The organism is Myxococcus sp. AS-1-15 (assembly GCF_020037055.1).
GTDB classification, from domain to species: Bacteria; Myxococcota; Myxococcia; order Myxococcales; family Myxococcaceae; genus Myxococcus; species Myxococcus fulvus.
In genome coordinates this window covers 115,344-173,014 of the sequence record NZ_JAIQDF010000007.1, presented here as the reverse complement: position 1 = coordinate 173,014, position 57,671 = coordinate 115,344, and the positions used below count along the sequence as shown (strand labels likewise).

The window sequence follows — 57,671 nt, the reverse complement described above, 5'->3', positions numbered from 1 at the left end:
GCAGACGCCGCTGCCGCGGGACTACGAGAACCTCCGGCTCGTGGGCGAGTGGATGGGCATCAGCCTCCCGGAGACGCCCAAGGACCTCTGGCGCAAGGACTCGGGCGGGCAGCGCACGTACCTGCGCAGGTTCCTGAAGGACGTGTCGCGAACGGCGCGGAACATGTTGGTCACCCTGCGGGCGGAGCGCTCCTACACCTTCACCGCGTACGGGGGCCGCGCCACGCTCTTCCGGGCCGAGCCCCCGAGCCAGGGGCGGGATTCGCTGGTCGACAGCGTGCGCAGGTTCGCGCCCAATGGCTTGCAGGTCATCGTGGTCCCCGGCAATCACATGACACTCGTCATGGATGAGAAGAACGCCGCGGTGCTGGCCTCGCGGCTCCAGCAATGCCTGGACGCGGCCCTGCCCGGAGTGCCCGGACAAGAACCTTCTCGGGCGCTCCTGCCCGCGAATGGGTGGAAGGCGCAGTTCTCGAAGGAGGTCGCGTGATGCCGCACCGGATCCTGTCAATGGATGGTTCCTCCATCAGTGGAGGGGAGGGCTACGTCACCACGGGCATGCTCGGAGCGCTCCGACAGACGCTCGACGCGGGAGGAGACCGACGGGCCCTGCTCAATCAGGTGGACCTCTTCGTGGGCACCTCCGCGGGCTCGTTCAACGCGGCCTTCTTCGCCAGCGCGGCGGACCCGGACAGCGCCTACGACAAGAGCCTCCAGTTCTGGGGCGAGGCCGTCGCCATGAACAGGAAGGGCGTCTCCCTGGGACGCACGCTGCTGGCCCTGACGGGCGCCAGCTCCTTCCTCGACTCGAACTACATGCGCGACTTCCTGGGCGGCTACTTCGGGATGACGACGCGGCTGGGCGATCTGAAGCGCAAGGTCGTCATCCCGAGCTTCCAGCTCGATGGACAGCGCAAGGGCGTGCGGACGTGGAAATCGAAGATCTTCCACAACACGGGCCCGGAGAACGACCCGGACATGAATGAGCTGCTCATCGACGTCCTGATGCGCAGCGGCTCGCCGCCGCTCTCCTATCCCATCTATCAGGGGCTCAAGGAGCGGGGCAGCGGCTACGTGGATGGCGGGCTGTACGCCAACAATCCCTCGCTCGTGGGGCTGGCCCAGGCCATCAACAACAGCTCCCGCAAGAACAAGCACGAGCAGGTGGACACGCTGGCGACCGAGCCGCCCAGCCTGGACTCCATCCTGGTGCTGTCCATGGGCAACGGCATCATGTCCTCCTTCCTCTCGCCCACCTTCCGGAGCGGTGAGTCCAACTGGGGCTTCGCCCGGTGGCTGTTGGACACCCGAGACCCGATGGTGCTGGTGAAGATGTTGCTGGAGGCGGGCTCGGACGCGGTGAACTACCAGTGCCGGATGATCCTCCGGAAGAAGTACTTCCGGCTGGACCCCATCGTGGAGCAGCGCATCTCCGCCTACGACGCGAAGCATGTGGAGGCGGCGCTCGTCCAACTGCTGAGTCAGCAGTCCACCATGGACCAGCTCCAGCGCACGCGGCACTGGCTCGAGAAGTCCGGCTGGCTGGGCGACTCGCGGCAGGACACGCAGCCCTCACAGGTGGGGACCTGATGGCTGAGACGACGCAAGTCCTCCTGGTCTCGGGGAGCGGCGGCGCGGGCCGGACGACGGTGGCGGCGGCGACGGGCCTTGCGGCCTCGCGTCGGGGCCAGCGCACGTTGGTCTTTTCCTTCGACTCCTCACGAGACCTGCGTGGGGCCTTCGGCCTGGTGGCGCCGGTGCTCCCGGAGGCCCGGGGGCTGCCCGTTCGCGTCGATGACCGGCTGCACCTTCAGGAGCTCGACGTCACGTCGGAGCTGAAGCGCCGCTGGAGCGAGGGCCGCGGCGAGGTGGCCGCGCTGCTCGGTGGTGGCCTGGAGGGCGTGACGGCGGAGGAGGTGGCGCTCGCTCCGGGGGTGGAGGTGCTGCTGGCGCTCCTCCTGCTCGGCGAGCACAGCCGCGCGCGGACGTACGACCTCATCGTCATCGATGCGGGAGACGCGCCGCGCTTCGTCGGCGGCGCGGACGCCGTGGGCTGGTATGCGCGCAGGTCGAGGGCTCCGGAGCAGAGCGCTCGGCGGGCACGGCCGTCGCGCGTGGACCCGGATGTCCTCCACTCGGTCAGCGACAAGCTGACGGACGTGGGCGCGCTGCTGCGAGACCCCACGGTGACGCGCGTGCGGTGGGTGACGGCGCATGACCACCGGACCGAGCAGGGCCTCCGGAGGGCCTGCTCGGCGTTCGGTCTGCAAGGCCTTGCCCTGGATGGAATCATCCTCAATCGCCTCTCGCTGGTGGGGGAGGATGCGGCCCTCGCCCGGCACCCGGTGGTCGAGAACCTCCAGCACCTGGTCGGCTCCATCCCGGTGACAGGGATTGCGCTCCAGGGGCGGGACATCGTCGGGGAGGAGGCGCTCGAGGCCTTCGCGACGCTGCTGTACCGAGGCGAAGACCCGGCGCGGCTCGGGAGCACGCCTCCCAGCGTTGGCGTCGGCAAGCAGGCCGTGGATGTGTACCGGCTGGAGCTCCAGCTCCCCTTCGCGCGCAAGGAAGAGGTCTCGCTCTCCCGGCGCGAGGCGGAGCTCGTCATCCAGGTAGGTGCCCTCCGGCGCAATGTCCTGCTCCCCAGGATGGTCGCGCCACTCGCCACCGCCGGGGCGAGCCTGGAGGGCGACAGACTCGTCGTCGAGTTCAAGAAAGAGAGGGTTTGAACATGGTCTGGCAGAACAGACGTTTGCCGAAGGACTTCTTCCGGTTGGAGACGCAGCCCGAGGAAGGCGCCCGCGTCGCGGAGGTCGTCGATGCCGTGATTCCAGGAGGGAAGGGCTTCATCCAGCAGCTCTTCCGCGCGAAGAAGGACGTGCTGCAAGGGGTCTCCCACCTGCTCCAGGCGCAGATCCACGAGCTGGAGCACATCGACTCGGCCATCCGGGGCGAGTACCGGCCGGGCGTCGCCGGTGCGGCGGCCTCGTGCGCGGAGTCGCCGCTCAGCCCGCGCATGATGACCATCAAGCAGATGATGGAGGAGGCCAGCGCGAAGCTCCGCGGAGAGCGGGTCGCTCACGCCCATGGGCCCGACGCCGCGTGTCCTCCGGCTCACACCACCCATGGCGCGGTGGAGCGCCCCAGGAGCACGGAAGGTGAGCCGGGCAGCCGTCCCGGCACCACGGGTCCGGAGAAGATTTCGCTCACCTGAGTCCACGTCGTCCGCGTCGTGCATCCACGGTCTTCCTCGCCACGTCGGTGGGCGCTGTCCCACCACGGGCGAGGTGTCGTCGAGGAGGCGGTCTCATGGAACAAGAGGGGCAGGGACGTATCCTCGCGGAGCGACTCGCCGCGCTTTCACCCGAGCGCAGGGCGCTGCTGGAGCTGGCGCTGAAGCGGGCCCCGGCACCTCGTGCGGTGGGTCCGCGTCCTGGCCTGGACGTGTTGCTCCAGGAGGGGACGGAGGACTTCGCGACGTTGGCGCCGTTCCCGGAGGTCGCCGCGTCGTTCTCCTGGGTGCTCGCGGCGCGAGGGACGCGGACATACGAGCAGGCCCGGCTCCTGGAGGACGCGCACCGCGAGCTGCGCGGGGTGCTGTTCCGGTCGGTGGACCTCACCGCGTGCGAGCGGGTCCTCGGCTTCGGCGGCGGTGAAGGCCGCGAGTGGGTGTCGCTGGCCCGACGGCCCGGGACGTTCCGCGTCTTCGGCCATGCATCCTCGTCCCGAGAGGTGGAGGCGGCCCGCGAGCGCGTGCGTGCCCAGGCGCTGGAGGGCCGCATCGAGGTCGTGACGGGCGGGCTCGACTCCGACGCGCTGGAGCCGGGCTTCGATGTCGCCTTCGGACTGGAGGCCCTCGGCCCTCCGGAGGACCGGCGGGCTCTCTTCGCGGCCCTGGGGAAGAAGGTCCGCGAAGGGGGGCGACTGGTCCTCGGGGACGTGTTCCTGAAGACGGGCCTGGCGCCGCCGCACGTCGAGCGACTGTCGCTGCCGCTCATCGAGGAGCTGGCCGTCTGGCTCACCACGAATGGCTTCCTCGTCGTGGACTGCGTGGACGCGGCCCGTGAGATGGGGAACTTCCTCCACGAGCCCCAACTGGACGCGCGGCTGTCGCAGCTGGGCTGGGGGGGCGAGGATGCGCGTGCGCAGGTGGCCCGCGCGTACGAGGTGATGGGCGGTCTGCTCCGTGGCGGCGCGGCCGCCTATCTGCTGCTGACCGCCGAGCGGCGCGGTGGGATGGAGTCAGGGCAGCTGGAGGCGCAGAACCGCGAGAGGCTGACGGCGGCGACTCCCTACGCCGAGCTGCCACACACGTGGGTGTATGCGCCCACGTGGCGTCCCGTCGCCAGCCCTCCGCCCGCGGAGGAAGCCACCCCGTCGCCCGGGCACTGCCTGGTCTTCGCGGACAAGGGAGGCCTGGGCGAGGCGCTCTCGCGGCGCGTGAGCGAGGCGGGGGGACGCTGCACCTTCGTCCACCGCGGCGAGGTGTTCCGACAGCGCGAGGACGGCGGTTACGAAGTGCCCCCGCGGAACCCGGAGTCCTTCCTCCGGTTGATGGAGGCGCTGTCCGCCGCCGGGCTCGTGCCTTCCCAGGTCGTCTACCTGTGGAGCCTCGAGGTGTCGGAGCCGGAGGGGCTGACCGTCGCGCGGCTCCAGGACGAGACGCTCGATGCGTGCGGCGGCCTGCTGTACCTCGCCCAGGCCCTGCTCACGGCGGGCGCGAGCCACCCGGCCTCGCCTTCACTCTGGATGGCCACGCGGGGCGCCCAGCGCGCCGACGACACGGGCGGGCTCCCGGGCCTGCTGGGGGCTCCACTCTGGGGCTTGGGGAAGGCGATCGCCTATGAGCACCCGGAGCTCGACTGCCGCCGGGTCGACCTGGATCCGCGGCGCGACCTCGAGGACGGAGCGCAGGCGCTGTGGACGGAGCTGCGCTCCCGCGACGACGAGGACCAGGTCCTGTTGCGCGAGGGGCGGCGCCACGTGCTGCGGCTGGCCCGGCATCGGCGGTGGGACTGGGAGGGCGCGGGACGCCTCCAGTTCAGGGCGGACGCCACCTACCTGGTGACGGGAGGGCTGGGCGGACTGGGCCTCCAGGTGGCGCGGTGGATGGTGGAGCGCGGGGCGCGCAACCTGGTGCTCCTGGGGCGCAAGCGGGCGAGCGACGTGTCCGCCGAGGAGGTGAAGGAGATGCGCGCCCGGGGCGCGGCCATCATTTCGCTCGCGGGTGTGTCGGTGGACTCGGACCTCGACTTCGTGATGGCGGGCATCTCGAAGCGCATGCCGCCGCTGCGAGGCATCATCCACGCGGCGACGGAGGTGGACGACGGCATCCTCGTGCACCAGACGCGCGAGCGCCTGGGCCGGGTGTTCGCGGCCAAGGTCGCCGGTGCGTGGAACCTGCACCGGTGGCTCGCGGGCACGCCGCTCGACTTCTTCTTCTCGCTGTCCTCGTCCACGTCGTTGATGGGCGCCTCGGGGCAGGGCAACCACCTGGCGGCGACAGCCTTCCTGGACGGGCTCGCCGAGTACCGACGCTCCCAGGGCCTGCCAGGGCAGAGCTCGAGCTGGGGCGCCTGGACTCAGCCCGGCGACGAGGCCCAGGCGGCGCTGGACGCGCGCATGCGCAAGCGCGGCGTGGGCCTGGTGCCTGCGAGGCAGGCATTCGCCATCCTGGAGCAGGTCTTTGGTCCGATGCCGGCGGTGGTGGGGGTGATGCCCATCCACTGGCCCACGTTCCTCGGCGGCCTTCCGGGGGACGGGCCTCCGCCGTTGTTCGCGGACTTCGGTGGGGATGCTGGCGCGGGTCACGCGGGCGCGGAGCTCAGACGCGAGCTGCTGCGCCGCGTGCGCCAGGGCTCCGCGGAGGACGGGCGGAGCGCGGTGCTCGAGTGGTTCCGCGCGCGGGTGGCGAAGGTGCTGGAGCTGGGCGTCACCCAGCTCCCGGAGCCGGAGCAGTCGCTGCATGAGCTGGGGCTCGACTCCCTGATGGGCGTGGAGCTCAAGAAGCTGCTGCACGCGGAGCTGCGGGTGGAGTTCCCCCTCCAGGAGCTGTTGGGGGGCAAGAGCATCGGTGAGCTGTCGGGTTCTCTCTACGAAGCCCTGCGTTGAGATTCGCAAAGGAGTGGAACGTGTCTGGTGATTCCGTTCAGGTCCGCTTCGTCGTTGCTCCCTTCCTCCCCGAACACCAGCCCGCGCTGGGCGTGAGCACGCTGATAGGGGTGCTCGGCAGGAGCGGCATCCAGGCGGATGTCCGCTACCTCAACGTCCAGTTCATGCGGCAGATCGGCTGGGAGCTCTACTACTACCTCTCCTACGCCACGCCCCCGGAGATCCTCGCGGGGGAGATGGCCTTCCTGCCGGCCTCGCCGGACCTGCTGCTGGGGGAGATGGTCTTCGCTCCGGCGCTGTGGGGCGACGCGGCCTCGAACTGGGAGGAGTACGCGGACCGCCTGACGCCGCTGCTGGAGGTGAAGCAGCACACGGAGGGCGCCACCTCGGGCGGCGCGCGGCGTGAGCAGGCGCTGCACTGGGGACGTGCCCGCGAGCTCATCCGCGCCCTGCGCGAGGACAGCCCGCGCATCGTCAGGCAGTGGGCGCAGGACATCCTCGTGGACAATCCGCGCGTCATCGGCTTCACCTCGACGTTCCAGCAGAGCGTCGCCTCGCTCGCGCTGGCGAAGGAGCTGCGCCGGCTGCGCCCGCGCGAGGAGCTGACGCTCATCATGGGCGGCGCCAACTGCGAGGCCGACATGGGCAAGGCGCTCTCGGACAACTTCCCCTTCATGGACCACGTGGTCTCCGGAGAGGGCGAGGGCGTCATCGTCGACCTGGTCAAGGGCGTGTTGGATCGCCGAGGCGGCCGCCCCCAGCCTCGCTACGTGGCCGCGCCGCCGTTCGAGGCCATGGACACGCTGCCGATTCCGGACTTCGACCACTACTTCGAGGCCATCAAGGACATGCCGATGGCCAAGCGCGCCAACCTGACGGCGGAGTCGTCACGTGGCTGCTGGTGGGGGGCGAAGTCGCACTGCACCTTCTGCGGCCTCAACGGCTCCGGCATGGCGTACCGGAGCAAGGACCCGGGTCGCTTCGTCCAGGAGCTGCGCACGCTGGCGGGTCGCTACGGCTTCAACTTCTTCATGATGGCCGACAACATCCTGGACCTGAAATACATCAAGTCGGTGTTCCCCGCGCTCATCGAGCAGGGGGACGAAATCACCATGTTCTATGAGACGAAGAGCAACCTCCGGAAGGAGCAGCTCGAGCTCATGGTCGCCGGGGGGGTCACCGAGCTGCAGCCGGGCATCGAGAGCCTCAGCACGCCCATCCTGGAGCTGATGGACAAGGGCACCACGCGCCTGCAGAACATCCAGCTCATCAAGTGGTGCGAGGAGTTCGACATCAACGTGAACTGGAACATCCTCTTCGGCTTCCCGGGTGAGGCGCCCGAGGAGTACGCGGAGATGGCCCGGCTGATGCCCTCGCTCGTCCACCTGCCCCCGCCTGGAGGATGCGGGCGCATCCGCATGGACCGGTTCGCGCCGTATTGGAAGACGCCGGAGAAGTACAACCTCAAGAACGTCCGCCAGAAGTGGGCGTATGACTATGTCTACGCCGCGCTGCCCGCCGAGGAGCGCCGGCGCATCGCGTACTACTTCGACTACGACCTCGAGGGCGACATCGACCCGACGGTCTATCTCCAGGACACGCTGAAGCGGACCGAGGAGTGGCGCGACGGGTACAGCCGGGGCGTGACGCTCGAGCTGAAGACGCGCGATGGCGCGACGTACGTGCTGGACACGCGGGACGGGGCGTCGCGGGAGACGGAGGTGACGGTGGACGGCATCCGGCTGTTGAAGGCCATGGACTCCATCCAGAGCGCTCGTGTCGGGCTCGAGAAGGTGAACGAGTCGCGCGAGGGAGGCCCGATGCCGGCGGCGGACTTCGACGCGATGCTCGCGCGGTTCCTGGAGTGGGGTTGGGTCATCCGCGAGGGCGCGAAGCACCTGAGCCTCGTGCTGGACCGCACGGAGCGCCAGCGCATCATCGACCTGAAGATGGCCGCGCAGCTGGGCACGATCGACTGGGCCCGTCTTGGGGCCAGGCCGGCGGTGAGCCCCGGCCCCGCGCAGCTCGTCGCCTCTTCGACCTAGGCCCACGCGATGCCCGACGACTCGACGTCCTCCCCCACGGAGGAGCTGACGCCCCTGCAGCGGGCGGCCCTGGCCATCAAGACCCTCCGCGCGAAGGTGGAGGGGTTGGAGCACGCGCGCTCGGAGCCCATCGCCATCATCGGCATGGGGTGCCGCTTTCCTGGAGGCGCGGACACGCCGGAGCGGTACTGGGAGCTCCTGCGCGCGGGAGTCGACGCGGTGGGGCCGGTGCCCGCGGACCGCTGGGACGCGCAGGCCTATTTCGCCGAGGACCCCGATGCCGCGTGGAAGATGGTCGTGCGCGAAGGGGGCTTCCTCTCGCAGCCCATCGCCGCGTTCGACTGCGAGTTCTTCGGGCTGTCGCCACGCGAGGCGAGCTACGTCGACCCCCAGCAGCGCTTGATGCTGGAGGTCGCGTGGGAGTCGCTGGAGGACGCGGGCATTGCCCCGGGCTCGCTGGCGGGGAGCGACACGGGCGTGTACGTCGGCTTCCTCAGCAGCGACTACGGGCGCGTCCCGTTCAATGCGCTGCCGACGAGGGACCTGCCCTACATGGGGACGGGGAACGAGCTGAGCTTCTCGGCGGGGCGCGTCTCGTATGTGCTGGGATTGCAGGGCCCGTCCATGGTCGTCGCGACGGCGTGCTCGTCGGCGCTCGTCTCGGTCCACCTCGCGTGCCAGGCGCTGCGTCAGGCGGAGTGCTCGCTGGCACTCGCGGGGGGCGTGAACCTCATCCTCCATCCGGACAACAACATCGTCCTGTCGAAGATGCGGGCGCTGGCGCCGGATGGGCGCTCGAAGACCTTCGATGCGTCCGCCAACGGGTACGGGCGAGGTGAGGGCTGCGGCGTCCTGGTGCTCAAGCGGCTCTCGGATGCGCTGCGGGACAAGGACCGCATCCACGCCGTCGTCCGGGGCTCGGCGGTGAACCACGACGGGCCCAGCGGTGGGCTGACGGTGCCTCATGGGCCCGCGCAGGAGAAGCTGCTGCGCAGGGCGCTGAGGTCCGCGAGCCTCTCGCCGTCCGACGTGCGCTACGTGGAGGCGCATGGGACGGGGACGCCGCTGGGAGACCCCATCGAGCTGCGGGCCCTGGACGCGGTGCTCGGGGAGGGGCGAGGTACAGAGGCGCCGCTCCTGGTCGGCTCGGTGAAGACGAACCTGGGCCACCTGGAGTCGGCCGCTGGCGCCGCGGGGCTCATCAAGGTCGCGCTCTCGCTGCGCCATGGCGCCATTCCTCCGCACCTGCACCTGCGCAATCCCAACCCGGCCATCGACTGGGAGCAGCTGCGGCTCCGGGTGCCCACGGAGATGACACCGTGGCCCGCGGGGCCCCGGGTCGCGGGCATCAGCGGGTTCGGCCTCAGTGGGGTCAACGCCCATGTCCTCGTCGCGGAGGCCCCGCCCGAGGCCCCCAGGGGCCCGGAGGAGTTCCCGAGGCCCGTCCACGTCCTTGCGTTGTCGGCGAGGAGTCCGGAGGCGCTGGGGGCGCTCGCGCAGCGCTACGACGAGGCGCTCGGGAGCGCGGAGCTGACCGCAACACCCGTGGGGGATGTGTGCTTCACCGCGAACACGGGGCGCACCCATTTCCAGTACCGTCTCGCCGTGCTCGGGGACTCGCACGAGGGCCTGCGCGAGCAGCTCCGCGCGAGACGTGACGTGCAGCGCGTCCAAGGCGCTCCCCGCATCGCGTTCCTGTTCACGGGACAGGGCTCGCAGTGGCTCGGGATGGGCGAGGAGCTCTTCCGGACGGAGCCGCTCTTCCGTCAGACGCTGCAGCGCTGTGACGAGGTGCTGGCTCCGCTGCTGGGACAGTCGCTCCCCGGGCTGCTGTACCCGTCCGAGCGCGACGAGGCCGCCCGCGCGCGACTGGACGCGACGGGCTTCACGCAGCCGGTGCTGTTCGCGCTCGAGTACGCACTGGCGCGGGTGTGGATGTCGTGGGGCATCGTCCCTGACTTCGTGATGGGGCACTCCGTGGGCGAGCTGGTGGCCGCGTGCGTGGCCGGTGTCTTCACGTTGGAGGAGGGTCTCCAGCTCATCGTGGCGCGCGCCCGGTTGATGCAGTCGCTCCCCTCGGGGGGCGCGATGGCCACCGTGTCCGCGGACCCGTCGATGGTGGAGGCGCTGCTGCCCCGGTACGCGGGACAGGTCTCCATCGCGGCGCTCAACGGTCCGCGCAGCGTCGTCATCTCGGGTCGCGAGGGCGCGGTGCGCGACTGTCTCGGCGAGCTGGACAAGCAGGGCAAGCGCGGCTCGCTCCTGCGTGTGTCCCACGCCTTCCATTCGGCGCTGATGGACCCCATCCTCGACGCGTTCTCGCGCGAGGTGGCCAAGGTCCGCCTCCAGCCTCCGGCCATCCCACTCATCTCCAACGTGAGCGGTGAGGAGGCCCGTGGTGAGCTGCTGGAGCCCCGGTATTGGGTGGAGCAGCTCCGGGGGCCCGTGCGGTTCGCGCGGAGCGTGGAGACGCTGAGCCGGGCGGGGGTCCAGGCCTTCGTGGAGGTGGGGCCCAGGCCGACCCTGACCGCGATGGGGCAGGCGTGTGTCTCCGGGGAGGGAACGCTCTGGTTGTCGAGCCTCCGGCCGGAGCGCTCGGATTGGCGGCAGATGCTGGAGGGGCTCGCCTCGCTCTATTCGGCGGGCGCGACGGTGGATTGGCTCGGGCTGGATGCAGGCCGGGAGCGACGCAAGGTCTCGCTGCCGGGGTACCCCTTTCAACGCAAGAGGCACTGGATGGAGCTGGCCGGCACGGGGTGGGATCGTCAGGGCGTGCGAGCCCGGAGCACCGCGGGCGTCCACCCGCTGCTGGGGAGCCGACAGGACTCGCCGGCCCGGACACGACAGTTCGAGTCCTCGCTGGGGGCCTCCTCGCCCGCGTTCCTTCGAGACCACGCCGTATACGGACAGCTCGTCGTGCCGGGAGCGGCGTACGTGGAGATGGGGCTCGCCGCGGGTCTGGCGCTGTTCGGAGCGGACGGAGGTGTCGTCGACGAGCTCGGCTTCTCCCAGGCGCTCTTCCTCCCTGACGAAGGGGAGCGGCGCGTGCAGTTGCTCTACACGCCGGAGGGAGACCGCGCGGGGCGGTTCGAGATCTTCAGCCAGGAGTCGACGGCAGGTGAGCCCGAGCCGTCATGGACCCTCCATGCCCACGGCAGGCTCCGCGCGGCGACGCGAGAGTCGGGTGGACGTGTCGACCTCCAAGCGCTGCGGACCGCGCTCGGCGCCGAAGTGGCCGTGGATGGCTACTACGACAAGCTGGGCAAGGCGGGTCTCGCCTATGGCCCCAGCTTCCGAGCCATTCGCGGGCTGTGGAGTGGTGGGAGCGAGGTGTTGGGGCAGCTCGCCCTGGCCGGTGGGGCCGTGGTGGATGCGGAGCGCTATGTCCTTGTGCCCGCGCTCCTGGATGCCTGCTTCCAGATGGTGGGGGCCGTCCTGGAGGAGGAGGGCGATGCCGCCTATCTGCCGGTCGGCGTCGGAAGGGTCCAGGTGCGGAGAGCGGGGGCACGTGAGGTCTGGGCGCACGCGCGGATGTCGCGTGACGAGGAGGCGAAGGGGTCCGGCTACACGTGTGACCTGGAGCTGGTCACCGCGGAGGGGGAGCTCGTGGCCGTGGTGGAGCGGCTGCGACTGCAGCGTGTCGGTCGCGACGGATTCCTGGGAGCAAGGAGCAAGCGCTTGCAGAACTGGCTCTATGAGCTGGAGTGGCGGGACGCTCCGTCAGTGGCGGCGTCCCGGTCTGTCGGTTTCGGCCTCATCCTCGATGACGGGACAGGGGTGGGGAGCCGCCTCGCGGAGGGGCTCCGGGCACGAGGCTGGCGCGTGGAGACGGTGGCGCGAGAGCGTGCCTTCGACCGCGAGCGCGCCGAGGCGCTCCTCGCGATGCGTGAAGGCCCGGCACCGGTGCACGTCATCGACCTCTGGAGTTTGGATGGCGCGGGGACCGATGTGCCCGGTGCGGCCTTGGAGCACGGCACGCGGGTGCTGGAGCTGGTGCAGGCCCTCGTCCGGGCCCCGATGGGGTCCACGTCGCTCTGGCTCGTGACACGAGGGGCGCAGGCCGCTGTCGAAGGAGGGCCGCTCTCCGGACCCGCGGGCGCGGTCCTGTGGGGACTCGGCAAGGCGATTGCTCGCGAGCATCCGGAGCTTCAATGCCGCCGCGTGGACCTGGACCCGAGTGCTCCCGAGCACGAGGTGGAGCAACTGCGGGACGAGCTGCTCGGCGGGAGCGAGGAGGAGGTGGCCCTTCGAGGTCGGAGCCGCCGCGTGCCACGACTGGTGCGCAGCCGTCGACTGCGGCTGTCGAGCGGCGAGACCGAAGCCTCGCTGCGTCCGGATGCGAGCTACCTCGTCACGGGGGGGCTCGGCGGGCTGGGGCTCGCCGTGGCGGAGCGACTGGTGGAACGTGGGGCGCGGCATCTCGTCCTGTTGGGGCGAAGGGCTCCGGGGGAAGCTGCACGCGCGCGACTGGCGGGACTGGCGGAGCGGGGCGTGGAGGTGCGGACGCTCTCGTGCGACGTGTCCGTGGCTTCCGAGCTCGAGCGTGCCCTCGAGGGATGTCAGCCGCCCATCCGTGGCGTGGTGCATGCGGCGGGTGTCATCGACGACGGGCTGTTGATGCAGATGACGCCCGAGCGGTTCGCCAACGTGTTCGCCGCGAAGGTCTCCGGCGGATGGAATCTGCACCGTGTGTTCCAGGGGGCGGCGCTCGACTTCTTCGTCCTCTTCTCCTCGGCGGCGTCGATGATTGGCTCCGCCGGTCAGTCGAGCTACGTGGCCGCGAATGCATTCCTGGACTCACTGGCGCACCTGCGTCGTGCCGAGGGGTTGCCCGGCCTGAGCCTCGACTGGGGCGCCTGGTCCGAAGTCGGCGCCGCCGCGGAGGAGTCACTCCAGCGGCGCATGGAGCAGCTGGGCTTCGGCGTGATTCCTCCCGCGGACGGGCTGCGCGTCTTCGAGCAGGCGCTGGGGTTGGGAGGTCAGCTCGGCATCCTGCCGGTGGACTGGGCCGTGCTCGGGCGCCGGGGGCGCGCCGCGCTGTACGAGGACTTCGTCGCGCAGCCGGGGCCGGCCGCGAGCGAAGACCTCCGGGCGAAGCTGGAGCGCCTGCCGCCCGCCGAGCGCCGAGCCGAGCTGCGCGTGCACGTGGGCGGCCTGGTGAACGGTGTGTTGGGGCGACCTCTGACGGAGGCGCTGGACCCGGGCCAGGGCTTCTTCGACCTGGGCATGGACTCGCTGATGTCCGTGGAGCTGCGCAACGTCCTCCAGCGAAGCCTGGGCGTCTCGCTGCCCGCGACGGTCGCCTTCGACAACCCCACGGTGAACGCGCTCGTGGACCATCTGGCCAGGGAGGTGCTGGGCCTGCCGGAGCAGGCGGCACCCGCGAGGGAGCGGGTCGAGGACGCGGACCTGGAAGCGCTCCTGTCCGACGTGGATGACCTGGCCGATGGCGACGTCCAGGAACTGCTGCGCCGTCGCCGCTGAGCCGAGCCCTTCGAGGACACCATGACGACGGATTCCACCCCCCGCCTCAGTGACCTGCCGCCACTCAAGCTGGCGTTGTTGGCGCGCAAGGTCGAGTCGAAGCTGTCGCTGGCGTTGAGCGAGCCCATCGCCATCATCGGGATGGGGCTGCGGTTCCCTGGCGGCGCGGACACGCCGGAGTCCTTCTGGGAGTTGTTGAAGGAGGGGAGGGAGGCCATCACTCCCATTCCTTCTTCGCGCTGGGATGTCGACGCGTACTACGACCCGACGCCGGGGACGCCGGGGAAGATGTACACGCGGCATGGTGCCTTCATCCGAGGGGTAGAGGACTTCGACCCGCAGTTCTTCGGCATCTCTCCGCGAGAAGCGTCCCGGATGGACCCTCACCAGCGATTGCTCCTGGAAGTGACCTGGGAGGCGCTGGAGCGCGCGGGCCTGTCGGCGGCGGACCTCAAGGGCAGCTCCACGGGCGTCTTCGTCGGCATGATGAACGAGGACTTCTCGCACCTGATGACGGATGCGACGCAGATCGACCTGCACACCGCCTCGGGCTCGGGGTTGAGTGTCGCGGCGGGGAGGCTGGCCTACAGCCTGGGACTGCAGGGGCCGACGATGGCCGTCGACGCGGCCTGCTCGTCATCGCTGGTCACGGTGCACCTGGCATGTCAGAGCCTGCGGACGCGCGAGTGTGACCTGGCCCTGGCCGGTGGCATCAGCCTCATCCTGTCGCCGCTGACGTCCGTGGTGAACTGCGCGATGCGCATGCTCTCCGCGAAGGGGCGGTGCAGCACGTTCGACGCCTCGGCGGATGGCTTCGTGCGAGGCGAGGGCTGCGGGATGCTCGCGCTCAAGCGACTGTCGGACGCGGTCGCGGACAGGGACCCCATCCTGGCGTTGCTGAGAGGCTCCGCGACCAACCACAGCGGTCAGTCGAGCGGTCTGACCGTTCCCAATGGCAATGCGCTGGCGAAGGTGATGCGCGCGGCGCTGAAGTCCGGCGGTGTCGAGCCCGAGCAGGTGGGCTACCTGGAAGCCCATGGCACGGGAACGGCCATCGGGGACCCCATCGAGATGGAGGCGCTGGGCCGCGTCTTCGGGCCCGCGCACTCGCGAGAGGCGCCGGTGGTCGTCGGCTCCGTGAAGACCAACATCGGCCATACCGAGGGCGCGGCGGGGGTGGCGGGCATCATCAAGGTCGTGCTCGCGCTCCAACACGAGGAGATCCCCGCGCACCTGAACCTGGAGACCCCCAATCCCAACATCCGCTGGGATGCGCTGCCCGTCGTCGTGCCGCGAAAACGCATGAGCTGGGCGCGAGGGCAGAAACGGCGAATCGCCGGAGTGACGGCGTTCGGCTTCAACGGGACGAACGCGCACGTGCTCGTCGAAGAGGCGCCCCTCGTCGAGTCCGCCCCGATGGAGGTCGCACCGTCACCCCAGCTGCTGCTGCTGTCGGCCCGCTCCGCGCCAGCGCTCCAGTCCCTGGCGCGGCGCTACGTGGAGCACTTCTCGACGGAGACGGCGCACCAGCCCTCGTTCGGGGACGTCTGCTTCACGGCCAACACGGGCCGGGTCGCGTTCGCGCATCGGGTCGCTCTCGTGGCGTCGAGCGACAGCGAGGCCCGTCAGAAGCTCACGGGCTTCATGCAAGGCGACCAGGTGCCAGGTGTGTGGACCGGCTCCGGGCGACAGCGGCCCCGTCTGGCGTTCTTGTTCGCGGGCTGGGCGTGGGAATGGCAAGGCTGGGGACGAAGACTCTTCGAGTCCGAGCCTGTCTTCAGAGAAGCCATCCTCCACTGCGAGGGCGCGCTGGGCCGGCCTCTGGTCCCGGGGCTCTTCTCCGTGCGAGGGGCGGACTCGGGCCCGCTGGGACCAGGCCTCACGCTTCCGGGGATGTTCGCGGTGCAGTGTGGACTGGTTCAGCTGTGGAGGGCGTGGGGCATCGCGCCGTCGGCGGTGTTGGGCGTCGGCGTAGGAGAGTACGCGGCGGCCTGTGCCGCGGGTGTGCTCACCTGGGCGGATGGAATGGCGCTCGTGGCGACGCTGGGTGAGCAGCTCGAGCGCGCGGCCCCTGGCGCCGAGCTGAGGGTCGAGCAGCCCGAGCAGCTCTCGGATGTCCTCCCGAGGTTTCCGGACGTGTGCCTGTTGGGGCTCGATGGCGAGGGGCGAGGCATCCTCTCAGGCACTCGCGCGGCCATCGAAGCGGCGCGAGCGGAGCTGCTCGAGCAGGGGATTCATGCCGAGTCGCGCGACACGTCACACGCCCTCACCCTGACGGCCTGGAGCGCCGCGCGCGAGGCGGTGGCCGCGGCGGCGCGCTCGAAGGTGCACGAACGACCCCGCGTCCCCTGGCTGTCCGCGCTCACGGGAAAGGTGATGGAGGCGCCGAGCGCGGAGTGCTGGCGAGAGCGCCCGGGGGCCCCTGGGCAATGGCTCACCGCGATGGACGCGTTGAGGGGGCACGGGGTGAGCGGCTCTCTGGACGTGGGCCCCGGCGCGGGCTGGATGGCCCTGGGGCTGCGTGTCCGTCCCGTGCCAGCGCACCCCTGGTTCCCCAGCCTGCGTGCACCTGACGATGACAGGACCGTGCTCGTCGAGAGCCTCGCGGGCCTGGTGGCCGCGGGGGCCGAGGTCGCGTGGTCGGAGGTCTATCGGGACAGGGCCCACGACAAGGTGGTGCTCCCGACGAGCTGCTTCCAGCGCAGTCGGTACTGGTTCGATCGCCCCGCGACGCCCGAGGTGCCCACCGCCTTGCCAGGAGGGGACCTGGAGGCGTTGGCGGGACAGCTGGACCTGCTCGAACAGCTCACGGACGAGCAGGTCCAGGCGCTGTTGGAGGGCCAGCAGCGAAGAGGCTGAGGGGCGCTATCGCTGGGACGCCTGCGCGCAGGCCTGGACCATGGCTGTGATTGCGGACAGGGTGGCGAGGTTCTCCACGCGCATCGCGTCCGCGGGGATGGTGATGCCGTATTGCTTCTCGATGAAGCTCATCATCCGCGCTGTCTCCAGCGAGTTCAGGATGCCGAGCTCGAGCAGGGGAGTGGAGGGCAGGAGCTCCTCCGCCTCACCTTCGAGAATCTCTTCGGCGATGTACCGGGTCAAACTGGCGAGAAGCTGAGTCTGATTCACGGCGTCGACCCCCCATGGGCAGGCAGGGTCGACGGTAGAGCATGTGCCGTGGACCCACCAGCACGTCATGGGTTCCCTCGTGCACTGCATGACGCGAGGGCCGCAGCGCTACGGCTGCGCCGTCGGAGCCGTCGCGGGCTCGGCGGCCTTGTTGTCCGCGCCTTCGATCTTCACCTGCTCCAAGGCCGCGTCCTTCACTTCGATCTTCGCCTTCGACTTCAGGCCGTCGATGAAGCCCTCCATCGCCTTGGAGCGGCGCTCACCCAACAGGCGCGCCTCGATGCGCGGCCGGGCCTGCTCGAAGGACAGGTCCATTCCCACCTGACGGCTCTGCAGCTTCACCAGGTGGAAGCCCTTCTCCGTCTCCACCACCTGGCCGATGTCCGCCGGCGTCTTCAACCCGAAGGCCGCCTCCGCCAGCGTGGCGCCCCAGCTCTGCGTCAGCTCCTCCCGGCTGCGGAAGCCCAGGTCTCCACCCGAGGACTTGGAGACGGGGTCCTGCGACTGCTCGGACGCGGCCAGCTCGAAGGCGCTCTTGGTGGGGCCCGCCTCCTTGCCCTTCAGGTCCGCCAGGAGCTTCGTCGCCGCGGTGCGCGCCTGGGCCCGCCTGGCCGCGTCGGCCTGCGGGGCCTCCAGGAAGATGTGGCTCACCCGCACGCGCTCGGGCCGGACGAACTCCGACTGGTGCTCCTCGAAGTACTTGCGCAGCTCGGGCTCGTCGAGCTTTCCGGCCGCCGCCTCCTGCTGCTTCCGGAGCAGCTTCTGCACCATCACCTTCTCCACCGTCGCCTTGATCTCCGGGTCGTCCTCCAACCCCTGACGTCGGGCCTCCTGCACCAGCAGCTCGAAGCGCACGAGGTTGTCGACGAACTCCTTCTTCTTCTCGAGCGTGGCGTAGCGGTTGCGAACGAACAGGGGCTGCTCGTCCAGCTTCGCCTTCACCTCGTTGGCGGTCAGGTTGCGGTCATTGATGACCGCGACGACGGGGCTCGAGTCCTGGGGCGCCTGCTTCGAGGGGCCCGCGCTTCCCCCCTCGCAGGCGGAGAGCGCGAGGACGGCGAGGGCGGCGGAGAGGACTCGGGTTCGGATGGAGCGCGTGTGCATGGGTGGAATCAACCTCGGGGCCTTCACCTTGCGTGTGGGAGCTCCGCGTTCTCGAGCGGAAGCCGCAAGCAACGCGTGAAGCGACAACCAAGAAGTGGCGCTGAATCGTATATCCAACATGGCGCAAGGTGCGAATCCCGTCGTTCCTCGTTTTGGGTCCAACGGGCGGAAGGAAAGCGTCCCTCCAAGGACGATACGGACGCGTCGGGTCCTGCTGGTCGCGTGGGCGCTGTGCGCGGCCTGCACGAAGCCGGCCCCCGTCGCGAGTCCCTCCCACGCGGGGGAGGGCCCCGTGGTGGGCCGCTTCGATGGTGGCGTGGTGACGCAGGCGGAGCTGGCCGAGGAGTCGGCCCGGCTGCCCTCGCCCCTGCGCGAGCAGTTCGAGCGCCCCGCCGGTCAGCGCGAGTTCGTGCGCTCCATGATCGACAAGCGCCTGTTGGCCCAGGAGGCCCGGGTCCGTGGCCTCCATCAGAAGCCGGAGATCCACAAGCAGGTGCAGGCCCTGGAGGAGCGGCTGGTCATCCAGGAGCTGCTCGCGGCGGAGGAGAAGGCGGCGGGCACGCCGGGCGAGCAGGCGCTGCGCGAGTACTACCAGCAGCACCGCGACGAGCTGGCCCAGCCCGAGCGCCTGCGCCTCGCGCGGGTGCAGGTGGTGGTGTCGCCCGGTGCGACTGCGACGCAGCGCGCCCAGGCGAAGCAGAAGGCCGAGCGACTGGCGCAGCGCCTGAAGTCCGGCGAGGCGCTGGAGAAGGTGGCGGCGGACGGGGATGGGCGCAGCGGGGAGCTGGGCTGGGTGGCGCGGGGAGACCTGCCGGACCGCGAGCTGGAGAGCGCGGCGTTCGGCTTGAAGAAGGTGGGGGACACCAGCGCGGTGGTGGCGGAGGCGAAGGGGTACTCGGTGGTGCGGCTGCTGGAGCGCAGGGAGGCAAGGGTGCCCGCGTTCGAGGAGGTGAGGGCGGAGGTGGAGGGGCGGGCGCTGCCGCAGTGGAAGCGAAAGGTTCTGGAAGGATTGCTGGCCCGGCTGCGTGAGACGGGCTCGGTGAGCATCGACATGCCTGGGACGCCCTGAGGGCGCAGGCGGGAGGGGTTGTGCATCTCTTTGTCTCGGACGGCTTGGGCGCCGTCGACGGCGTCGTGTGCCCTGAAGACCGAACCGCGCTGCGCCCGGGGCTCCGGCGCGCATGGCGTTGCTGCGCGTGGGTCCTGCTCGCGCTCACCCTGGGCGCCTGCCAGGACGAGAGCCTCGTCGCCGAGGTCGGCAAGCGCGACATCTCCAAGGCGGACGTCTCCGCGCTCATCGCCTCGCGCAGCTCGCGCGAACGCCCCACGTCGGGCGAGGCGCTGGACGCGCTCGTCGAGCGCTCGCTGCTCGCCGAGGAGGCCCGTCGCTCGGGGCTGCATGAGGACGCGGCCGTCCAGGCTCGCCTGCGCAGCGCCGAGCGCGAGGTGCTGGCCCATGCGCTGCTCGACAAGCACCTGGCGGAGGTCACCACCGAGGCCCGGCTGCGGGAGCGCTACGCGGCGACGCGGGAGCAGCTCGGCCGCCGCGAGGTCCACGTGCGGCAGCTCCTGGTGCGCGTGCCTCCGGGCGCGGACGACGAGACGCGGGCCCGGGCGCAGTCGCGGATGAACGCGCTGTTCGCGCGGCTCGCGGGCGGTGAGCCCTTCGAGAAGGTCGCGAGCGAGACCTCCGAGGAGACGGTGAGCGCGGCGCGAGGCGGAGACCTGGGGCCGGTGCTCGAAGGCCAGGTGGACGACGTGTTCTTCACCGAGGCCGCGCAGCTCTCCAAGGGCGAGCGTTCGCGGCCGTTCTCCACGGCGTATGGCCTGCATCTGCTCGAGGCCGTCGCGGACATGAAGACGGTGGTGCCGACCTTCGAGGAAGCGCGGGGGCGGCTGGAGTCGGACGCGCGGCGTGACGCGCAGGCGCGGCTCATGAAGGAGCTTCGTGAGCGCATTGCCGTGAAGACCCACCCGGAGCGTCTGGACGCCGCCGCGTCCGTCGCCACGAGTCAGACGGGCAAGGAATAAATTCCATGAATGGTCGTGGCGTGTGGGTGGTGGCCCTCCTCGGCTTGTGGCTGGGGTGTGGCCAGGAGCGGTCTCGTCCCGAGACCTCCGCCGCGAGCGAAGCGCCTCGCGTGGAACAGGTCCGTCAGGCGGTCGCCGGAGATGCCTCGCCTCCGGTCATCGTCGTGAGCGGGGTGGCGCCGGACGCCTCGGTGAAGGTGCCGCCCACGCTGTCGTGGGTCGTCACGGACCAGAGCGCCACGCGCGTGGAGGCGTGGCTGGACGGCAACCCCGCCACCAGCGGCGTGACGGTCTCCAGCCAGGGCGCGCACACGCTCGTCGTCCGCGCCACGGACACCATGGGGCTCACCACCACGGTGACGCGGAGCTTCCGCCTCGACACGACGGCGCCCGTCGTCACCGTCTCGGGGGTCGACGCGGGATGGGAGCGCGACGTCCCGCTCACCATCACCTTCAGCGCCACGGACGACACAGGGACGCCGCCCACGGTGGTGGCGACCCTGAACGGCCAGCCCTTCACCAGCGGCACCACCGTCTCGACGGTGGGGTCCTACACGTTGATCGTCACCGCCACGGACGCCGCGGGCAACGCGACGACCCGGGAGATCCACTTCATCCTCGACTGGACGGCGCCGGTGGTGGCCGTCAGCGGCGTGGCGAACGGCGGCCGGTATCCCAGCGCCGTCATCCTCTTCAGCGTCACGGATCTGACCCTGGACACCGTCGTCTCGACGCTCGACGGCGCACCCTACGAGCAGGGGACCACCATCTCTGCCCATGGGGCCCACACGTTCCAGCTCACCGCGAAGGACCGCTTCGGCCGCACGTCCATCGTGACGCGCAACTTCTTCGTGGATGCGCTGGGACCCGTCATCACCATCACCGGGGTCCACGAGGGCTTCATCAGCAAGCTGTCCTCGGTGGTCATCCACTACAGCGCGACGGATGACTCGCGAGGTCCCGTCGACGTGCGCGCGCGGCTGAATGGCGAGTCGTTCAACAGCGGGGATGCCACACCCATCTGGGGCAACCTGACGCTGGAGGTCACCGCCGAGGACGACCTCTTCAACCTCTCCCGTGAGGTGGTGAACTTCATCCTCGACCCGGTGCCCCCCGTCCTCACGGTGACGGGCCTGCCGAGCAGCCCCGTGGTGGATGTCGAGGAGGTGGTTCCCAGGTTCGAGGCCACGGACTCGCTCACGAGCGTGTCGATCTCCGCCACGCTCAACGGGAATCCCATCGCGAGTGGTGACCCCATCACCCTGCAGCGGCTGCACACGCTCATCGTGGAGGCCACCGACCAGGCCGGAAACGTCACGCGGCAGGAGCACACCTTCACCATCGACCGGACGGACCCGTCGCTGACGGTGACGGGCGTGGAGGAGGGGGGCCGCTACGCCGCGCCGGTGGCCATCACCTTCTCCGCCACCGACGCGAACTTCCTCTCGGTGACGGGGACGCTGGACGGAGCGCCGTACACGTCGGGTGACCCCATCACCACCCATGGGCCCCATGTCTTCGTCGCCGTCGCGCTCGACCAGGCGCAGAACCGCACGGAGGTCCGGCGCGAATTCCGCGTGGACGCCCAGGCCCCGGTCATCACCATCACGGGTGTCTCCGAGGGTCTCATCACGAAGGAGACGGTGACGCCGAACTACACCGTCACCGATGAAGGCACGGTGACGGCGTCCGCGACGCTCGATGACGCACCCTTCGAGCGTGGGACGCCCGTGACCGGGGAGGGCCCTCACACGCTGGTCGTCACCGCCTCGGACGACCTGGGCAACGAGGACTCGCGGACGGTCTACTTCACGGTGGACCGCTCGGCCCCCGTGGTGACGCGGGTGAGCCCCGCGGATGGCACCAGCACCCCCCAGGAGAGCCTGGAGCTGGTGCTCCAGGTGACGGACACCTGGTCGAACGTGACGGTGGAGCTGGGGGCCACGGAGCTCTCCCCTGGCGGCGACGGGCGCTATCGGACGTCGCTGGCGCTGGTGGAGGGGACGAACCTCTTCGAGGTCGTCGCGACCGATCAGGCCGGCAACGTCACCCGACACGCCGTCTCGCTGATTCGCGACTCGAAGAAGCCCGAAATCATCGTCACCGCGCCGGAGGACGACGTCCAGGTGGCGGAGCTGTTCACCGACGTCATCGGCCGCGTCGTGGACGCGTCCTCGGTGACGCTCACCCTCAACGGGGCCCCGGTGACGCTCGCGTCGGATGGGAGCTTCTCCCACCGCGTGACGCTGACCGCCGGAGTGAACACGCTGACGCTCGTCGCGACGGACGCCCACGGGCACGTGGAGACGGTGTCCCGCACCGTCCGCGTCAGCGCCACGAAGCCCACGCTCGTCGTCACCTCGCCCGCGGAGGACATGGTCGTCACCACGGCCACGGTGACGGTGGTGGGCAACGCCAAGGCTGGTGAGCCGCTGGGCACCGTCACCGTGACGGTGGATGGCGCGCCAGCGACCGTCTCGGCCTCGGGCGATTTCTCGCACGTCGTGTCGCTGTCCCCGGGCCAGACGCGCTCCATCTCCATCATCGCGCGCGACAACCATGGCGCCACGGAGGAGGTCGTCCGCACGCTCACGCGCGCGGAGGCGGACGGTGGGTCGCCGGACGCGGGCGCTCGCCCGGATGCTGGCGGTGGCGCGTCGAGTGATGGCGGGACGGCCTCTCCGGATGGTGGCGGCCAGGGTTCGCCCCAGGACGCGGGGCCCGGCGTGGAGCCCGACCCGATGCTGGTGGTCGAGGCGCCGGTGGAGGGCGGCGTGTACGGCGGCGCCCGCTTCGTCGTCAGCGGTCATGTCGAGGGTGGAACGCTCCCGCTGCGCGTCACCGTGCAGGGCGTTGGCGTGGCGGTGAACGGGCGCGACTTCACGGGCGCGCTGACGCTCGATGATGGAGACCACGACCTCCAGTTCAAGGTGACGGATGCCCGGGGGCGCAGCCACGCCCAGACGCGCGCCGTGGCGGTGGATCGCACGCCGCCGCACCTGGTGCTCACCGAGCCCACGCCTCCCGAGGCGTGGAATCGCCTCTCACGCTCTCCCTACCTGCTGCAGGGCACCGCCGGAGACCGGCACCTGACGGAGGTGCTGGTCAATGGCACCCCCGCGCGCGTCATCGCGGGCGCGTTCAGCGCGTACGTGCAGCTGGTCCCCAACACGCCGACGCCGGTGGTCGTCACCGCGTCCGACGTCGTGGGCAATCGCAGCCAGCGGTCCGTGGAGCTGACCCTCCGGGGGGGCGCGCCGCGCGTCACCATCCTCGAGCCCGCGCAGGGCTCGGAGTCCGAGGACGCGGTGGTGACGGTGCGCGCTCGCGTCGAGAGCGCCGCACCGCTGCGCGAGGTGCGCATCGGCACGAGCACGGTGACGTCGACGACGGACGTGTACACGGCGGAGGTGCCGCTGTCCCACGGGGAGAACGTCATCCACGTGACCGCCGAGGACACCCAGGTTCCCGAGGGCGAAGCCAGCGGCATGGTGGGATCGGCCAGCGTCACCGTGCGCTACCTGGAGGCGAGCAAGGCCCCGCTCGTGGTGACGGGTGTGTCGCCCCGCGCCGGTGAGCAGGGCGTGGAGCCCGACGCGCTCATCAGCGTGTCCTTCAACAAGCCCATCCTGGGCACGGGCCTGTCGGAGCGCTTCCTCGTCCGCGTCCAGGGGCAGTCCACGCCGCTGCCGGGTGGCTACTCGGTGGTGCCGGGCTCCCAGACGGTCTCCTTCATCGCGAGAGATCCTCTCCCCGAAGGGGCCCGCCTGACGGTCGAGGTGAAGCAGGGCCTGGCGCCCGAGACTCCGCCGGGCATGGGGGGCGACTTCTCCAGCGACTTCACGGTGCGCAGGCCGCTCACGCGCGTGCGCGGCTACGTCGTCGACGCGGACTACCGCCCGCTGCCCGGGGTGAAGGTCGCGATGGAGGGGACGAGCCTCTCCACCGTGACGGGCCCCGACGGCAACTGGACGCTGTTCAGCCCCCGGGGTGGGGAAGTGGTGATGCGGTACGAGGGCGGCCTGACGTCCGAGGGCGCCACGTACCCGAGCCTGCGTCGACGCCTGTTCGTCAACCACGAGGCCGACACGCTGGACGCGCCCCTGGTGCTCACCGCGGTGGACATGGCGTCCGCGCAGGTCGTGGACGCGCTGCACCCCATGGCGCTGCGCTTCGCGGACCGTCAGCCCGACCTGCACATCGACGTGCCCGAGGATGGGCTCTTCTTCGAGGACGGCATGACGCGTGGGCTCGTCACCGCCACGGAGCTCCAGCCGTATGCGCTGCCGCTGCCCATGGATGGACGCGCGGCGCTCGGCGCGCTGTGGCAGATAGGCCCCGCGGGCGTGCGGCTGCAGAAGACCGTGTCCGTGACGTTCCCCAACCGCGCCCAGCTCCCCGTCGGACGGCTGGCCCTGGTGCTGGGACATGACCCGCAGCGCCACGTGCTCAAGCGCGTGGGCTTCGCCCAGGTGTCGCCGAACGGCAAGACGCTGGAGCCGCTGGCGCCGCTGGGGCTCACGTCGCTGGAGTTCATCGGCTACGTGCCGCTCAACGACGAGCAGCATGTCGCCGTCGCCCAGGCGCTGGGGCTCTCTCTGCCGGATGCGGGCACGGAGGAGGGCGAGGGATTCCAGGGCTCGAGGCCGCGGAGCACTCCGACCGAGCCGCTCTGGAAGAAGTTCATGACGAACTTCATGGTGACCCAGGCGCATGCCCAGCTCGGTGGGCTGGACCTGGCGGGGTACAACGCCTTCGACACGATGCTCGGGATGGCCGTGCCCGGCGCGGTGCTGGGCTCGGTGCGCGCGCCGCTGGAGCGGCAGCTCGAGCTGGAGGTGCGTGCGCCCGCGCTGCCCGCGGTGGGACAGCCCGCGTCCGAGCAGACGGTGGCGATGCCGTACACGCTGGCGCTCGACTTCCGCTCGCAGTTCGTCTCCTCGGACCCGTATGACGTCGAGAATCCGGAGACGGTGCTCGTCAAGCTCGTGGCGCAGGGGCCCTCGGGCAACCTGCCCGAGCCCACCGCCGGCGCCTGGCAGTCGGAGGGCGAGGGTGAGGCCGCGCTGGCGCCTCGCGTCGCGCTCCCCGTGGGCAAGACGACGCTGACGCTGTCCGCGCAGTCGAAGTCCACGCACCGCTTGATGAAGTTCGAGGCGGAGCTGGTGGTGGAGCCCTCCGATGGCGGCCCGGCGAGCGCGAAGCTGCGGCTGCGCACGCTGGAGGACACCTTCTCCGAGGCCGGGGACGAGGCGGTCCACAGCCCGGTGCGCTTCAAGAACCTGCGCGTGACGCTCACGGGGCCCGGCAGCGGCTCGGCGGGCACGACGGGTGAGTCGGGCGGCTACGGCATCCCCGTGCCGGGCTTGATGGGCGGAGAGATGGGCATCTCCTGCACCGAGATTCCCACCGGCCCGCGCATGGTGGAGCGCCTGGGCGAGGACGGGGTGATGCACTACACGCCCACGCTCAACCAGTTCCCCGTCTGCTCGCAGACGTACTGGCTGTACCCCGGCAGGACGACGCGCGCGGACATCCTGGTGGACGTGCGCATGCTGTACGGCGCGCTGACGTTCGTGGACCGCCACGGCGAGCCGCTGGCCCTCAACTGCGACCCGGAGGCCCACAGCCAGAAGGCGCCCGTGCAGGGCGAGTACACGGACATCGCGCTCAAGGACGTGAAGTCGACGGAGGTCCACTTCTTCCGCGCCGATGACCTGGAGCATCCCATCGCGACGTTCGCCGCGGGCACGCCCAACGGCGTGGCCTGCACGCAGGGCCCCACGGAGGATTCGCCGCACGGCTACTACGCGCGCGTGCGCACCGGCCCGGCGGCTCGCATCCGGCAGATGGCGCGTGAGCGCTGCCGTGAGCTGGACAGGCAATTGGGCGGGGCGGATGCCGGTGGGCTGAGCGCCGAGGACCAGGGCTATTACGACGGCAACTGCCGCGACAACCGCACCAACACCCTGCGGCTGAACCCGGGAGACCGGCTGGTGGTCTTCGCGGTGAACCACGCGACGGGCTACTCGGGCATGACGTCCGTCATCGTGCCGGCCATCAACCGCGTGAGCCGCACGGAGACCGGCGGATGCCAGGCCGACGACGAGGCCGGCGGACCGCTCCAGGTGACGGAGCTGGGCGAGCCGATGACGCTGTCCCGGTGCACGCAGACCGAGCTGGGCATCCCCGCGGACCTGAAGCTCTTCCCGCCCGAGATCGATGTCCGCGTGGCCCGACGCATGACGCCCGAGGGTGTCCAGGTCGCCATGCGCCCCACGCTCATCCGGCACGGCGGCGCGGCCACGACGCGCGATGACTTCCTGCAGATGGCCACGCACTGGCGCGTGCGTCAGCTCCCCGAGCCGCACACGGATGGCGGCGTGGTGGATGCCGGCGCGTCCGGTGGCGGCGATGGTGGCTCCTCTGGCTCCGAGTGCACGGACGCGGGCTTCCTGGCCGACGGTGGCATCTGCGAGCCCGACCTCCTGAGAGACCGTGGCGAGCCGGGCGAGGAGCTGGAGCAGTTCTGCTCGGAGCTGCCGCCCACGTCGCCCCTGCGCCTGCAGGGACGGTGCGACACGGGGACGCCGCGCGTGGTGGACGTGCCGCCGGGTGTCCCTCCGCTCGCGGGCCGGCTGGTGCAGGTGACTCAGACGGCGGTGGAGCAGCCGGTGGTGGTGGCCTTCCCGGTGCGCCCGGGTCGCCACACCGCCTCCGTGCAGGCGTCGCTGACGTACCAGAACGAGTCCGGGGCGATGGTGTCGCTCAGCTCGCTGACGCGCGCGAACTACTATCTGCACGTCGTCGGTCACCCGATGTACGAGCGGGACCGGAACGACGACGGCTTCCTGCAGCCGGACGAGGTGAATTCGCCGCCGCCGAACTTCTGCGAGCCCGGCGAGTGCCAGAACCGCGACGGCGAGGTGGAGCCCGACGAGGAGTCGGAGACGAACCCCGACAAGCTGCCCAAGTGGGCGGTGGGGCTGAAGAACGTCTACCGGCACCGCGAGTCGGATGGCTCGGCGCTGGAGCGGTATGACCGCGCCCGTGAGCACGAGTTCCGCGTGCTGGAGCTGGGCAAGGTGACGGTGAGCGCCCGGCCGGGTGACGAGGCGGGCGCCGATGGTGGAAGCCCGGACGCAGGGCGGGTGCTGACGGGTGTGCCGAGGCCCTCGGCCAGCGAGGATGACCTGGCGTACCAGTTCCTCATCGACGGCCTCCAGGAGCCGGACGTGCCGGGCCGCGCGGGCACGGTGAGCGGTGAGTACCGCCTGCGACTGGGCACGGACGACTTCGGCATCGAGTGCCCGGTGGTCATCGAGGGCGGCCGCATCCGCGGCACGTGTGATGGGGAGTTCCTGCCGGAGGTGCTGTCGGCTGCGGACATCCTGTACTTCGAGCTGTACCTGAGCGGGAACGCGGACAACGTGCTGTACCGCTTCAACTTCCACGGAATCTCACCGCGCACGGACTTCGTGACGGCGGGCAGCGAGGACACGCTGGAGCGCTCCATGGCGCGGGCGACGTCTTCGTCCCCGTCGCTGACGAGCCTGGCGTCACCGGAGGTCGCGCGTCCCATCTCCGTCAAGGCGATGGCTCACTTCGCCATTGAACCGGAGACGATGACGAACGGCATCGTCCGGCTGTGCGAGGGGCCGGACTGCAACGCGAACACGCTGCTGAAGGCGGCGGAGCTCAAGTACAGCCGGAACGCCGACACGGGCGTCGGGACGTACGAGGTGGTGCGCTACCTGAATGAGGGCGATGCGCGCGTCAAGCAGCCGCTCATCCTCTTGACGAAGCCCGGGGCGAATGGCGCCCGCCGCTTCGCGCTGCCGCTGTCGAACGATTTGGGCCGCATGCACGACATGCTGTCGAGCGGGCGGGAGCTGTTCCTGGTGCTGGAGCCGGAGCCCGGCATCTTCGGCGCGAGCGCGCCGGTGAAGATGGCGCTGGGCGAGCCGGTGGGCCGCTACAGCTTCGTCAACGCGCGTGCGGCGGGTCAGTCGGTGGTGGAGAACGTCAACCTCGCCGGTGGCCACCTGAGCGTCACGCACGAGGACTTCTCCGTGCCGCACCTGGCGGAGTCCGTGAGCTTCTCGCGCACCTTCAACAACCAGCGCAACGAGATGACGCCGCTGGGCGTGGGCTGGTCCCATGCGTACGAGGGCTTCGTCGTGGAGGAGGAGCTCGGGCGCTACATCGTCGTCCTGAGCGGCCAGTCGTATGACTTCCCCCGGTGCGAGACGGTGCTTCGCCAGGACCAGTCCGCGAGCGACTGCCGGACGGACAAGTCGCACGGTGGCAGCCTCACGGTGACGCGCGCGGGCGCGGAGTTCGTGACGCCTCAGGGCATGGTGTTCCGGTTCCTGCGGCCCTCTGTGCTGGACACGGGCATCGCGGAGCAGCGCCGGTGGGTGCTCTCCGAGTACTCGGATGGGTTGGGGCAGGACAGCCCGAAGCAGGGCTGGACGGCGCTGACGTACGCGCAGGACTCGGACCGCGTGCTGCGCGTGACGCGGACGCCCGGGCATGTGTCGCTGGCGTTCGAGTACGAGGAAATCGACGAGGACGAGGCCTCGGAGAAGCTCCAGCTCCTGGCGCGGACGCAGGGACTGAAGTTGCTGTCCGCGGTAGGGGTGTATCGCAACGAGCACCTGCCTGAGGACCCAGAGGACGCGCCTGACTCGGACGACGCCATCCACCGGGTGGAGTTCGAGCACGACAAGTGGGGCAACCTGAGGCGCGCGGTGCGGCGCACGGGCCTGCCGCAGCAGGCGTGGGTGTACGAGTACGCGCCGCTGCCCGAGACGGGCTCGGGGTACAACAAGTGGCGCCTGATCAACGAGCTGCGCACGGCGCGCTACCAGGTGACGGCGGTTCCGGTGCCGGTGCTGGGCGAGCCGACGTTCCACGACCAGTGGGTCGCCGACTACGCGAGCAGCGGGACGTCCCGCACCTACGAGCACGTGCAGTCCGCGGAGGTCATCGACTCGGCGACGAGCTCGGGCAAGGGGCCCCGGCCGTACCAGTACGTCTACGCGAGCGGCGGCAGCCGCACGGTGACGCGGCCCGATGGCGTGCAGGTGCTCTACACCCTGACGAGCTACGGCAGCGCCGAGAGCGTCACCGTGGGCTCGTTCAACGAACACAAGACGGTGTGGCGCTCGGATGGACAGGTGTCGCCGAAGGAGGTGACGCTGCCCAACCAGTCGAAGCTGGACTACGACATCGACGCGTCGCACCGACTGCTGTCGCTGAAGGTGACTGCGCCTGGGGGCAACGAGTACCAGGGGCCCATCGCCCCCGGCACCCAGGCGGAGGTGGTCCGCCAGACGTTCCCGAACCCGGCCAACCAGAAGTTCGGCATCCCGGACCAGCGCATCACCCCCGCCACGACGGGGACGCAGTCCCTCACCACGCGCGTCACCCCTCAGGGGCAGGTGGAGGGGGTCACCGTCACCAACAGCAACGGGACGACGGCGCGCAACACCGGGACGCGGCGGTTCAAGACGGACGGCTCGGGCGTCCTCGAGTCGGAGACGGACGCGCAGGGACAGGTGACGACGTACAGCAACCCCAACGCCTTGGGGTTGTCGCAGCGCATCGTCGTGACGAACCCGAATGCCACGGATGGGTTGGGGCTGGGGACGCTGACGCGTGAGCTGACGTACGACGACTTCGGCCACGTCACGAAGCTCACGGAGGTGGAGACCGGAACCTGGGAGGAGTGGAGCTACGACAGCCTGGGCCGTGTCACCCGTCACCGCGTGCAGCTGTCGCCCACGCAGGGCTGGGCCTGGACGTACACGTACACGCCCGCGAACCGTCGGGTGACGATGACCGAGCACCTGGATGGCTCCGCGCCCGTTCGCACGGTGGACACCTGGGAGGTGACGGAGGGCGAGGAGTCGACGCGCGGGCTCTTCGAGGAGGAGCGCACGCCTTACGGCGCTCCCGGCCATGAGGCCATCGCGGTGCGCAAGCGGCACCTGCGCAACGGCCGGTGGGTCTCCACGACGGACGCGTCGGGTGTGGAGCGTGAGTACGACTACGACACGTCGGGTCGCCTGCTGGCGGTGCGCATCGTCAACGCCGGGACGACCACCGGCCCCGCCACGGCGGTGGAGAAGAGCTTCTCGGAGTTCGACACGAACGGGAGCGCGCGGAAGATCACGGACCACAACGGGCTGGTGACGCGCATCGGTCACGACTTCCTGGGTCGGCCCGTGTACTGGGACTACACCGGCGCGGACGGACTGAGCGGAGATGCCAGCACCGAGGAGTGGCGCCGAAACTTCCAGGGCGACGTGGTGTCTCGCTCGTTCGGCAACAGCGCTTCCAGCCATGTGCTGGACATCGCTCCGGACGCGCTGGGACAGGTGCGCTCGACGAAGACGAACCTCGCGGGGGGCGCGGCGACGAGCGTCGATGTCACCACGGACTATGACGACCTGGGGCGCGTGACGCGGCAGCAGGACCACGTCATGGAGACGGACGAGCACTTCGAGTATCGCGACGTGCTCGGTCGCCAGACGCGCTACACGCGGACGATGGCGACGGGCTCGGCGCCGCTGCAGCTCGTGGAGACGCGTCGCTACGAGGACGGGACGCATTCCTCCGAGAACCGCCGGAAGGTGACGATTACGCGGACCATCGGTCTGCCGGGCGGCGGGACGCCGCGCACCGAGGTGGAGGAGGAGTACTACGACCTGGCGGGGCGGCTGGTGGAGCAGTCCCGCACACTCTCGGGGCAGGTCTCCCGGTGGCGCTACACATACAACCCTCGGGGCCAGGTGCTGACCGAGGTGGTGCCGACGGATGCGTCGGGTACCGAGACGACGACGTACCACTACGACTCCGCGGGCAACCTCTACCGCAAGAACGAGCCCGGGGACGCGGCCAACCCCGCCGCCGTCACGGAGCTCTTCGTGGACGGGGAAGGGCGCACCGTGCGCCAGGTGGGGCCGCATCCCGATGTGGACTGGCGCTACCGGTACGACGCCTTCGGACAGCTCTCGCGCAAGGAGCTGGTGGCCGCGGGGGAGAACACCGTCGGCGCCACGTGGACGTATGACTATGGGTTGAGTGGGAAGCCGGGCGCGGATGGCTCGGTGCCGGACTCGGCGACGGTGGAGACGGACCCGCTCGGGTACAAGACCTATCGCTACTTCAACGCGCGCTACCAGGTCCTCAAGGAGGTGCGCGAGGACAAGCTCGAAGTCGCCGGTGGCGGGACGAGCACGAGCGGGAACACCCGGACCACGACGTACAGCTACGCGGGACCGTGGCTGCAGAAGCAGGTGACGACGGAGCAGACGGCGGGTGGCACGGGCTCTCCGACGGTGCTCACGTTCGAGCACAAGAAGTTCGATGACCGGGGCCGCTCGCTGGAGGCGCGCGAGCACTGGCAGCGGGGCTCGGACTCGTATGAGTACGTGACGAAGTCGCCGTGGATGGGGCGCACCGTGACGGTGCTCCAGACGGGGACGATGAGCGCCTCGCCGCCTGTCACGCTGCCTTCGCGGCAGTTCGAGGTGGAGACGAACGGCCTGGGACAGATGGAGTCCCGGACGCAGGGCGGGCTGACGGACACCTGGGCCTATGACGCCGTGGGCCTGATTGCCCGCGAGCAGCCCGCGGGGCAGCCGTCGAAGCGCTACACGTACGAGCAGGGCTTGCTGACCGAGCTCGTCCTGGGCACTGGCGCGGACTCGGAGCCCACCCACCTGGCGTACCGGCAGGACGGTCGGCTCAAGAGCGTGACGGACCCGGCCGAGCGCGTGCGGGCGTACTTCTATGGGCCGCGTGGCCTGCTGGTGCGCGAGTGGTTCGGCAAGGGCGGCGAGTCGACGGAGACGAACCTCTCCTACGACGCGGGTGGCTTCCTCGCCAAGGTGTGGAAGGACCCCGCGAAGCCCGCGGAGGCGTGGGAGTACAAGAACGGCCCGTTCGGTGAAGTGCGCCGGGTGACGCCGCCGGGGCTCGCGGCCTTCAACTACGAGTACGACGCCGCGCGGCGACTGACGGCCATCCAGCGGCCTTCGGGTGGGGTGCCCTCGGAGTCGTTCGAGTACGACTACCTGGGGCGGAGCACGAAGCGGAAGCGCGGGACCTCCGAGTGGGTGTCGTCGTGGGTGAACGGCGTCGTTCATTCGACGAGCCCGAGCAACTCGGAAACGTCGGGTGGCAGTGATTGGGACATCACCGAGACGCTGGTGGATGGCCGGGGACGGCCGGTCTGGAAGGCCATCACCGCTGGGGCTTCGTCGGAGGACCAGCAGGACATCAGCCGTGTGGCCTTTGCCTACGACGCGCTGGACTCGCTGGTGCAGGCGCACGAGACGCGTGGTAGCGGGAACGTGCTGAACCGGTTCAGCTACGACGGACGCGGACGCATCGAGTGGCTCGAGCGCGGCAAGGACCACGCGACGGACAAGGATGACCGGGTCGACTTCACGTATGTGACGGGGAGCGATCTGCTCCACCGGAGCACGTCGGGTCGCGCGGCGGATGGGGCTCGGCTCGAGGAGGAGTTCGGCTACGACGCGCTGGCTCGCATCAACGCCGTGCGGATGCGCGTCGATGGCGTCCAGCAGAGCGAGCGCACCGTGGCGTGGGAGCCGGGTGGGAGTCGGCTCTCGCGTATCGCGGACGGCTCACTCGTCGAGCGCAACTGCTACGACGGCCGTGGTTGGCTGACGTCGGTCCGGGCCACGACGGTGGCGATGGATGTGGAGTGCAGCCAGTCGCCCAGCGCGCCGCGGCTTGCCTTCGAGTACACCTATGATGCTCGCGGCAATCGCATCCGCGAGGACGCTCGACGCCCGGACGCGCTGGGCGCCCTGGTCAACGAGCCGACGGAGTATGGCTATGACCTGGCGGACCGGCTGACGGGAGTCCGTTACCCGGGTGGCGCGGCGGAGCTGTACAGGCTCGCGGCGGATGGAACGCGGCTGGGGGCGCGGTTCGCCACGAGCCACTCCGGCTCGCTGTCGACGGAAGGGTACGACCTGGCGTCGGGGGCGCAACGGCGCCTGGTGTACGGCTTCGACGGCGCGGGTGGACTGAAGTCCATCGATGACCAGGCGCTTTCGAGCGGACAGCGCGTGGCGGAGTACTTCACGGATGGCTCGGGACGTGTGCGGCGCGAGAAGCGCTCGGACACGGACGTGACGAACTACGACTGGGATGCGGAGGGGCGGCTGGCCCAGGTCCGCGACCAGAAGCCCGGTGTTGGCGGTGCGCCGCCGGTGACGACGGCGACCCAGTACCGCTATGGCTACGACGGCCTGCGGCGGTCGAGGACCACGTCCTCGGGCACCACCCGCTACGTGTGGGCGGGGGAGCAGCTCGTCGAGGAGCAGCTTGTCGGGGGCACGCGGCTGCACCAGGAGGTGCTCGCGGGACTGACGCTCTCTTCGGGTGGAGAGCGCATCGTCCACGATGGACTGGGCAGCGCGGTGGGGCGCGTTGACGGGACCGGAAACCTGACGACGCAGTCCCGGTTCGATGCCTGGGGTGGATACCGGGCGGGCCATGTCCCGGGTGAGAACCAGTCCAGTGTCGGCTTCACGGGGCATGCATGGGACGCGGCGGCGGGGCTCACCTATGCCCAGCAGCGCTGGTACGACGGAAGGACCGGACGGTTCCTGTCCGAGGACTCCGTGGGCGCGGAGGCGTACCTGAATGCTCCCATGGGCATGCAGCCCTGGGGTTATGGCAATGCCAATCCGACCCGATTCACGGACCCCGATGGTCGGTCCTCTTGCTACAGCGGAGAGAGCCACACTGCGTGCGAAGCGCGCCTGGCGTTGTCGGGACGTTGGGGCTCCTCACCCTTCCACCAAGGTGATCTGACCGATTTCCGCGGGCCCTATGAGCGGATGGAGGAGGAGCGGCAGCGGGAACTCCAGAAGAGCGTCCAGGGGGCTTTCCTCGCCGTGGGCGTGGGGATCTCTCTTGCGGCTCCGCCGATCGCTCTTGCAATGGTTGAAGCTGGGAGCATCTCGGGGACAACGGCCGCCACTGGCGTGTGGCTGGTCGAGACAGGGGCAGGAACTGTTTCGGAGTATGGCCTGACCGGCAACGTCACGGCCGAAGGCGTGGCGTTCAATGCCGTGACGGCGGGGCTCGGAACGGTGGGGCTACTGTCTCACGCGGATGTGTTCATGCCATCCGTTGGAGGGACGATTGCCGAGGTCGATGGCGTGGCTCAGGTCGTCCGGGCCGGCGGCACTGGTGGTTTTGCTCGCACCGGCGCCAGGAGCTATCGGGGAGGCCTCACGGGACCCGTGATGGACTCTGGTCCCGCCACTGTCGCAAATCGGCTTTCCCCCAAACGTTTTGCTCGGCTGAGGTCGATTAGGCCGAAAGGCGGACAGGGCGGGATTCCATATTTGGATGAGGTTCCTACGAGCAGGATGTTTGGGCAGGAGCGGATAAACTCCTGTGGACCGGCTTGTGCTCGCCAGCTCCTCAAGGATGTTGGCGTGGATGTCAGTGAAGCTGTTCTTCGCAAAAAGGCTTTCCTGAAGCCGGATTCGGATGGCATCAGTGCCGAGACCTTGGCAGGGCTACTGGATGAATTGGATCCGAAGTCGCACTGGGATGGCGGTAGCGTCTCTTTCGAGCTGTTGGACAGAATTCCGCGTCCGTTCGCTGCGATGCTCAAGACCGACTCCGGAAATCATCATTGGGTGATTATTGATGAGGTGCTGCCGACTCAAGTGAAGCTGCGGGACCCATGGGGGCCTGAAGCCATCGCGAAGCCAGTGCGTCCTGGACCTGGAAGAGGAACTGTCGCGACGGGGGATCGGGCGACTATTCAGTACCGATGGGATCTTTCGCTTAATAAGGTGGTGTGGCGAAGGAGGCCGAAGTGAAACCGAATGAGGTGGTGTCTGTTCTGAGAGGGTATGGGGTGAGGGCTGATTTCAACGAGGAGGGAGGACGCCGGATCGTGGGTGGGCGACGACTCGAGGGCATGAAGGTGATTGATCCGTTCATCATCTACGAGAAGGGTGGGAAGTGGCTCTTCGGCGTTCCCGGGGCGAGTGGGTTGGGGGAGGATCATGAGATGGCGTCTCTCGATGAGGCCGTCGAGAGAGTTCGTGGGTATTTGAAGTTGGGGTGACAAGATGACTTCGGGGAACGTGGCGGGTGAGAGGTCGTGAGTCACGAACTCATGAGGTGATTCGTATGCGATGTCCTCGTCTGACGGCGCGTTCTTGGTTCGTGAAGGCGAGCCCTGAGCGGGCGCTTCCGCGCTGAAGAATCTCGAGAGCCCCGAGGCGTGAACGCAGTCGCGGTTGACCCGCGACGCCACGCCGGAGGTGTGTCCGAGCGCCTCGATTCCCGCTCCCGTGAGGGAAAGCGGAAGGCCTGACGACCTCAATTAATGGGTGGCCCCGTATGTGGGTAGGTGCGTCTCGATTGTCGGGAAGTGGGCGGCGTGCAGGTGGGGGTTCCGGAGTTCGTGGTTCGTCGGTGGGAGGGGCTGTGAACAGTCAGGGTTGGAGCGGTGTTCGCGCGGTGCTCACGGTGCTGTGTCTGGGGTTCGCTCTGGTGGCCCGGGCGGAGCCCCCCGTGGTGACGGCGGCCTATCCCCTCGCGCCTCTGCGCCCCGGCGCCCAGAGTGTCGAGATCGGCTTCGACATCGAGCAACAGGTCTCCCAGGTCCTCGTCACCCTCGAGGGCACCTCGGACTCCCACGGCTCCTTCGTCGCCACCTCCAACCTCCGGGTCGAGCGTGACTTCGCGGGCGCCGTGCCCTTCCACGTGCTCGTGCCCCTCAAGGTCGCCTTCCCCGACGACGGCGCCGTGAAGGTCACCGCCACGCCCATCGGGTCCGACTCCGTTCCGGGCACCCCCTTCGTCACCACCTTCAACGCCAAGGGCAGCCCGCCCGGCTTCGCCGCCACGCCCGTCACCGTCCGCTCCGACGCCACCGCGGGCGGCATCGTCCTGCAGGTCGCCTACACCGGCCAGGTCGCCTCCGCCGAGCTCTCCATGATGGGCGCCTCCGCGCTCGCCCTGCGCACCGTGCACGGTGACCTCGGCGAGGCCGAGGCCCAGGCCTTCGTCACCGCGCGCCGGCTGGTCGGCCGTCCCCATGTCGCCACCCCCGGCCGCATCAGCTTCTTCATCCCCACCACCGACGGAAGGCTGCCCCCCGACGGCGTCGTCATCGCCGACGTCGCCCTCCAGGACCCCTTCGGCCGCACCGTCCACACCTCCGCCGTCGAGTTCACCAGCTCCACGTCCTTCGACCCGCTCGTCGACATCACCGTCCAGCCCAGCTCGCTCCTGCTGGAGCAGGTGGGCCAGCGCGAGGACCTCAAGGTCTTCGGCAACTTCGCCGTCGCCGGACAGGCGGACCTCTCCGGCGGCCGCCGCGGCGTCCTCTACGAGTCCAGCAAGCCCGCCGTCGTCGCCGTCACCCAGTCCGGTGAGGTCATCGCGCTCGCGCAGGGCGAGGCCACCATCAAGGTGACGTACGCCGAGCGCACCCGCGAGGTCCCCGTCATCGTCACGGACCCCTCGCGCATCGCTGGCGTGAGCATCCTCCCCGACACCGTCACGCTCGCGCGCGTGAAGGACAGCCTCCAGCTCCAGCTGCAGGGCCGCCTGGACCACCCCGTCACCGGCCGCGTCATCGACCTGACCCCGAGCACCCTGCGCACCACCTGGAGCTCCTCGCACCCGGCCATCGTCGCCGTCAGCTCCGAGGGCAAGGTCACCTCGCTCGCCCCCGGCAGCGCCACCATCACCGCCACCCACCTCACCTCGGAGAACGAGTCGTGGACGGACACCCGCCGCGTCGAGGCGAAGGACGGCGTCCCCTCGGTGCGCCTGTCCGGCCCCACCTCCATCGCCGCCGGCGCCAGCGTGGAGCTGCGCGCCGTGGCCTCCGACGACGTGGCCGTCAAGCACGTCAGCTTCCTCGTCAACGGCGTGCCCACCGTCATCGACGACACCGCGCCGTACACCCTGCGCATCCAGGCTCCGCCGAACGTGGGGGCGACCTTCAAGCTGTCCGCCATCGCCGTGGACTCCGGTGACCAGGAGTCCACGCCGGCCGTGCTCCAGGTCAAGGTGACGGCGCCCCCGGGCCCGAGCACCCGACAGGTCGTCTACGAGCAGCCCGTCTCCGGCGCGAACCTCATCGAGGGAATCCCGCACATCCTCCGCGTGACGAGCGGCGCCTGGACGTCCGGCACGCTGTCCCCGCTGGACTTCCAGGTGGTGCGCTTCACCGTGGACGGGGCCCCCGTGGGCGCGTCGTCCACGGCCCGCATCGAGCTGCGCCCCATCCCCGACAAGGTGCCGCAGGAGATCGTCGCCGTCCCGTTGTGGGAGGTGAGCTACGTGCCGCCGCCGGGCAGCGCGGGCACGGGCGCCTCCATCAAGGCCATCGCCGTGGACCGCCATGGCGCCACCGCGGAGGGCTCCGCCGTCCTCGTGCGCATCGTCGGCAACGCGCCTCCGCTCATCACCCGCCGCGCCCCGCTGGGCAGCACGGTGGAGGTGACGGAGAAGGTGCCGCTCGCCGTCGAGGGCACCGTGGGGGACGACGCGCTGTCCTTCGGCGTCAAGGTGGCGCTGCTGGTCAACGGCAACGCCGTGGCCACCACGCGGCTGGACGAAGGAGGGCAGGGCGGCACCGCGCAGGGCTCGCAGAACTTCCGGCTCCTGTGGACGCCGCCCGCGGGCTCCGCGGGCAGTCGGCCTCGCGTGGAGATTCAAGCCATCGACCACGGCGGGCTCGAGCGCCGCGTCGGCTTCGAGGCCGTCGTCGTGCAGGACGGCCCTCCCAACGTGGCCATCCAGACGCCCACCTTCACGGATTCGTACGTGGGGGGCACGCAGGTGCTCCTCACCGCCGCCGCCTCGGATGACAGCGGCGAGGCGCCGCAGGTGACGTGGAAGGTGAACGGCGTGCCCGTGGGCCAGTCCTCCGTGCCGCCCTACCGGGTGACGTGGCGCACGTCCGTGGTGACGACGGCCACCACCTATCGCCTCATCGCGACCGCCCGCGACGCCCAGGGGCACGAGCGGGAGAGCCACCACGTGGACGTGGTGATTCGCCCGGACCTCAACAAGCCCAAGGTGAACATCCTCACGCCGCAGCACCTGGTGAAGGTGCCCAACTCGCAGGGGCTGCTCGTCACCATCGCCGGCTTCGACGACGTGGGCGCCAAACGCGTGGAGCTCTTCCTGGGCGAGGAGCTCAACACGCCCGTCTTCACCGACACCTCACCCGGCGACAACGCGGGCGTGCCCGGCTCGTTCATCAGCTACACCGTCATCCCCACCGAGCACTTCTTCGACGGCACGGTCCCCAAGACGAGCCTCAAGCTCACCGCGCGCGCCTACGACACCTCGGACAATCACGACGAGGTGAGCCACACCGTCACCCTCCAGGGGGACCTTCCGCCCACCGTGGAGTTCCTCAGTCCGAGCCCCGGCTTCGTCGGCACCGCGAACACGATCGTCCCCATCGTCCTCCACGCCGAGGACGACGTCGCCGTTTCCAGGGTGGAGCTCTTCGAGTACCGCGGCGCCACGCGCCACTCCGCCGGTGTCGCCACGCTGCCGCCGTACCGCTTCGACCTGCGCCTGCCCTCGACGGCGGGGAGCGTGCGGTTGGAGGCCGAGGTCACCGACAGCAACAACGAGAAGAACACGAAGACGGTGAGCCTCACGCTCGACGTGAAGGCGGACGAAGAGCCGCCCATGGTGGCCTTCCGGAGCCCCGCCGAGGGCACGCGCGTGTTCGCGGGTCCTAACCGGAGCGTGGATGTCGTCGTGGTCGCCACGGACAACGTCCACGTCAAGAACGCCCGGCTCTTCCTCCAGGACCCCCTCCAGCCCAAGAACCCGGACGCTCCCGAGTCGCCGGTGGGCTCCGTCAACGCCGGGACGGAGGAGGGGCTGTACCAGGTGTTCAAGTGGAAGCTGGACGTGCCGGCCGCGTACGCGGGCCATCCGCTGCGGCTGCGCGCGGAGGTGGTGGATGACGGGGACCGCTCCGCGGAGCGCCGGCTGGTGCTCCAGGCGGTGGAGAACACCGCGCCCGTGGTCAACCTGATGCTGCCCGCGCCGAGCTCCGTGGTGAAGGAGGGCCAGGACGTCACCATCACCTTCACCGTGTCCGACGACGAGGGCGTGGCGAGCGTCGCGGGTCGCTCCGGCGGTGTGACGCTGGAGCCGTTCATCGGTCCGGTCAACACGGCCATCCAGCAGAAGCTGGTGGTGCGCGCGCCCATCGTCACGCCGACGACGCCCGCGTCCGAGCGCTCGGTGGGGGTCGTCGCCAAGGACGTGAGCCCCGTGCCCCAGCTCGGCCACGAGGACGTGCTGCTCGACGTCATCGACGACGTGGAGCACCCCACCGCGCTGCTCCTGTCGCCGATTCCCGGCACGGCCACGCAGCCCCTGCAGGTCGCCAACCGCAGCAGCCTGGGGCTGCGCGTGGATGTCTCCGACGACGTGCGCGTCTCGCGCGTCGCCGTGGTGCTGGACGGTGTCGAGATCCGGCCCGAGCCGCAGAAGGACTACCTGCGCGCAAGCCACGAGGACTTCGAGGAGGTCCGCGCCCCCAACCCGCAGGGCCCCGGCGACATCCTCGTCAGCCGGCGCTACGTGGGCACCTACTCGGGGACGATTCCCGTCCAGCGCACCGGCACGGACCCGTCCAACACCGCGCCCGAGAAGCACGTCGTCTGGGCTCGCGCGTATGACCCGGCCGGCAACCCCACCGACACGTCCAAGGTCGAGTTCGAAGTCATCACCCCCGAGGACAAGCTGCCGCCGGTGGTGCGCATCTCGCTGCGAGGCGTGCCCGACGCGAAGACGTGCGTGTCCGGTTCGGAGGTCACCCTCCAGGCGCAGGCGTCCGACGACAGCGCGGTGCAGTCGCTCGCCATGAGCTTCGATGATGGCCTGGAGGAGCCCGAGGGCATCGAGGGGCTCGAGCAGCGACCGGAGACGCTGCCCGCGGCCTCGGTGAGCTTGAGCGGTCCGTTCGTGATGCCCACGCTGACGAGCGGCGCGTCGCGCACGGTGAGCTTCGAGGCCACGGCGACGGACACGCTGGGCCGCACCACGGTGTCCGGCTACTCGTGCCTGCTGGTGCCCGACGCGGCGCCCGTCGTCCGCTGGGTGTCGCCCACGAGCGGGGACCTCATCGAGGAGCAGCGCTACACGGGCTCGATGGAGCTCCAGGATGACGTGGGGCTGCGCGCGGCGTGGCTCGTCGCCTCCACCTCCGAGGTGAAGTCCGCGACGGCCACGGGCCTGGCGCTCGATGCCCCGTTGCTCACGGGCACGCCGCAGGTGCCCTTCTCGCTGTCGAACCACGCGGTGTCGAGCGCGACGCTCACCTTCGGCGCCCAGCCCGGGAGCGGCACGTCGGCGGGCACCCCGTTCACCTTCGTGGTGACGGGTGAGGACGGCGCGGTGCGCGTCACGCCGCACGCGGCCCATCCCTCGGACAACGGCCCGGGGCAGCTCCGCCTGAAGGTCGCCGCGGACTCGCACGGTGCCCAGGCGCACGTCTCCTACCACCTGCGGCCGAAGACGCAGCTGTCGACCGAGGCGCAGGCGGAGCTGGCGGCCTTCAAGGCCCTGTTCCCCTCCGGTGATTTGACGCAGACGCGCGTGCTCACGCTCGACGCGGGCAACCTGTACGAGGTGGACCTCGGCTTCCCGAAGAACGCGGTGGAGGTGGAGCAGGTCCTCGTGTCGCTGCACGCCGTCGGTGGGGACTCGCGCCCGGTGCTCGTCTCCGAGCTGGCGCTGCGCTACCAGTCCGGCCAGCCCCACCAGGTCCGTGTGGCCGCCGCGGGCCAGCGCCTGACGGTGGACCCGCTGTCCGCGACGCTCACGGCGGGGCAGCTGAGCGCGCGCCAGGCGGGCTTCCGCATCCCTGCGGCGTGGACGGCCACGGACGCGCGCCTCACCACCGTCGCGGTGGACACGGCGGGCGTGGTGGCGAAGGACGCTCGCGTCCTGAAGGTGGTGCCCGACACGGTGGACCCGACGGTGGCCTTCGTCGGCTTGGGGGAGGGCGCCTCGGCGGTGACGGGCCAGCCCTTCAAGGTGCGCCTGCGCGCCGCGGACAACGCGAGCCTGGCCAAGGTCCAACTGCTGGTGAACGGTGAGCCCCAGGGCGACACCCTCCTGGTGGGGACCTCGCAGGACGTGGAGCTCACCCTGCAGCGCACGACGCTGGGGCCCGTCAAGCTCGACGCGCTCGTCACGGACCGCGCGGGCAACGACGCCGTGTCCCATCCGGTGTTCGTGCAGATCGTCCCCGACGCCGCGCCGACGCTCCAACTGGATCGACTGGTGGCCACGGGGGAGACCATCCACCGCGCGGAGCTGGAGAACGGCTTCGTCAGCCTCCTGCAGGGCAAGGAGGCGACGCTGCACTTCACCGTCAAGGACGACGTGGGCGTGGCCTCCGTCACCACGACCTACGGAGACGGCCTGCCCGATACGCGGCCCTTCACCCCGGCGGCGACGGGCAGCAGGTCGCTGAGCGTGAAGTTCACGCCGCCCATGGGCGCCGATGGCCAGCCCACCGTGTTGACCCTCACCGTCAAGGACACGGCGAACCAGGAGAAGAGCGCGCGGCTGGTCATCGAGAGCCGCAGGCCGCGCGCGCCCCAGCTCGCCTTCCTGGAGCCCGCTGCGGATGCCTACCTGGTCGAAGGCAGCATCCAGCTGCGCCTGGGCGCGCTGGCCGCGGACGACACGAAGGTGACGGGCGTGGAGTTCTTCGTCAACGGCAAGCCCGCGCTCCAGCTCGCCGAGCGCGACGGCACCGTGGTGCCCACGCTCTTCGACCCGGAGGGCAACCCCGTCGCCGCCGACGTCACCGTGCGCGACACGCTCGCGGCCCTGCGCGTGGCGCCCGAGGACATCTCCCGCTTCCGCATCTTCCGCGGGCTGCTGTCGCTGCCCCCGGGCTTCGTGCGCCTGGACCCCGCGCGCACGGAGAGCCACGTGCTGCTGCGCGTCGAGGCTCGTGACCTGGAGGGCAACCGCTCCTCCGTCGAGCGGCGCATCCGCATCGCCGAGGACACGGCCCTGCCGGTGGCGAACGTGCTGCGCCCCAGCCTGGGCCGCGACGTCATCGAGAACACGCCCGTGCTCATCCAGGTGCAGGCGCACGACAACGCCTTCGTGGACCGGGTGGAGATCTACGCCGGCCCGAGCGCGGAGGGTCTGAAGCTCATCCACGTCGCCGGAGGCTTCCCGTCGGAGAACGGGCTGCCCGGCTCGCCGTTCGACGTGTACTCGCCGGTGGTGACCTTCCAGTACTCCGTGCCGAGGCTCTCGGAGCTGGGCGGCCTGGACCTGGTCCCGTACTTCATCGCCACGCGTGCCCGTGACGTCTCCGGCAATCAGGGCGAGCTGGAGTACCAGCAGATCGACATCGTGAGGGACCGCGAGCCCGCGCTGGCCATCCTCTCCCCGTCGGATGGCACCACCGTGGTCGCGGACAACCCGCTGCCGGTCATCCTCTCGGCGGAGGACGACGTGGGCGTCACGTCCGTGTCGCTCTACCTGGATGACCAGACGGCGCCCGTCGCCACGCTGAACCAGCCGCCGTTCCGCTTCCTGGTGCCCGTGCCCGCGTCGACGGGGGGAACCCTGCGCCTGCGCGGCCACGCGGTGGACAGCTTCGGGCACGAGGTGAGCTCGCAGACGGTGGTGCTCTCCGTGGTGGGCGACCAGCCTCCCACGGTGGCCATCGCGCAGCCGGCGCATGGCGCCATCGTCACCGAGGGCCGCGACTTCGCCGTGCTGGTGGCCGCGCAGGACGACGTCGAGGTCCAGCGCGTGGAGGTCACCGTGGAGGGCGGGGTCGAGGGGCCGCTGCGCTTCGCCAGCGCCACCCGTCCGTACTCCTTCCGCGTCCCGCTGCCGCATGGCTCGGCGGGGCGTCACCTGACGATTCGCGCCAACGCGCGGGACTCGTCGGGCAGGACGGTCCAGGCGCGTGAAGTGACGGTGCAGGCGAAGGCGGACACGCAGGACCCGGTGGTGAAGCTGGTGTCCCCGGCGAACGGCTCGGCGATGGTGTCCGGCCTGCGGATGGATGTGGAGGCGCGCGCCGAGGACAACGTGGGCGTGGCGAGCGTGACGTTCTTCGTGAAGGTGGGCGACGGGGCGGAGACGCAGCTGGCCCAGGTCCCCGCGCCGCCGTATCGCTTCTCCTACCTGGTGCCCAAGAACCTGGTGACGGAGGCCGGGGTGAGCGTGCCGCTGCGCTTCACCGCCCGGGCCGTGGACCTGAGCAACCGGACCTCGTCGGACGTGGTCACCGTGAGCGCCATCAACGACAAGCCGCCGTCGGTGTCGCTGCGAAACCCGCCGTTCAAGGTGGTGGCGAAGCTGCCGAGCACCTTCGCGACCGAGACGGGCGACGACGTCGCGGTGTCCTACGTGACGTTCCTGGTGGGGCCCGCCAGGGACCAGCTGGCCGAGGTGGGGCGCCGCTTCCAGCTCCCGTTCGAGCACATCCACGTGGCGGACCCGGCGGACGTGGGCAAGCGGCTGTGGATCGCCGCTCGCGCGGTGGACACCGCCGGACAGGCGACGCAGTCGGAGCCCATCGCGTTCAGCGTGGTGGCGGACCAGGTCCCCACGGTGGAGCTGACGCGGCCGGAGCCCGATGGCACCGTCTTCGCGGGCGCGCGGCTGCGGCTGGAGGCCAACGCCTTCGACGTGGACAGCGGCATCGAGGCGGTGTCGTTCTTCGTGGACGGCCGCAAGGTGGCCACGGCGCTGACGCCCGCGGGCATCCCCGGCCGTCCCCATGCCTACGTGGGCAGCTTCGTGGCGCCCATCGGCAGCGGCAGCCGTGAGTTCTTCATCAAGGCCGTGGCGGTGGACAAGGCGGGGCAGGAGGTGGAGACGCCCGAGCGCAAGGTGGGCACCATCCCCGACACCACCGTTCCCGAGGTGGAGCTGGTGGACCCGCCGCACCTGGACGTCGTCACCGAAGGCGACCCGCTGCTCCTGTCCGCCTTCGCCGAGGACAACGCCGGCATCCACGAGGTCGCCTTCCACGCGGCCTACACCAACGTCGCCGGCCAGCCGGTGTCCGAGCAGGTCGGCGCCTCCGTGGTGCCGGTGACGAGCAGCGCGAACCGGCCCCAGTACCGCTATTCGTGGCTGGTGCCCACGCCGATGGCCGGCAAGGCCATCACGCTCCATGCGCTCGCGAGCGACCTGTCGGGCAACCCGAAGGCGACGCCCGTGGTCCAGGTGGAGGCCGGCATGCGGCCCTCCCGCGCGCCCTACAAGCCCTTCGGTGGCTCGGGTGAGAGCACGCGGCTGTCCGCCCTGGCGGTGGACGGCGAGGGGCTGGGCATCGTCGGCGCCACGGGCCTGCCCAAGGGCGCGCCCTTCTCGCGTGGCGTGGAGTTCTTCCGCGTGACGGACGCCCCCCTGGCGGCCCTGGTGGGACATGCCCTGCAGGGCGCGCCGGTGGCGTCGGCGTTCCACGACGGCCTGGCGCTGGTCAGCGTCCGCCACGACTCGGCGGCGCGCAACGGTGAGCTGGTGCTGTTCAAGACGAATGACGCGGCCCACATCCTCCAGCAGGGCAGCATCGAGCTGTCCGGTCCCGAGGTGGGCGGCGTGGTGGCGGCGGGGCAGCTGGCCTTCGTGGCCAACGGCGCCGCGGGCGTGGTGGTGGTGGACCTGTCGGACCGCGACTACCCCCAGCGCGTGACGACGCTGCCCACGCCGGCGCCTGCGCGCGACGTGGCGGTGCTCGGCGACAAGCTGCTGGTGGCCGCGGGGACGAGCGGCCTGCGGGTGTTCGACCTGCTGGACCCGAAGCTCGGTGAGCTGGGGTACGCGGCGGTGCCGGGTGGCGCGGAGACGGTGACGGTGGTGGGCGAGCGCGTCCACGTGGGCTGCCAGGGGGCCTCGGCCTCGCTGGCGGTGGTGGACGTGCGCGCCGCGCCGCGCGTGCTGTCGCTGCTTTCCCACGCGCCGGGCCGCGCGGACCTGCTGGCCACCGGCCAGCGCTCCGTGTCCGGCCTGGGCAACGTGTCGGTGTCGACGGTGCAGCTCATCGACCCGACGAACCGTCCGGTGAAGGGCCTGCTCACGGCCTCCATCGTGGACGCGGAGGGCGTCACGACGACGTCCGTGCGCGCCAACGTCCCCGCGGCGGGCGACGTGGAGATGACGTCCGGCGGGCCGATGACGCTCTTCGGTCACCAGGGCGTGGCGGAGTTCACCCTGCCGCGCTTCCTGGTGACGGACGTCACCCCGGCGGACGGCGCGGAGCAGGTGTCGTTCGAGGCGCCGGTGTTGTCGGTCGGCTTCTCGCAGCCGGTGGACGCGGCCACGGTGAGTGCGTCGCGCGTCATCCTGCGCGAGGGCCTGCTGAACGGCCGCGTGGTGACCGCCGACGTGCGCGTGAGCGCGACGGATGCCTTCCGCGTGGAGCTGGTGCTGCCCGCGGGCGTGAAGCTGGCGCGCGGCAAGGAGCACTCCATCGCGGTGGAGGCGGGCCTGGGCAGCACCTTCGGCCAGACGCTGGAGCGGCGCTACCTCTCGCGCTTCCGCACGCGCACGACGGAGGGCGAGCTGCCCAGCGTGGAGCGCGTGGTGCCTCGCGCGGGCCCGGTGGATGGCGGCACGCGCGTGACGATTCACGGCGAGCGGTTCGCGCAGGGCGCGCGCGTGTACTTCTCCAACGAGGAGGCGACGGAGGTCTCCGTCGATGAGACCGGCACGCGCCTCACCGCGCGCACGCCGCAGCAGGTGGAGGGCCCCGCTCGCGTCACGGTGGTCAACCCGGGCGGGCTGCAGGGCAGCCTCCTGGGCGGCTTCATCTTCATGGACATCCTCCAGGTGAGCCATGCCTCGCCGGCCTCGGGGCCGCTGGCGGGCGGGCAGTTGGTGGAGCTGTCCGGCGCGGGCTTCCAGCACGGCGCGGAGGTCTTCTTCCGGGGCCAGGGCTCGCAGACGGCGCGGGGGCGCCCGGCGCGCTCCGTCACGGTGCTGTCGCCGGGCCGCCTGCTCGTGGAGACGCCCGAGGGCGGCTACGGTCCGGCGGACGTCTTCGTCGCCAACCCGGACGGGCAGCTCGCGGTGGCCGAGAGCGCATACCTCTACACGAACCTGTCGACGACGAAGCGCATCGGCCGGTACCAGCCCTCCATCGATGGCACGGACGGCCGCCCGTCGGACCGGATGCCGCAGGGCCGCCCCGGGCCGCTCGTCATCTCCGGGGGCCGGGCCTACGTGCTCTCCGAGGCGTCCATCCAGCAGGGCGTCGACGTCATCGACGTGCTCAAGCGCAGCACGCAAGGCGCGCTGTCGGTCATCGACGTCTCCGTGCCGGAGAACGCCGGGATGATGGGCGGCGTCTCGTTCCCGCCGCCCTACGAGCCGAAGGCGCTCACCGTGCGCGGAACCATCGCGTACGTGGCGGCCGACGCGGCCGAGCTGACCCACGTGGACATGGTGGGGGAGGGTGGCCCGTCGCTGCTCGTGGTGGACGTGAGCAAGCCGACCGAGCCCAAGCTGGTGCAGGCGCTGCCCTACGAGGGCGAGGCGCTGGATGTCGCGGTGGTGGATGACCTGGCGCTCGTGGCCGCGGGAGACAGCGGCCTGGCGGTGTTCTCGCTGGTGGAGCCGCTGCGCCCCATGTTGCTGGGCGCCGTGAGGTCGTTCGTCATGAACGGCACCGTCAAGACGCCCTCCATCGAGCAGGTGCGCATCCTCGGCCGCCACGCGGTGCTGCGGGCCCGGCTGGGGAACGCCGCGGCCACCCTGACGGTGGACCTGGCGCGCCCGGGCTTCCCCGTGGTGGGAGAGACGCCGGACGTGGGGGACCTCGCCATCCACTCGGGCCGGGGCCTCGCCTCGCTCGAGACGGCGGCCACGGTGTCGCTGTCTCCGCCCACACTGCCGCGCAAGGTGGCGTCCATCCCGTCCCTGGTGGGCACGCGCTTCTTCCAGTCCGCGCTGGGGCCGCACCTGGGCGTGAACGCCGGCGCGGGCGTGCTCCAGCTGTCGGCCGCCTCCGAAATCGACGCTCCGCTCGCCGTGGATGCGGTGGACCTGTGGCCGGCGACGTCGCTCGCCGACGTGGGCATCGACCGGGGCGTGGTCGTGGCCAGCATCAACGGCGTCTTCTCGCCGAGGAACCTGCCCACGCCGAATGACGGGTTCGCCGTCGTCGCGGTGCCGTTCCCCATGGTGACCGCGATGCGTCCGGCCGCTTCCGAGCTGGGCGTGTCCACGCTGGAGACGCTCGTCGCCGAGCTCAACGTCCCCATCCGGAACGTGTCGTCGGTGAACGCGCGCCTGTACGCGCTGGATGGCTCCGCGCTGGGTGAGGAGATCACCACGGAGCTCCGGACGCCGGTGGAGGAGGGCGTCCAGAAGCTCGTCATCGACCCCGTGAGCGCGCTCGCGGGAGATGCGCGCTATCGGTTGATCATCTCCGGCCTCCAGGCCGACGACGCGGACGGCTCGCTCATGCCCGGGCGCTTCGTCACCGAGTTCCGGACGTCCAAGGACACCGTGACGCGGCAGGTGGTGGTCGACACGATTTCGCCGCGCGAGGGCCCGGTGGCGGGTGGCACGCTCGTCACGCTGAAGGGGCGTGGCTTCGAGGCGGGCCTGGAGGTCCGCATCGGCGGCCTCCCCGCGGACATCCAGTCCTTCTCGGCGAACGAAGTCACCGTGCGCACGCCCGTGTCCACGGTGGACGGCGCGGTGGCCATCGAGGTGCGCAACCTCTCGGGCACCTCGCTGACACGCGCGGGTGCGTTCATCTACACGCGGCCGCTGTCGCTGGTCTCGATTTCGCCGGGGCGCGGCCCGTCGTCGGGCGGCACGAAGGTGGTGCTCGAGGGCAACGGCTTCTCCACCAGCGGCACCGTCCGGGTGCTGTTCGGCACCACGCCGGCGCTGCGCGTGCGCGTGCTGGGCATGAAGCGGCTGGAGGCGTACACGCCCAACGGGCTTCGTGGGGCGGTGGACGTGTCGGTGGTCCAGGACGGCGCTCCGCCCGCGGTGCTCGAGGATGCGTACATCTTCGACCAGCCCACGGACGCCTCGGTGGCGTTCCAGGGCGAGATTCGCGACATGGTGGCCATCGGCGACCACGTCTACATGGTGGGCGCGGGCGGGCTGCGCATCGTCGACCTGTCGGGCCTCTACCTGAAGGGGCGCCTGGCCGGGACGCCGATTCCTCCCGAGCGCCGCAGCGAGCTCATCGACGAGGACAACGACCGGCTGGACGACCGCATCATCGGGAAGTGGGACTACCTGGGCGCGGACCTGCTCTCCATCGCGTACGCGTCCGAGTGGAATGACCGCCTGTTCCTGGGCTCGGGCTCGATGCGGGGCCAGAGCTCGTACTCGGCGGCCACGGTCCTGGAGCTGGACATCTCCAACCCCGCGCGGCCCCAGCTGGTGCGGACCACGTCCGCCGGCGACGGCGCGGCCTTCGGCCTGGACCTGCGCGGAGACCGGCTGCTGACGGCGGCCGGCAAGGGCGGTCTGCTCGGCTTCGACATCACGAACGCGGCGTTCCTGCTCCACACGCTGAAGTCACCGCTGGCCCCCGAGGTCAGCGCGCTGGCCGTGGAAGAGGGCCTCGCGGTGGTGGGGACCGGCACGTGGACGCCGGGGCACCGCTTCACCGGGGGCCAGCTGCACACGGTGCGGGTGGACAAGCGTCCGTCGCAGCGGGGCTCGCTGGCGCTGGATGTCCAGCGGGTGCGCCTGCGTCGGGACCACTGGGCCGTCGTGGCGGCGGGCAACGAGGGCCTGGTGCTGGTGAACGTGTCCAACCCCGATGCCCCCCAGCGGGGCGCGTCGGTGGGCAAGGACGTGCTCAAGGGCTTCGCCTCGGATGTGCGGGTGGTGGGGGACGTGGCCTATGTCGCGGTGGGCGCGGCGGGCGTGGCGGTGGTGGACCTGAGCAACCTGGCGGCGCCTCGGCTGATGCACCACGTCGCGGGCGCGAACGGTGGCGCCGCCGAGCGGGTGGCGGTGGCGGGGGGCCGCGTCGTGAGCGCCAGGAACCGTGGCGCCGCGGGCTGGGCGCTGGAGTTCGGTCAGGCGGCGGAGCTGACGCTGGTCTCCGCGAGCGTGAAGTCGGGCGACGTCGTCCCGCTGGGCCTGTCCTCGATGATGCTGTCGTTCTCGACGACGGTGACGCCGGAGAGCGCGAAGCAGGCCGTGTCGCTGAGGGTGGACGGCGTGGAGTGGCTGGGCCCGGATGCGCCCGGCGCGGACCTGGAGGCGGGGAGCGCGGAGCAGCCCGTCAGCACGGTGCTCGTGCGCTTCCGTCCGGAGATGCCGTTGCCTCCGAGCGCGGTGCTGCAGCTCTCCGTGTCCACGGACCTGCTCACGCCGGACGGCCAGCACCTGCTGACGCCGTTCTCGGTGGTGCTGGATGCCGCGGCCGACGACGGCGCGCGTCCGGAGATTTCGCAGGTGGTGCCTCGCGTGGGGCCCACGGGGGGTGGCTCGTTCGTCCAGATCCTGGGCCGCAACTTCGCGGAGGAGACCACCGTCCTGATTGGCGGCGCGAAGGCGACCGTGCTCCCGTCGGACGGGCCCGCGTCGTCGGAGCGGCTCGTCGTCATGGTCCCGGGCGGAGAGCCGGGGCTCGCGGACGTGGTCGTCATCAACGGCGTCGTGAACGACGCGGGCGTGCTCGTGTCGGGCTCGGGGTTGTGGGACCGCAGGGCGGGTGGCTTCCTGTACAAGGCGCCGCTCTTCCTCTCGGCCGCGACGCCGCGCTTCCTCAACCCGTTCGGCGGCAGCCCCATGCGGCTGCGCGGTGACGGCTTCCTGCCGGCGTGGGCCTATGGCGCGCTCGGACCGCCGAAGGTGTATGTCGGCACGTTGCAGGCCACGGGTGTCCAGGTGGTGTCCACCGAGGAGCTGACGCTGACGGCGCCCCTGGGCTCGTTCGGCGAGGACGGCTTCGCCGAGGTCCGCGTGACGTCGCAGCTCCCGGACAACCGGGGCTCCGAGACGGGGACGGACCTGTTCGAGGACGTGCGCCTGGCGCGCAAGGTGGGCTACGGTCTGGAGCGTGGACGTCCGGAGAACGCGACGGGACCCGTGCTGCCCTCGGACGGCGTGGTCTCCGTCAGCGACTTCAACACCCGCGCCCTGGCGGCGGACCTCGACTCGCCGCTCTACCTGTACTCCGCCGCCGGTGCCTCCATCCGGGGCAACCGTCAGCGCAAGGAGTTCCAGGGGACGCACGTCGACGAGGGGTACTTCTTCGACGCGTTCACGGCCGCCACGTTCGACGTGCGGATGCCCGGTCAGGCCCTGGCCTCGATTGGCCAGACGCTGAACCCGAACCCGGCCCGGGTGGACCTGCTGCAGGCCATCCTGTTCGGCTACCTGCCCGCGCAGACGCCGTGGCCGGAGCTGGAGCTGACGGCGGACTCGCTCGACGTGGCGACGCTGCCGGGCCAGGTCCTCATCGCCAACGGCGCGTCGGGCCTCGCGGTGACGACGGCGAATGACCGCGCCATGACGGAGCTGGGGCGCGCGAAGTTCGGCGGCTGGGCGGACCCCGAGTTCGCGACGCGCCTGCTGCCGACGCCCATGGGCAGCTGGGTGGCCTTCAACAAGATGGTGCCGAATCCTCCGCCGGACGCGGGGCCCTGCAAGGGCTTCGAGCCCGCGGCGGGCAACGGCGGTGTCCTCCGGTTGATGGACACGCGCTACCCCGCGGACCCGCTGCTGGTGGGCAGCCTCAGCCCCGGCGGCGAGCCGTACGGCATGACGGTGCACGGTGGCCGGCTGTTCGTGGCCACGGGACACCACGAGGGCGTGCACTACTGCAACAACCCGGAGGGCGCGCTGCCCCCGCCGCCCGAGTACTCCGTCGGCGGAGGCCTTGGTGGTGGTCAGCGCACGACGTACCACGCGAAGTCGTCCGAGGCGGGCCCGCGCGGCAGCCTGGTCATCTACGACTCGGCGCGCCCGGACGCCTCGGTGGTGAAGCGGCTGGACTACGACGCGAACCTCACCGACGTGGTGGTGGTGGGCGACACGGCCATCGTCGCGGCGGCGGAGCTGGGGCTGCTCTTCATCGACATCAGCAACCCGGCGACCGCCGAGGAGCTGGAGTCGCTGCGCATCGACTTCGACGAGACGCTCTCCAACACGCCGGGTCAGCCGCAGCGTCTGCGGCTGGTGGGCGACATGCTCTTCGTGTCCGCGAAGGATGGCGGCGTGGTGCTGGTGAACGTGGCGAACCCGCGTGAGCCGGAGCTGGTGAGTGGCGGCAACACGGAGTCCGCGCTGGACACGGCGCTGGCGGGAGACCGGCTGCTGCTCGCGGGGGGCGACAAGCTCACGGAGCTGGAGATTCCGTTCTCCTTCGTCACCGACGTCTCGCCGGAGCGTGGCGCCATCATCACCCCCGACAGCCCCGTGCTGGCGGTGCGCCTCAACCGGCCCGTGCATGGGCCCAGCGTGACGCCCAGCTCCGTGTACCTGCTGGGCGAGAACGGGCAGCCCGCGCTCGGCGCGAACGGCCAGCCGGTCTCCCTGGACCTCACGGTGGAGCGCGTGGATGCGAAGCGGCACTACACGGTGAAGGCCACCGTGCAGGGCACGCTGAAGCCCGAGGAGGACTACACGCTGGTGCTCACGAAGGACGTGACGGATGAGCGCGCCGGACGGCTGCTGTCCGAGTTCCGTGCCACCTTCACGACAGGCAAGGCGAACGCCCGGGTGCCGATGCTGGTGTCCGTGTCGCCCACCTCGCTGCCGCGCACCACGGGCGGCCGCATCACCCTGGCGGGCTCGGGCTTCACGGGCACGGAGGAGGTGCGCGTGGGGACGGACGTGGTGAACTGCGCCGTGGTGGCGGGCACGTGTCTGGTGACGGAGAGCGGCACGCGGATGTCGCTGACCGCCAGGGCGGCGGCGCAGGCGGGCCCCGTGGACGTGTCGGTGAAGCACCCGGGGGGCCCGAGGTCCGAGCTGCCCTTCGCGCTCTTCTTCGTCGATGACCCGGGCCAGGCGGTGGCCACCCTCTCACCGAACCATGGTCCGGTGGGCGGTGGCACGCGCGCCACCCTGACGTTCGACAAGTCCGTCCTCGAGCCCGGCATGAAGGTCCGCTTCGGCGAGTCGCTGGAGGCGGAGGCGGTCGACATCGTCGACCTGCGCACGGTGCGCTTCACGGTGCCCGCGGCGACCGCGCCGGGACTCGCGACGGTGACGCTGGTGCGCCCGGGCTCCACGCCGGAGACGACGCACACGTGGAACGTGGCGACCTTCGCCTACGACCTGCCGTTCGGCTCGAACCTGGGGCTGCCCGGCTACCCGCCCAAGAGCATCTCCGAGCTGCGGCTCTCCGGGAACACGCTGTACGTGGGCGTGGGCGGGCCGGCGAACGCGGTGGGGCTGGACATCTTCGACGTGACGCTCGAGGAGCGTCCCATCCGCCTGGGCGGCGTGCGGACGGACAACCCGGTCAACGGGCTGGACGTGAGCGGCTCGCTGGTGCTGCTGGCCGAGGGCTCGGGGCTCACCGTGGTGGACGCGAGCAGGAGCCGGCTGCCGTACATCACCGGCCGGGTGAACACCGGTGGCCTGGCGACAGGGGTGCGCATCGAGGGCTCGATGGCGTACGTCAGCATCACCCAGCCCGGCGTACCCAGCGGGCAGATCCAGGTCTTCGAGCTGCTGGGACCGCAGCCCGAGTTCGACCACGCCATCCTGCTGTACCCGGAGGACGGGCTCGCGTTGGACCTGGGGCCGGACCGCTTCTACGTCCTCACGTCGAACATCAACGCCTCGGGTGGAAACGGCCTGCGCCTGGCCATCCATGACCGCGCGGGTGCGCGGGTGGGCGGTGTCACCGTGGACGCGAACGCGACGCTGGAGCAGATGCTGCGCGCCCGCATCACCGTGCGCGCCGGCCGGGCCTACGTCACGGTGGGCACGCGCCTGTACGTCTTCGACGTGACGACGGCGAACGAGGGCCAGCCGAAGCTGCTCCAGTCCACGTTGCTGGAGGCGGAGGGCTCGGGCCTGACGTGGTTCGGCGGCGCGCTGTGGGTGGCCACGCGCGGTCAGAATCGCAGCGTCGTGGAGGTGCCGTCCTCGGAGCTGCTCGCGGTGGGCTCGGCTCCCGCGGATGGGGCCATGGCGCCGGTGGGCACGGACGTCCGCATCGACTTCACGATGCCCGTGGCGCTCAACACGCTGCAGCCGGGCGCGCTCGTGGTGGAGGCCGTCTCCGACGCCCACCCGACGGGGCGCATCGTGCAGGGGACGCTGAGGGTGGAGGCGACGGGGCTGAGGACGTCGTCCCTGTTCTTCACGCCCGACGCGGGCCATGTCTTCGAGCCGGAGGAGGAGGTCGAGGTGTCGCTGACGGCGGGAGGCGTGCGGTCGATGCTGACCGAGGCCGGCCTGACGTATCCGCTGGCGACGCCCGTGCACTTCCGCTTCAAGGTGGACAAGGCGGGCCGGGCGCGGCCCTCCATCACCCAGCTCACCCCGTCCAGCGGCCTGAAGACCGAGACGACGACGGTGCGCATCGACGGCACGAACCTGGGCAGCCCGGGGCTGGTGGTGTTCGTGGGCGAGACGCCCATCACCGGCGCGGGTGACGTGGTGTACGACTCCGAGACGGAAGCGCTCACCGTGCGCATTCCTCCCTCGACGAACTCCGGCCCGGCGGCGGTGCGCGTGGGGTACGCGGATGGCATGACGGCGACGCGGCTGGGGACGTTCACCTACCGCGAGGCGCTCCAGTTGAGCGCGCCCGTTCCCGACAACTCGGGTCAGCAGGGCGGCGTCGAGGTGGCGCTGCGCGGCACGGGCTTCCTGCCCGACATGAAGGTCTTCTTCGGTGACGCGCGCTCCTTCACGGTGCACGTGCGCTCGGCCAACGAGGCCACGGCGGTGGCGCCGCCTCACGGCGCGGGCCTTGTGGACCTCACGGCGCGGCTGGAGCTGCCCATCCACTCGGGTGGGACGCAAATCAAGGAGGGTGTGCGGCCCGACGCGTTCCTCTACGGCGCGGGCGCCATGGCGCGGCTGGAGACGCCTCCGCTGCGGCAGGTGCTGGTGGACCGGGGCGTGCTGTATGGCGCCATCGGCGGACAGGTGGAGGTCACCGGGCCCAACGGCGCGGCGGTGGAGGGTGGCGGCTCGCGTGCGCAGTCGCAGGGCGGCCTGTACATCGCGGACCTCTCCGAGCAGACGGCGGTCCGGCAGATGGCCCGGGTGATGTTCACCGACAGCGGGACGTCGGGGGCGTACCAGCTCGCGAAGCAGGGAAGCACGCTCTACGTGGCCGCGGGCACGGCGGGCGTGAAGGTGGTGGACGTGGCGCGGCCCTCCGCGGCGAGCGTGAAGTACACGCTGCCGGGAACGGGGGCCACGGTGGGCGTGGCCGTCGCGGGAGACATGCTCTACGCGGCGGACGCCTCGGGCATCCGGGCCTATCGGACCACGGAGAACCCGCAGCCCCGTTTGACGTCGCAGCGGCCCATCCCGGGCGGCGTGACGGCGATGGCGCTGCATGGCCACAACCTGCTCGCCGCCACGGAGGGCGCGGGCGGCACGCGCCTGCTCGTGCTGGACGCGCGGCGCGGAGACCTGGCGCAGGTCGGCGAGCACGCGCTCATCGGCGCCGCGCGCCACATCGCGATGGACGGCTCGCGAGCCTTCGTGTCGCTCGGCGCCAAGGCCCAGGTGTCCATCATCGACGTGAAGACGCCGGACGCGCCGGTGCTCCTGGGGGCGCTGGTGCTGGCGGACGTGACGGGCCGTGGCCGCGTCTCCGCGGAGCAGACGCGCGTGGCGGCGGGCATCGCGTACGTCGCGTCGGGCGGCGGCAAGGTGCAGCGCTTCCGGGTGACGCACGCCGGGGCTGTCACGCCGCTGGAGCATGCGCTCGTCCAGGGCGACGCCATGTCGCTGGCGATGATGGACCGCTACCTGATGGTGAGCACGCTGGTGCTCGACAAGAACGGTCGCGCGGTGGAGCTGCCCGTGCAGCCTCCCGACGACGGGCGCGGCGAGCTGGCCGGCACCCTGGCCTCGGTGATGCTCGACCACCTGGAGGTGCGTGGCTCCATTCCCGAGGACGGCGAGACGGTGCCGGTGGGCACGCGCCCGGCGGTGCTCCTGTCGGAGCTGCCGAGCACGGACACGCTGGATGAGCTTCGCCTGGAGACGCTGTCCGCGTCGCCGCAGACGGTGACGGGCACGGTGGAGGCCCGCTCGGACGAGGGCGGTGCCAGGGCCACGTTCATCCCCGCGTCCGCGCTGACGGTGGGCACGCGCTACGTGCTCAAGGTCGGAGCCGGCCTTTCGGACCTGCAGGGCGGCGCGCTGGGCGCGGACACGGAGGTGCGCTTCCAGACGGCCACTCGCAACACCGTGGAGCGCCCGACGCTGGGCGAGGTGAGCCCGGGGTATGGCCTCACGGCGGGCGGTGAGACGCTGACGATCCACGGCACGGGCTTCGAGTCCGGCTGCACGGTGCGCATCGGCGGGCAGCTGGCGGGCGCGACGTCCCTGGGTGCCTGCGCGGTGTCGCAGGGGGGCAAGGTCATCACCGTCCTGGCGCCTCCGGGCGTCGCGGGCGCCGCGGCGGTGGAGGTCATCAATCCGGATGGCCTGTCCGTGTCGCGGCTGGGGGCCTACCGCTACCTGCCGGTGCCCAAGCTCACGAAGGTGGAGCCGGCCTTCGCGGAGACGATGAGCCGCGCGCAGGTCCGCCTGTCGGGCGAGGGCTTCTACGCGGGCTCGAAGGTGACGTTCGGCGGCGTGCCGGCGCTCACCACGACGGTGGACGTGTCGGGCACGCTGACGGCGACGGTGCCGGATGGAATCGTCGGTCCGGTGGACGTGCGCGTGGAGACGGGCTCGGGCGGCAACGCCCAGGGCAGCTCCCTGGTGGCGGGCTTCACCTTCACGCTCGCCCAGCGCGAGAGCCTGACGGTGGGCGGGGCCGCGAGCGCGCTCGTGGGGACCACGCTGCTGCAGGCGCGGGACAAGGACCTGGTCGCCATCGACCTGTCGACGTCCGGCAACAAGCTGGAGCTGGGCCGCGTGGCCGGTGTGGAGGGCGCGCTGTCGCTGGCGGTGTCGGGCGACCGCGCCGTGCTGCTCGGGACGAACGGGGTGGTGCGCTACGACCTGGGGACCTGTGGCAGCGGCCCGGGTGTGCCTTGCGCGCCCGAGGAGCTGGACCGTGTCCCGTTGGTGACCGGCGCGCCCCTGTCGACGGTGGCCGTGGGGCCCGGCGCGACGACGGTGGTCGTGGCGGGGGGGAGCGAGCTGGTGGTGCTCGGTGAGCTGCGCGAGGGCGCGCAGACCCGGGACGCGTTGGTGGTCGTCGCTCAGCACTCGGTGGCGCCCGCGCGGGTCGTCGCCCTGGGGGTGGTGGGCGAGGCGCTGGCGGTGCTGATGGACGAGGGCCAGGTGTCGCGCATGGAGCTGCGAGACCTGAGCGACGGCGAGCTGGAGCCGCTCTCCGTGGTGAGCGGGCTGGCGGGCGTGGCCCAGGCCCTGGCCGTGGATGGCAGCCGCATCGCCGTGGCCACGGGCCGCACGGCCCATGTCGTGGAGGTGTTGGACCCGAGGTTCCCGAGGCGGCTGGGCTCGTGGACGTCGGCGGATGAGTCGACGAGCACTCCGCGCACCGTGGCGCTCGCGGGCCCGTGGCTGCTGGCCGCGGGGACGAACCGCGCGGCGTGGATCGACACCACGACGGCGCCGGGCTTCGTGGAGCGCACGTTCTTCATGCACACGGTGTCGTCGCTGCCGAAGGCGCTGCTGGGAGACGGCATCGCGCTGCTCGCGGGCGCTTCGCGCACGCAGCTCTTCGACACGCTGCCGTATCCGACGGTCCGGCACACGTCGCCGCCTCCGGGAGGCGCGCTGTCGCCGGAGGCTCCGGTGACGGTGTCCCTGGCCAGCGAGCTGCCGCTGACGGTGGCGGCGCAGTCCTCCATCCTCCTGCTGGAAGGGGAGACGGAGGTGCTCGCGAGCGTGGAGCGTTCGGGCTCGGTGGTGCGTGCGCTGCCCGAGGACACGCTGGTGTCCTCGCGTGACTACACCGCGCGCGTCTCCCTGGGCGCGACGCCGTACCGTGGCGGAACGGTGCTGAGCCCCTGGTCCTTCTCGTTCAAGGGCGGCGCCGTGGAAGCTGGCGTGCGCGTCAGCCACATCAGCCCGGACCACGGGCCGGTGGCCGGTGACACCGTGGTGACGCTCACGGGCCAGGGCTTCTCCGCCGCGTCCCAGGTGTACTTCGGCGCGACGCGGGCGGAGGCCGACCCGACGCACACCGCGAGCGGCACGGAGCTGCGGGTGCTGGCGCCGTCGACCCTGTTCGCGGGGCCGGTGACGGTGCGCGTGGTCGACGGTGGTGACGAGGCGCGTGTCCCGGGCGGGTTCGTCTACACGGCCCCCATCACCGTGTCGGAGGTCACCCCGAACCGGCTGGACTTCGCCGGGGGCTGGGTGACGCTGAAGGGCACGGGCTTCACCCGGGGCCTGGAGGTCCGCTTCGCGCCGGGTGCTCCCGCCGCGAAGCTGTCCGGCTTCACGTCGACCCGCGTGGATGTCCAGGTCCCCGCCGGAGTGGCGGGCTGGGTGCCGCTGTACCTGTCGCAGCCCGGCGCGAGCCTGGTGCTGCCCGAGTCCCTCTCCCGAGGCGACCTGAAGCCGCCGACCTCGCGGCCCGTGTACGCGCCC

15 protein-coding genes (2 of these 15 cut by a window edge) are annotated in these 57,671 nt (G+C 70.8%); 13 read left to right on the top strand and 2 right to left on the bottom strand.

Annotation, left to right across the window (positions count from 1 at the left end; translation table 11 throughout):
- The 8 genes from K8625_RS20575 to K8625_RS20540 all read left to right on the top strand — a co-directional run.
- A protein-coding gene (locus K8625_RS20575; protein WP_223783659.1) for an amino acid adenylation domain-containing protein crosses the window boundary here: on the top strand, window positions 1-490 show its 3' end. 3,806 nt of this gene lie to the left of the window's left edge; 490 of the gene's 4,296 nt are visible here — the last part of the coding sequence; its start codon lies beyond the left edge, outside the window; its stop codon occupies window positions 488-490.
- Complete coding sequence (locus K8625_RS20570) at window positions 490-1,590, top strand: patatin-like phospholipase family protein (RefSeq protein WP_223747404.1); 1,101 nt, start codon at window positions 490-492, stop codon at window positions 1,588-1,590. Before K8625_RS20575 ends, K8625_RS20570 begins: the two co-directional genes overlap by 1 nt.
- Window positions 1,590-2,729 carry an ArsA family ATPase gene (locus K8625_RS20565; protein WP_223783658.1) on the top strand — a complete coding sequence of 380 codons (1,140 nt, stop codon included), beginning with the start codon at window positions 1,590-1,592 and terminating at the stop codon, window positions 2,727-2,729. Before K8625_RS20570 ends, K8625_RS20565 begins: the two co-directional genes overlap by 1 nt.
- 2 nt (window positions 2,730-2,731) lie before the next feature.
- Window positions 2,732-3,214 carry a hypothetical protein gene (locus tag K8625_RS20560; protein WP_223747406.1) on the top strand — a complete coding sequence of 161 codons (483 nt, stop codon included), beginning with the start codon at window positions 2,732-2,734 and terminating at the stop codon, window positions 3,212-3,214.
- Window positions 3,215-3,309: 95 nt separating this feature from the next.
- Complete coding sequence (locus tag K8625_RS20555) at window positions 3,310-6,111, top strand: SDR family NAD(P)-dependent oxidoreductase (RefSeq protein WP_223783657.1); 2,802 nt, start codon at window positions 3,310-3,312, stop codon at window positions 6,109-6,111.
- A 20-nt stretch (window positions 6,112-6,131) separates the two neighbouring features.
- A complete protein-coding gene (locus K8625_RS20550) occupies window positions 6,132-8,156 on the top strand; it encodes a RiPP maturation radical SAM C-methyltransferase (protein ID WP_223747407.1) in 2,025 nt (674 codons plus the stop codon).
- A 9-nt stretch (window positions 8,157-8,165) separates the two neighbouring features.
- Window positions 8,166-13,640 carry a type I polyketide synthase gene (locus K8625_RS20545; protein ID WP_223783656.1) on the top strand — a complete coding sequence of 1,825 codons (5,475 nt, stop codon included), beginning with the start codon at window positions 8,166-8,168 and terminating at the stop codon, window positions 13,638-13,640.
- Window positions 13,641-13,661: 21 nt separating this feature from the next.
- Entirely contained in the window at window positions 13,662-16,499 is a 2,838-nt protein-coding gene (locus tag K8625_RS20540; protein WP_223783655.1) for a type I polyketide synthase, read from the top strand.
- 6 nt (window positions 16,500-16,505) lie between these two features.
- Here K8625_RS20540 and K8625_RS20535 read toward each other — a convergent pair whose 3' ends face one another.
- Both K8625_RS20535 and K8625_RS20530 read right to left on the bottom strand, forming a co-directional pair.
- On the bottom strand, window positions 16,506-16,769 hold the full coding sequence (locus K8625_RS20535; protein WP_223747410.1) for an acyl carrier protein: 264 nt from the start codon (window positions 16,767-16,769) through the stop codon (window positions 16,506-16,508).
- Between the two features lie 108 nt (window positions 16,770-16,877).
- On the bottom strand, window positions 16,878-17,873 hold the full coding sequence (locus K8625_RS20530) for a peptidyl-prolyl cis-trans isomerase (protein ID WP_223783654.1): 996 nt from the start codon (window positions 17,871-17,873) through the stop codon (window positions 16,878-16,880).
- A gap of 292 nt (window positions 17,874-18,165) precedes the next feature.
- Between K8625_RS20530 and K8625_RS20525 the strand changes: the two genes are divergently transcribed.
- From K8625_RS20525 to K8625_RS44190, 5 genes are all read left to right on the top strand, one after another.
- On the top strand, window positions 18,166-18,942 hold the full coding sequence (locus K8625_RS20525) for a peptidyl-prolyl cis-trans isomerase (protein WP_223783653.1): 777 nt from the start codon (window positions 18,166-18,168) through the stop codon (window positions 18,940-18,942).
- 20 nt (window positions 18,943-18,962) lie between these two features.
- Window positions 18,963-19,904 (top strand): peptidylprolyl isomerase, encoded by a 942-nt coding sequence (locus K8625_RS20520; RefSeq protein ID WP_223783652.1) that lies wholly within the window; start codon window positions 18,963-18,965, stop codon window positions 19,902-19,904.
- Window positions 19,905-19,909: 5 nt separating this feature from the next.
- A complete protein-coding gene (locus K8625_RS20515) occupies window positions 19,910-34,792 on the top strand; it encodes an RHS repeat-associated core domain-containing protein (protein WP_223783651.1) in 14,883 nt (4,960 codons plus the stop codon).
- Window positions 34,789-35,043, top strand: coding sequence for a hypothetical protein (locus K8625_RS20510; RefSeq protein ID WP_223783650.1), 255 nt, complete (start codon window positions 34,789-34,791; stop codon window positions 35,041-35,043). Before K8625_RS20515 ends, K8625_RS20510 begins: the two co-directional genes overlap by 4 nt.
- Window positions 35,044-35,408: 365 nt before the next feature.
- Window positions 35,409-57,671 carry the 5' portion of an Ig-like domain-containing protein gene (locus tag K8625_RS44190; RefSeq protein WP_370641936.1) on the top strand. It continues 9,816 nt past the right edge of the window, so the window shows 22,263 of its 32,079 coding nt (coding positions 1-22,263); its start codon is at window positions 35,409-35,411; the stop codon falls past the right edge of the window.

What these genes read in the sequence shown, in the direction of transcription:
- K8625_RS20570 (WP_223747404.1), top strand. Translation starts at nt 490, where the DNA reads ATGCCGCACCGGATCCTGTCAATGGATGGTTCCTCCATCAGTGGAGGG.
- K8625_RS20565 (WP_223783658.1), top strand. Translation starts at nt 1,590, where the DNA reads ATGGCTGAGACGACGCAAGTCCTCCTGGTCTCGGGGAGCGGCGGCGCG.
- K8625_RS20560 (WP_223747406.1), top strand. Translation starts at nt 2,732, where the DNA reads ATGGTCTGGCAGAACAGACGTTTGCCGAAGGACTTCTTCCGGTTGGAG.
- K8625_RS20555 (WP_223783657.1), top strand. Translation starts at nt 3,310, where the DNA reads ATGGAACAAGAGGGGCAGGGACGTATCCTCGCGGAGCGACTCGCCGCG.
- K8625_RS20545 (WP_223783656.1), top strand. Translation starts at nt 8,166, where the DNA reads ATGCCCGACGACTCGACGTCCTCCCCCACGGAGGAGCTGACGCCCCTG.
- K8625_RS20540 (WP_223783655.1), top strand. Translation starts at nt 13,662, where the DNA reads ATGACGACGGATTCCACCCCCCGCCTCAGTGACCTGCCGCCACTCAAG.
- K8625_RS20530 (WP_223783654.1), bottom strand. Translation starts at nt 17,873, where the DNA reads ATGCACACGCGCTCCATCCGAACCCGAGTCCTCTCCGCCGCCCTCGCC.
- K8625_RS20515 (WP_223783651.1), top strand. Translation starts at nt 19,910, where the DNA reads ATGAATGGTCGTGGCGTGTGGGTGGTGGCCCTCCTCGGCTTGTGGCTG.